Origin of the sequence: uncultured Bacillus sp. (genome assembly GCF_958411575.1) — a bacterium.
GTDB lineage: Bacteria > Bacillota > Bacilli > Bacillales > Bacillaceae > Bacillus > Bacillus spizizenii.
Window position 1 is genome coordinate 632067 of the sequence record NZ_CATYRA010000001.1, and the last position, 57671, is coordinate 689737.

At 42.0% G+C, this 57671-nt stretch carries 46 protein-coding genes (2 of these 46 cut by a window edge); 21 read left to right on the plus strand and 25 right to left on the minus strand.

Features of this window, described 5'->3' with window-relative positions:
- The 6 genes from iolF to iolA all read right to left on the minus strand — a co-directional run.
- On the minus strand, positions 1-349 hold the 5' portion of the coding sequence (gene iolF / locus Q5C82_RS03160; protein WP_003219025.1) for a myo-inositol transporter IolF. It extends 968 nt beyond the left edge of the window; the window shows 349 of its 1317 coding nt (coding positions 1-349); the start codon lies at positions 347-349; the stop codon falls past the left edge of the window.
- Between the two features lie 14 nt (positions 350-363).
- Positions 364-1257: a myo-inosose-2 dehydratase gene (gene iolE, locus Q5C82_RS03165; protein ID WP_003219027.1), complete on the minus strand. Its 894-nt coding sequence runs from the start codon at positions 1255-1257 to the stop codon at positions 364-366.
- 16 nt (positions 1258-1273) lie between these two features.
- Positions 1274-3187: a 3D-(3,5/4)-trihydroxycyclohexane-1,2-dione acylhydrolase (decyclizing) gene (gene iolD / locus Q5C82_RS03170; protein WP_003219029.1), complete on the minus strand. Its 1914-nt coding sequence runs from the start codon at positions 3185-3187 to the stop codon at positions 1274-1276.
- Between the two features lie 32 nt (positions 3188-3219).
- A complete protein-coding gene (gene iolC / locus Q5C82_RS03175; RefSeq protein ID WP_003219031.1) occupies positions 3220-4197 on the minus strand; it encodes a 5-dehydro-2-deoxygluconokinase in 978 nt (325 codons plus the stop codon).
- 23 nt (positions 4198-4220) lie between these two features.
- Positions 4221-5036 (minus strand): 5-deoxy-glucuronate isomerase, encoded by an 816-nt coding sequence (gene iolB / locus Q5C82_RS03180; RefSeq protein WP_003219034.1) that lies wholly within the window; start codon positions 5034-5036, stop codon positions 4221-4223.
- Between the two features lie 74 nt (positions 5037-5110).
- Complete coding sequence (gene iolA / locus Q5C82_RS03185) at positions 5111-6574, minus strand: methylmalonate-semialdehyde dehydrogenase (protein WP_003219036.1); 1464 nt, start codon at positions 6572-6574, stop codon at positions 5111-5113.
- 417 nt (positions 6575-6991) lie between these two features.
- On the opposite strand from iolA, the gene iolR reads away from it, so the two are divergent.
- From iolR to Q5C82_RS03210, 5 genes are all read left to right on the plus strand, one after another.
- Positions 6992-7747: a myo-inositol utilization transcriptional regulator IolR gene (gene iolR, locus Q5C82_RS03190; RefSeq protein ID WP_003219037.1), complete on the plus strand. Its 756-nt coding sequence runs from the start codon at positions 6992-6994 to the stop codon at positions 7745-7747.
- 53 nt (positions 7748-7800) lie between these two features.
- The gene (locus tag Q5C82_RS03195) at positions 7801-8733 is read left to right on the plus strand and encodes an aldo/keto reductase (protein WP_003219039.1); all 933 of its coding nucleotides are present in this window, start codon (positions 7801-7803) and stop codon (positions 8731-8733) included.
- A 329-nt stretch (positions 8734-9062) separates the two neighbouring features.
- Entirely contained in the window at positions 9063-9713 is a 651-nt protein-coding gene (locus tag Q5C82_RS03200) for a hypothetical protein (protein WP_032727266.1), read from the plus strand.
- Between the two features lie 3 nt (positions 9714-9716).
- Positions 9717-10025 (plus strand): DUF2653 family protein, encoded by a 309-nt coding sequence (locus Q5C82_RS03205; RefSeq protein WP_003219043.1) that lies wholly within the window; start codon positions 9717-9719, stop codon positions 10023-10025.
- A 205-nt stretch (positions 10026-10230) separates the two neighbouring features.
- Positions 10231-11616: a sugar porter family MFS transporter gene (locus Q5C82_RS03210; protein ID WP_003219045.1), complete on the plus strand. Its 1386-nt coding sequence runs from the start codon at positions 10231-10233 to the stop codon at positions 11614-11616.
- A gap of 39 nt (positions 11617-11655) precedes the next feature.
- Here the strand turns inward: Q5C82_RS03210 and htpG are convergent, their stop codons facing one another.
- Together htpG and Q5C82_RS03220 are read right to left on the minus strand one after the other, a co-directional pair.
- Positions 11656-13536, minus strand: a complete 1881-nt coding sequence (htpG, locus tag Q5C82_RS03215) for a molecular chaperone HtpG (protein ID WP_003219048.1) — start codon at positions 13534-13536, stop codon at positions 11656-11658.
- A gap of 194 nt (positions 13537-13730) precedes the next feature.
- Positions 13731-13967 (minus strand): hypothetical protein, encoded by a 237-nt coding sequence (locus Q5C82_RS03220; protein WP_003219051.1) that lies wholly within the window; start codon positions 13965-13967, stop codon positions 13731-13733.
- 115 nt (positions 13968-14082) lie between these two features.
- On the opposite strand from Q5C82_RS03220, the gene Q5C82_RS03225 reads away from it, so the two are divergent.
- A complete protein-coding gene (locus tag Q5C82_RS03225) occupies positions 14083-14904 on the plus strand; it encodes an SDR family oxidoreductase (protein ID WP_003219054.1) in 822 nt (273 codons plus the stop codon).
- Between the two features lie 1020 nt (positions 14905-15924).
- On the opposite strand, the gene Q5C82_RS03230 is transcribed toward Q5C82_RS03225, so the two are convergent.
- Positions 15925-17064, minus strand: coding sequence for a TetR/AcrR family transcriptional regulator (locus Q5C82_RS03230; protein WP_003219060.1), 1140 nt, complete (start codon positions 17062-17064; stop codon positions 15925-15927).
- 142 nt (positions 17065-17206) lie between these two features.
- On the opposite strand from Q5C82_RS03230, the gene Q5C82_RS03235 reads away from it, so the two are divergent.
- On the plus strand, positions 17207-18544 hold the full coding sequence (locus tag Q5C82_RS03235) for an aldehyde dehydrogenase family protein (RefSeq protein ID WP_003219062.1): 1338 nt from the start codon (positions 17207-17209) through the stop codon (positions 18542-18544).
- Positions 18545-18901: 357 nt separating this feature from the next.
- Here Q5C82_RS03235 and Q5C82_RS03240 read toward each other — a convergent pair whose 3' ends face one another.
- Entirely contained in the window at positions 18902-19327 is a 426-nt protein-coding gene (locus Q5C82_RS03240) for a DUF5391 family protein (RefSeq protein ID WP_003219064.1), read from the minus strand.
- Positions 19328-19578: 251 nt separating this feature from the next.
- Here Q5C82_RS03240 and Q5C82_RS03245 point away from each other — a divergent pair, with 251 nt between their 5' ends.
- On the plus strand, positions 19579-20034 hold the full coding sequence (locus Q5C82_RS03245; RefSeq protein WP_003219066.1) for an RDD family protein: 456 nt from the start codon (positions 19579-19581) through the stop codon (positions 20032-20034).
- A gap of 29 nt (positions 20035-20063) precedes the next feature.
- Here Q5C82_RS03245 and Q5C82_RS03250 read toward each other — a convergent pair whose 3' ends face one another.
- The 3 genes from Q5C82_RS03250 to yxaF form a co-directional block, all read right to left on the minus strand.
- Complete coding sequence (locus tag Q5C82_RS03250; RefSeq protein WP_003219068.1) at positions 20064-21272, minus strand: DUF418 domain-containing protein; 1209 nt, start codon at positions 21270-21272, stop codon at positions 20064-20066.
- 106 nt (positions 21273-21378) lie between these two features.
- A complete protein-coding gene (locus tag Q5C82_RS03255) occupies positions 21379-22392 on the minus strand; it encodes a quercetin 2,3-dioxygenase (protein WP_003219070.1) in 1014 nt (337 codons plus the stop codon).
- 91 nt (positions 22393-22483) lie between these two features.
- The gene (gene yxaF, locus Q5C82_RS03260) at positions 22484-23059 is read right to left on the minus strand and encodes a transcriptional regulator YxaF (protein ID WP_003219073.1); all 576 of its coding nucleotides are present in this window, start codon (positions 23057-23059) and stop codon (positions 22484-22486) included.
- 129 nt (positions 23060-23188) lie between these two features.
- Here yxaF and Q5C82_RS03265 point away from each other — a divergent pair, with 129 nt between their 5' ends.
- The gene (locus Q5C82_RS03265) at positions 23189-24253 is read left to right on the plus strand and encodes an SDR family oxidoreductase (protein ID WP_003219076.1); all 1065 of its coding nucleotides are present in this window, start codon (positions 23189-23191) and stop codon (positions 24251-24253) included.
- 56 nt (positions 24254-24309) lie between these two features.
- Here the strand turns inward: Q5C82_RS03265 and Q5C82_RS03270 are convergent, their stop codons facing one another.
- Complete coding sequence (locus Q5C82_RS03270; protein WP_003219079.1) at positions 24310-24741, minus strand: MarR family winged helix-turn-helix transcriptional regulator; 432 nt, start codon at positions 24739-24741, stop codon at positions 24310-24312.
- A gap of 227 nt (positions 24742-24968) precedes the next feature.
- Here Q5C82_RS03270 and Q5C82_RS03275 point away from each other — a divergent pair, with 227 nt between their 5' ends.
- The 3 genes from Q5C82_RS03275 (at position 24969) to Q5C82_RS03285 (ending at position 27813) form a co-directional block, all read left to right on the plus strand.
- Entirely contained in the window at positions 24969-25373 is a 405-nt protein-coding gene (locus Q5C82_RS03275) for a CidA/LrgA family holin-like protein (RefSeq protein WP_003219081.1), read from the plus strand.
- Entirely contained in the window at positions 25343-26035 is a 693-nt protein-coding gene (locus Q5C82_RS03280) for an LrgB family protein (protein WP_003219083.1), read from the plus strand. The genes Q5C82_RS03275 and Q5C82_RS03280 overlap by 31 nt, the downstream gene beginning before the upstream one ends.
- A gap of 200 nt (positions 26036-26235) precedes the next feature.
- Positions 26236-27813: a Na+/H+ antiporter gene (locus Q5C82_RS03285; protein WP_003219084.1), complete on the plus strand. Its 1578-nt coding sequence runs from the start codon at positions 26236-26238 to the stop codon at positions 27811-27813.
- A gap of 37 nt (positions 27814-27850) precedes the next feature.
- Here Q5C82_RS03285 and Q5C82_RS03290 read toward each other — a convergent pair whose 3' ends face one another.
- On the minus strand, positions 27851-28882 hold the full coding sequence (locus Q5C82_RS03290) for a polysaccharide pyruvyl transferase family protein (RefSeq protein ID WP_003219086.1): 1032 nt from the start codon (positions 28880-28882) through the stop codon (positions 27851-27853).
- Between the two features lie 91 nt (positions 28883-28973).
- Positions 28974-30122: a glycerate kinase gene (locus Q5C82_RS03295; protein WP_003219088.1), complete on the minus strand. Its 1149-nt coding sequence runs from the start codon at positions 30120-30122 to the stop codon at positions 28974-28976.
- Positions 30123-30317: 195 nt separating this feature from the next.
- On the opposite strand from Q5C82_RS03295, the gene gntR reads away from it, so the two are divergent.
- The 6 genes from gntR (at position 30318) to ahpF (ending at position 38014) form a co-directional block, all read left to right on the plus strand.
- Entirely contained in the window at positions 30318-31049 is a 732-nt protein-coding gene (gntR, locus tag Q5C82_RS03300) for a gluconate operon transcriptional repressor GntR (RefSeq protein ID WP_003219090.1), read from the plus strand.
- Positions 31042-32583, plus strand: a complete 1542-nt coding sequence (gntK, locus tag Q5C82_RS03305; RefSeq protein ID WP_003219092.1) for a gluconokinase — start codon at positions 31042-31044, stop codon at positions 32581-32583. The genes gntR and gntK overlap by 8 nt, the downstream gene beginning before the upstream one ends.
- Positions 32584-32611: 28 nt before the next feature.
- Entirely contained in the window at positions 32612-33958 is a 1347-nt protein-coding gene (gene gntP, locus Q5C82_RS03310) for a gluconate permease GntP (protein ID WP_003219094.1), read from the plus strand.
- Between the two features lie 23 nt (positions 33959-33981).
- Positions 33982-35388: a decarboxylating NADP(+)-dependent phosphogluconate dehydrogenase gene (gene gnd, locus Q5C82_RS03315; RefSeq protein WP_003219096.1), complete on the plus strand. Its 1407-nt coding sequence runs from the start codon at positions 33982-33984 to the stop codon at positions 35386-35388.
- A gap of 519 nt (positions 35389-35907) precedes the next feature.
- Positions 35908-36471, plus strand: coding sequence for an alkyl hydroperoxide reductase subunit C (gene ahpC, locus Q5C82_RS03320; protein ID WP_003219098.1), 564 nt, complete (start codon positions 35908-35910; stop codon positions 36469-36471).
- Positions 36472-36484: 13 nt separating this feature from the next.
- Positions 36485-38014 carry an alkyl hydroperoxide reductase subunit F gene (gene ahpF, locus Q5C82_RS03325; protein WP_003219100.1) on the plus strand — a complete coding sequence of 510 codons (1530 nt, stop codon included), beginning with the start codon at positions 36485-36487 and terminating at the stop codon, positions 38012-38014.
- Positions 38015-38125: 111 nt separating this feature from the next.
- On the opposite strand, the gene Q5C82_RS03330 is transcribed toward ahpF, so the two are convergent.
- The 3 genes from Q5C82_RS03330 to Q5C82_RS03340 all read right to left on the minus strand — a co-directional run bounded on the left by Q5C82_RS03330 (position 38126) and on the right by Q5C82_RS03340 (position 43090).
- Positions 38126-39478 carry a polysaccharide pyruvyl transferase family protein gene (locus Q5C82_RS03330; protein ID WP_003219102.1) on the minus strand — a complete coding sequence of 451 codons (1353 nt, stop codon included), beginning with the start codon at positions 39476-39478 and terminating at the stop codon, positions 38126-38128.
- 290 nt (positions 39479-39768) lie between these two features.
- Positions 39769-41208: a 6-phospho-beta-glucosidase BglA gene (gene bglA / locus Q5C82_RS03335; protein ID WP_003219104.1), complete on the minus strand. Its 1440-nt coding sequence runs from the start codon at positions 41206-41208 to the stop codon at positions 39769-39771.
- A 13-nt stretch (positions 41209-41221) separates the two neighbouring features.
- Positions 41222-43090: a beta-glucoside-specific PTS transporter subunit IIABC gene (locus Q5C82_RS03340; RefSeq protein ID WP_003219106.1), complete on the minus strand. Its 1869-nt coding sequence runs from the start codon at positions 43088-43090 to the stop codon at positions 41222-41224.
- Between the two features lie 154 nt (positions 43091-43244).
- Between Q5C82_RS03340 and Q5C82_RS03345 the strand changes: the two genes are divergently transcribed.
- The 3 genes from Q5C82_RS03345 (at position 43245) to fbp (ending at position 46343) form a co-directional block, all read left to right on the plus strand.
- Complete coding sequence (locus Q5C82_RS03345; RefSeq protein ID WP_003219108.1) at positions 43245-43955, plus strand: GntR family transcriptional regulator; 711 nt, start codon at positions 43245-43247, stop codon at positions 43953-43955.
- Positions 43956-44017: 62 nt separating this feature from the next.
- Positions 44018-44182, plus strand: a complete 165-nt coding sequence (locus Q5C82_RS03350) for a hypothetical protein (RefSeq protein WP_003219109.1) — start codon at positions 44018-44020, stop codon at positions 44180-44182.
- Between the two features lie 235 nt (positions 44183-44417).
- Positions 44418-46343 (plus strand): fructose-1,6-bisphosphatase, encoded by a 1926-nt coding sequence (gene fbp, locus Q5C82_RS03355; RefSeq protein WP_003219110.1) that lies wholly within the window; start codon positions 44418-44420, stop codon positions 46341-46343.
- 852 nt (positions 46344-47195) lie between these two features.
- Here the strand turns inward: fbp and Q5C82_RS03360 are convergent.
- The 6 genes from Q5C82_RS03360 to rlmH form a co-directional block, all read right to left on the minus strand.
- Positions 47196-48662, minus strand: coding sequence for a DNA cytosine methyltransferase (locus tag Q5C82_RS03360; protein WP_003219112.1), 1467 nt, complete (start codon positions 48660-48662; stop codon positions 47196-47198).
- A gap of 394 nt (positions 48663-49056) precedes the next feature.
- A complete protein-coding gene (locus tag Q5C82_RS03365; RefSeq protein WP_158304575.1) occupies positions 49057-49701 on the minus strand; it encodes a phospholipase D-like domain-containing protein in 645 nt (214 codons plus the stop codon).
- A gap of 23 nt (positions 49702-49724) precedes the next feature.
- Entirely contained in the window at positions 49725-51500 is a 1776-nt protein-coding gene (gene drmB, locus Q5C82_RS03370) for a DUF1998 domain-containing protein (RefSeq protein WP_003219114.1), read from the minus strand.
- Positions 51490-54831, minus strand: a complete 3342-nt coding sequence (gene drmA, locus Q5C82_RS03375) for a DISARM system helicase DrmA (protein WP_003219115.1) — start codon at positions 54829-54831, stop codon at positions 51490-51492. The genes drmB and drmA overlap by 11 nt, the downstream gene beginning before the upstream one ends.
- 15 nt (positions 54832-54846) lie before the next feature.
- Positions 54847-57186, minus strand: coding sequence for a DISARM system-associated protein DrmE (gene drmE / locus Q5C82_RS03380; protein ID WP_003219116.1), 2340 nt, complete (start codon positions 57184-57186; stop codon positions 54847-54849).
- Between the two features lie 29 nt (positions 57187-57215).
- A protein-coding gene (gene rlmH / locus Q5C82_RS03385; RefSeq protein ID WP_003219117.1) for a 23S rRNA (pseudouridine(1915)-N(3))-methyltransferase RlmH crosses the window boundary here: on the minus strand, positions 57216-57671 show its 3' portion. 24 nt of this gene lie beyond the right edge of the window; only the last 456 of its 480 coding nucleotides appear in the window; its start codon lies beyond the right edge, outside the window; its stop codon occupies positions 57216-57218.

The window sequence follows — 57671 nt, forward strand, 5'->3', positions numbered from 1 at the left end:
CCACTGATAAACCGATGATCATGTAACCGCTTAACAACATGGGGAAATTAACCCCAAACAGAACCAAGCAAATCCCTAGTGCATAAACCAGCATGCTATTGGTATAAACAGCCTTCCGCCCAACTTTATCAGCTAGATACCCGCCAAGCAGTGCGCCGACAGCGGCAGAAATTGCATTTGCACTTAGCGCGCCGAGCAGCCCGATTTGCGTATCAGAAAGCTTTAGGTAACTGACCCATAACGATAAACCAGCAGAGCCCGCCACAATTGAACCGGCATCAATGTAGTTGGCCAATGCTGCCGCGATTGTCCGTTTATTGAAGGCCGAATCTCCATTGGTATTGCCCATATATTCAGTCCCCATTAAGCCAGGTCCAACAACTGCTCATCAATATAGTTTCTCGCGATCAATGCATACTCAAGCGGGTTTGCAACATCGGGGTCCTGTTCAGCTTCAACGACAATCCATCCGGAGTAATCATGCTTCAACAGCAGCTGATATACTTCTCTAAAATCAATGCATCCATCACCGGGAACCGTGAACATGCCTTTTAAAAATGCTTGTCGAAACGATTCCCCTCCAAGCCTGCATTGTTCCATGACATTCAGGCGGGCATCTTTAAAGTGCACATGCTTAATGCGGCCGATATGCTTCTCAAGCATTCCCATGTAGTCACCGTCAGAAATATACGCATGCCCTGTATCATAGAGGAGGTGTACATGCGCGGGGTCTGTACCTTCCATCAGGCGGTCCACTTCTTCTGCTGTTTGGACGCCAGTGCCAAGATGGTGATGATACACAAGCTTCAAGCCATGCTGGTCAGCAATTGTGCCCAGATGATTCAGCCCTTCGCAAAGCCGCTCCCATTCATCATCCGTAAAGTGCGGCTTCTCTGTGAACACGTTTTTCTCCAAGCTTTGTACGCTGTAGGTTTGTTCAGAGACAACTGCGACATCCGCGTTTACTTGCTGCAAATACTCACAATGCAGGGTAAACGCCTTTGCCGCTTCACCAAGTCCGTCACGCAAAATAAAACTGCTGAACCATTTTCCCGCAATGCGTAAATTCCGAAGCTTCAGCTCTTTGTTCAGGATGGCAGGTTCGGGGAAAAAGCCCCCGACCTCCGTGCCTTGAAAACGCGCGACAACAATATCACTTAACAAATGCTGAAGTGTATTTCCCGCTCCGATTTCAGGCATGTCATCATTCCGCCATCCAATGGGAGCGATCCCCCACAGGATTTCATATTTGCCCATCTATGGTGCCTCCCCTCTAATACTGCTTCGCAGATTCCAGCATTTTCTCTTTTGCTTCGTATGCTTTCTGAACGCTTTCTTGTTCAGACACCTCTGCTACGCCGACATGCCACCAGCTGTCATAGCCGTCCGTCATTGTTTTTGGCAGAACCTTCATTTCAATTAACGTTGATACTTCCTGTTTCTTCGCATCCTCTAACGCCGCTTTTAATTCTTCTACTGTGTTTGCACGGTAGGTTTTCGCGCCGTATCCCTCAGCGACTTTCGCGTAATCGACATTTAAAATCTGGTTGTCATCTGTGCGGAACTCGCAATAGTAGCTGCCGCTGCCATGATCCATTTGCAAGTTGTTGATACATCCAAAACCAGAGTTATCAAAGAGCAGCACATTGATTTTCTTGTTGTACTGAATCGCCGTAATCAGCTCGGAGTGAAGCATCAGGAAGCTGCCGTCTCCGACAATGGAATACACTTCTCTGTCAGGATGGGCCAGTTTAAGACCCAGTGTCCCGGACACTTCATAGCCCATGCAGGAATACCCGTATTCCAGGTGATACGTATTCGGAACATTTGAATGCCACAGACGCTGCAAATCTCCTGGTAGGGAGCCTGCTGAACAGATGATCACGCTGTCTTCAGGAATCGTCTTGTTGATTGTCAGCAATGCCGTTGTTTGCGGAAGCTCAGTATTCAACGCGTCAGCGTATTCATTTAGAACCTCTTGAGAGAAATGATGTTTGATTTCCGGATCAAATGCTTCCCGTTTAAACGTCACTTTGCTGAGGCGTTCGCGTTCAGCGAGCCATTCGTCCTTCAGCTCTTTAATCGTTGAGCCAAATTCACTCTTATAGCCTTCAAGCAGGCCGTGAAGTTTGCCAAGCGTCACTTTCGCATCCGCTACCACTTGGAACGCGTCGAGCTTATACGCCTGCATTCGGCTGACATTGATGTTCAGAAACTTCGCTTTATCAAAATCAAAAGCGGTCTTAGAGGATGTCGCAAAATCCGTATATCTTGTGCCGATACCGATAATCAAATCAGCTTGGCGAGCCGCTTTATTTGCCGCAAGTGTACCTGTGATGCCCATTCCGCCGAGGTTGTTCTCAAAATCAGCTTCAACTGTCGACTTTCCTGCCTGCGTTTCAACTAACGGAATGTGATACGCTTCAGATATGGCAACCAATTCATCGCGCGCACCGGAGTATTTTGCGCCTCCGCCGACGAGGATCACAGGATTTTTGCTGGCTTTAATCAGCTCCGCCGCACCTTGAAGCTCGCGCTCGCTCGGCTGCATGCGATCAATATAGTGAACCCGTTTGACGAAGAAACTTTCATCAAAGTCGTATGCTTCTCCTTCGACATCCTGAGAAATACAAATCGTTGCCGGACCTGCTTTTGCCGGATCAGTCATGACTTCAAACGCGCGCAGCAAACTGCTCATAAGCTGCTCAGGGCGCGTAATGCGGTCCCAGTATCTCGATACAGGTTTCAATGCATCGTTTGTTGTAATCGCCGCACTGTATTCTTGCTCCATTTGCTGCAGTACAGGGTCTGGCTGTCTTGTCGCAAATGTATCTGCCGGAATCAAGAGAACCGGGATATTATTTGCCAATGCAGTGCCGGCTGCCGCCACTAAGTTGGCCGCTCCCGGTCCGACGGATGTAGAGACCGCATATATTTTTCTTCTTAGCATTTGTTTGCTGTACGCCATTGCGGCATGCGCCATTCCTTGTTCATTTTTCCCTTGATAGACTTTCAAATGGCCTGCATCCTGCTCAAGCGCCTGGCCAATCCCTAATACGTTTCCATGACCGAAAATCGTGAAAATCCCTTCAACGAAAGGCTCTTCCTTTCCATCTACATGGATGTACTGCTGGTTTAAGAATTTAATCAGCGCTTGTGCTGTTGTTAAGCGAATTTTCTTACCCACAAACGATCCCACCTTTACTCGATCTTTTTCAATTATGACTGTGCGTCAATAAGCTGTACGATTTCATCCGCAGTCGGCATCGCTTCAGACGAACTGTGCTTGCTCACCACAATGGAGGCTGACGCGCTGCCGTATTTCAATGCCGTTTCGATGTCTTTTCCGCTGACAAGGCCATAGATAAAGGCTGACGCATAGGAGTCACCGGCTCCAAAGGTTTTCAGCACTTTTGTCTTGTACGCTTGGGCGCGGAATACCTCGCCAGATTTGCTGTATGCATAAGAGCCTTCGACGCCGTGTTTGATGACAACGAGGTCGGCTGAATGGTCAAATAAATGATTGACGGATTCTTCATTGCTTCCGCCTGTGCGGTTTTCCATCACATCAAATTCATCACGTGTGCCGATGACGATATCAGACTGCTTGGCGACCAAAGAATAGTAAACGGCTGTTTCATCTGCTGACTGCCACGTGTACGGGCGGTAATCCAGTTCGAACACCACTTTGACCTGATGCTTTTTCGCGTATTGAACAGCTTTTAACACCGCTTCCCTTGATGGGCTTTTAGCAAGTGCTGTCCCGGAAACAAGCAGCATTTTCGCATTTGCGATATAGTCCTCGCTTACCTCTGAAGGCTCAAGATAAAGATCCGCCACATCATCGCGATACATTAGGATGCTGCATTCTTCAGGGCTGAGGATTTCTGTAAATGCAAGACCTGCTTTATGTCCATTTTGATCAACAATCATCTGCGTTGTATCAACGCCAGTTTTTCTCATATAGGACTCTATAAATCTTCCATGCTGGTCATCTGGGATTTTGCCGATGAAGCCCGCTTTTAAGCCAAGCTTCGCGCTGCCGATCGCGATATTCGCAGGTGAACCGCCAACATATTTTGAAAATGTCATCGTTTCTTCCATTGGGCGGTTGTATTCGACTGCGTTCAGATCAATACATGCCCGGCCGATAGCAACAATATCAAATGCCTTCTCTTCATTGAATGTATACTTCATCGTAAACAGCCACTCCTCACTTGTTAACGTTCTAAAATCCACTCATGTGCCGGGTCATTATGAAACTTCCATTTCCGCGTGGGCCCTGCCATGACATTTAAATAGTAGGATGTGTATCCGTCTGGCACGCCTACCGGGTGGTATCCAGCAGGAACAATGACAACGTTTTCATTTTCTACAGTCATTGTCTCGTCAATGGAGCGGTCATCTGTATATACACGCTGAAACACAAAGCCCTGTCCCGGGTCTAATTCATGGTAGTACGTTTCTTCTAAGAAAGATTCCTCCGGCAAGTTGTCTTGATCGTGTTTATGAGGCGGATAGCTGGACCAGTTGCCGCTGTCTGTATAGACTTCAACTACTAATAAGCTGTTAGCTGAAGGGTCTGAATCCGGAAGAATGTTGTGAACAGTACGTTTGTTTGAAAACTTCCCGCGATGCTCAATTCCGTTGTCTTCCGCTTTGATCAGCTTTGTCGGAAGCTGTTTTTCCGATGGAGAATAGCAAAGTGCCACTCTTGCGTCGCTGACCGCTGTGATCTCAAATGCACGATCATTTGAAATATAGACGCTGTCTGTCGGTTTTCGTTCGAATACGCTTTCACGCGTGCCGATATTCTCAAAAGTTAACTCGTGATCAGTCACTGTAATGTTTCCCGTGACCGCCACAATACAGATTTCTTGTTTTTTCAATTCTTCTGCATAGCTGGAACCGGAAGCGAGATCTAACACTTTAAACTCTACATAGGTGAGATCGGAGTTGGATTTTGTTACTTCGTGCACCAGTTTGACCCCATTAGATCCTTCATTCGACTGCGGCTTACGCAACAAATCACTCATAGTGAAGCCCTCCTCTTTCTATTGGTAGAATGAGTCCGAACAGCGCACATAGACGCCGTTCGGCTGTTCGTCGTTTAGTTGAAATCAGGTGCCGGATATCTTGCTGTAACCACTTTTTTACGCGTATAGAAGTCGACGCTGTCTTTTCCGTTCGCATGCAGCGTTCCGAAGAATGAAGATTTCCAGCCTGAGAATGGGAAGAACGCCATCGGAGCCGGAACACCCAAGTTGATGCCGAGCATACCCGCATCAATGTTTTCACGGAAGTAGCGGATTGCGTTCGAGTTGGATGTGAACAGGCAAGCACCATTCGCAAACTCAGACTTATTGGCTATCTCAATTGCTTCTTTCAGATTTTTTACGCGGATGACAGATAAGACCGGAGCAAAAATTTCATCTTTCCAGATCGTCATCTCTGTCGTGACATTATCAAAGATCGTCGGGCCGACAAAGTAGCCGTCGTCAGATACATTTTCACGTCCGTCACATACGAGTCTCGCGCCTTCTTCCAGCCCTTTTTCGATATAGCTGAGCGTGCGCTTCTTGTTGTCTTCGCGAATAACCGGTCCTAAGAACACGCCGTCATCAAGGCCGTTACCGATTTTAATGTCAGCCACTTTTTCCTGCAGCTTTGCCATAAACTCATCAGCGATTCCTTCTTCTACCGTTACAACCGCACAAGCCATGCAGCGTTCACCGGCAGAACCGAAGGCTGCTCCGATAATGTTTGTGATTGTGTCTTCGAGATTCGCATCATTCAGGACAATCGTATGATTTTTCGCGCCAGTCAGAGATTGAACGCGTTTTAAGTTTTCACTTCCTTTTTTGTAGACGTATTCGCCGACCGGTTTGGAGCCTACAAATGAAATTGCTTTAATTTCAGGATGCTCAAGGATGCCGTTCACAACGTCATGCGCACCGTATACGACGTTGAATACCCCTTTCGGAAGGCCCGCTTTTTCAAAAAGCTCAACCAATTTCTCTGTTAACAGCGGTGTCCGCTCAGATGGTTTTAAAATAAACGTGTTGCCGAGCGCGATTGCCATCGGGAACATCCAGCAAGGAACCATCATCGGGAAGTTGAATGGCGCGATTCCGCCGACAACTCCGATTGGATAGCGGTAGTTGGCCGCTTCAACATCTGTTGCGATGGAAGCAAGTGAGTCACCCATCATCAGGGAAGGTGCTCCAGCAGCGAATTCTACGTTTTCAATTCCGCGTCCCACTTCTCCAAGGGCTTCTTTTGTGTTTTTTCCATTTTCAATGGTAATCAGATGAGCAAGTTCTTCTCTATGCTGAGACAGCAGCTGCTGGAAGTTAAATAGGATTCTGGCACGGCGCGGAACCGCCACTTTTGACCATGTTTTAAACGCCTCAGCCGCTGTTTGCGCTGCGTAATCGATATCCTCTTTTGTTGAAATCGGCACTTGGCACAGCACTTCTTTCGTTGCCGGATTCACAACGTCTTCGTATTTATCTGTTTTGCTTTCAACCCATTCACCGTTAATGTAGTTTTTTAATTTTCTGATTTCTGTCATTCTTATTGCCTCCTTCATTAGTAAACACATACACTTGTATGGATGGTTCAGGATAAATTCATATCAATATCCACTGTTTCAGTAAGCCAAGAATTAAACGCTTTCAAAAAAACCAAAAAAATAAAAGGCGATGCAATTTTAGATACAAGCAACCATTTCATGCACAACAGGTTACTTTTTGGTCATTTCTTGGTTATATTCTAATCGCATAATACCCATAAGTCAATCATAAACACTAAATTTTTTCATTATTTTTATTATACTAATCTTTTAACTCATTAAGAGAGTAACGAGAAATCCATCGAATCTTGCAAAAGATATACACCGATGTTATCATTTTTTAAGCAACTATTGATCAACTCTTGAGTTTTATTGTATATTTATGTTACGTAAAGATTCAAGAAGGAGTTTATTTATATGAAACTGATGCGGATTCAAGAAATGGAGGAGTACATTTTATCGCATGGCACTGTTTCCTTAGATGAGCTGTGCCAGGTGTTTAATGTCTCTAAAAACACAGTCAGACGTGATATCAACAAGCTAACAGAAAAGGGTGCGATTGAAAAAGTATACGGCGGCGTAACATCTATTGAGAAGACCGCATTAGTTCCTTTTGAGAATCGCACCATTCAGCACCAAGATGAAAAAACAAAAATTGCTCACTATGCTTCCCGTTTTATTGAAGATCACGATCTGATTTTCATTGATTCAGGAACAACAACAAAGTCTATTCTCGATACGCTTGATCCGTCCAAAGATGTCACCATTTTAACCAACAGTTTAGACATTATCAATGCGGCTTCAGCTTTGAAGAATATCAACTTAATCATTATCGGAAACAACTATAAGAGAAAAACACGCTCTTTTGTCGGCATGGACGATCCGGCTATGCTCGATAAGTACAATATCAACAAAGCCTTTATGTCTGCTACCGGAACGACGCTGACACACGGATTGACCAATTCGGATCTGCTGGAGTACGAAATTAAAAAAAGGATTTCGGAAAAAGCAAAAGAAGTGTATTTATTGGCTGACCATTCTAAATTCGGAAAATCAACGCTACTGACGTATGCGCCATTTGACAGGCTGCATTGCATTGTGACATCCCAGCCATTAGATGACGAGTACACGCAGTATTGCAATGAGCACCAAATCGGTATTCATCTGGCCTAACGGTTACAATAGTGTTGAGAGTCTTTCATCCATTTTATGCTAGGAGGCAGATCATGAAAAAAGCTACGCTCGGAAAATCAGACTTGCAGGTATTCCCTATCGGATTAGGAACAAATGCTGTCGGAGGACATAACCTCTTCCCGAATCTGAATGAAGAAACCGGAAAAGAATTGGTTCGCGAGGCGATCCGTAATGGCGTGACGATGTTAGATACCGCTTACATTTATGGAATCGGCCGTTCCGAAGAATTAATTGGCGAGGTGCTGCGCGAATTCAACCGTGAAGATGTTGTCATCGCGACGAAAGCCGCGCACAGAAAACAAGGAACTGACTTTGTCTTTGATAATTCACCAGAATTCCTTAAGAAATCAGTTGATGAAAGCCTAAAACGTTTGAATACGGATTATATCGATTTGTTCTACATTCACTTCCCGGACGAACATACGCCGAAGGATGAAGCTGTCAACGCGCTGAATGAGATGAAGCAAGCCGGTAAAATCCGCTCTATCGGTGTATCAAACTTCTCTTTAGAGCAATTGAAAGAAGCAAACAGAGACGGGTTGGTAGATGTATTGCAAGGCGAATACAACCTGTTAAACCGTGAAGCGGAAAAGACATTCTTCCCGTATACGAAGGAGCATAATATTTCATTTATCCCTTACTTCCCGCTCGTATCAGGATTATTGGCAGGCAAGTATACAGAAGATACAACGTTCCCTGAAGGCGACCTGCGAAACGAACAGGAACACTTCAAGGGCGAGCGTTTCAAAGAAAATATCAGAAAGGTCAACAAGCTTGCGCCGATTGCTGAAAAGCACAACGTGGACATCCCTCATATCGTATTGGCTTGGTATTTGGCAAGACCGGAAATTGATATTTTAATTCCTGGAGCAAAACGTGCCGATCAGTTGATTGATAACATCAAAACAGCTGACGTGACGCTTTCTCAAGAGGATATTTCGTTTATTGATAAGCTGTTCTCATAAGAAGTAGAAAACAGCCTTCTCCAATGAGAAGGCTGTTTTTATTTGTGCAAAATGAATCTATCATCCTATGATTGCATGATGAGAGAGCATCATAGTAGCTTCAGTGAATAACTGATTTTGGAGCAAAAACTTACAAAAAGAGCCATAAATTCGATAAAATAAAGGTAGGTTATTTCAGAAAGAAAGTGATTGAAAAAGCAAAACAAGATATGAAACGTTAGAATCATCTAACAATAAAAGAGACTCATATGAATAAACAAATCTGAGTCAGCTACTTTTATTTGCTGCTCAGAATAACGGGCCGTTTCGGGGTCTACGGAGGAAACAGAATGAAACTTACATATGTAAAAGCTTTTGTTGCAGTAACCGTTGCTTTAGGTGTACTGCTGCCATCTACCATTTCTCATGCAAAAAGTTTTAGCGGCCGCTCATCATCTAGTTACAGCAGCCGAAGTTCAAGCTCATCATACAGCGGAAGCTATAAATCCAGCCCAAGATCAAGCTACAGTTCAGGATCAAGCTCTTCAAGCAAAAAGTCCAAGACGTCTGACGATTCATCATCATCGATTTCGCTAAAAAAGAAATCCTCGGAAAAGTCTAGCTCATCAAGCGCTAAAAAATCGTCAGGCACATTTTCCGGTGCCACCTCAAAAGTAAGCGGAAAGACATACAGCGGAAAAACGTCTAAAGCTTATGTTGGCGGACGTTATGTTTCGGTCAATCATTACTACAATGCAGGATTCTCACCGTCGGGATGGTTTGGATATTATAGCGGATTTACAACGGGCATGTTCATGATCAGCATGATGCATCCTTGGGGCTACACCTATCATCCAGTCGGGGGCCCAGGTTATGTTTCTTATGGCGCTTCGCCCATTGCCTGGATCGTTGATGTCATTGCGCTGATCATTATTTTACTTATTGTCATCGCGCTGATTCGCGCATTCAAAACACCGAAGACGTACAGAAGGAGCTTTTAGGTAATGAAATTAGTATTAAATGAGCAAGAAATTATAGACGGGATTTGTGTGTATATTTCTAATGAAGAAGAGATTTACCCTGAGGACGTTGAAGTAAAAGAGCTGTCTTACAACAAGCGGACAGGATTCTTCGCCGAAGCCAAATATGGACTGCACCACAAGCAGCTTGTGTCAGATGACATTTCAGAAGGCATTATTCAATTCTTAGAGGAATACCACAACTTCAATCCAGACGTTACAGTTGTTGAATTGCAATTTGATAAGAAAAAAGGATTCTCCGCCTTGGTGTTCGTTAACGAGGGAGAAGAATAAACGTGTCGTAATCAAAACCTTACTCCGGGTGAGTAAGGTTTTTTTGATGTTTTCTCGGGGTTATTTCATATCCCCTTTGTTTTGGCTTTCATGTTTTCTTTTTTCAAAACAAATGTTTCAAATCAGATAGGAAAAGGGTACTACTCTATTAACTTTGTTAAACATAAGAGATACTCATTGGCCTAACAACTGAGGGGGAACATTAGTGAAGACAAACACAAGGAAATATATGATCTACTTTTTCGGCGCTTTAGGGGGGCTGCTTTACGGTTATGATACGGGCGTCATCTCTGGAGCACTGCTTTTTATCAACAATGATATTCCTTTAACGACATTGACAGAAGGATTGGTTGTCAGCATGCTGCTCCTTGGCGCGATTTTCGGTTCTGCCTTAAGCGGCACATGTTCCGATCGCTGGGGCAGGAGAAAAGTTGTATTTGTCCTTTCCATCATTTTCATTGTCGGCGCGCTCGCTTGCGCGTTTTCTCAAACAGTCGGCATGCTGATTGCATCTCGGGTGATACTCGGGTTGGCCGTCGGCGGTTCAACGGCGCTTGTGCCCGTGTACCTGTCAGAAATGGCACCGACGAAAATCCGCGGGACACTCGGTACAATGAACAACTTAATGGTTGTTACCGGTATTTTATTAGCCTATATCGTAAACTATCTGTTCACGCCGTTTGAAGCGTGGCGCTGGATGGTGGGACTGGCTGCGGTGCCTGCGGTGCTTTTATTAATCGGGATCGCATTTATGCCTGAATCACCAAGATGGCTCGTGAAGCGCGGGCGTGAAGATGAAGCGAAAAACATCATGAAAATCACTCATGGCCAAGAAAATATTGAACAAGAACTTGCGGATATGAAAGAAGCGGAAGCAGGAAAAAAAGAAACTACACTCGGTTTACTAAAAGCAAAATGGATTCGTCCCATGCTTCTGATTGGCATCGGCCTTGCCGTTTTCCAGCAGGCTGTCGGCATTAACACGGTCATCTACTACGCGCCGACTATTTTTACGAAGGCAGGTCTCGGCACATCGGCATCAGTACTCGGCACAATGGGTATCGGTGTACTCAACGTAATGATGTGTATTACAGCTATGATTTTGATCGACCGCATCGGCCGCAAAAAACTACTGATTTGGGGAAGCGTCGGCATTACACTGAGCTTGGCCTCACTAGCAGCTGTGCTCCTGACACTGGGTCTCTCTACATCAACAGCATGGCTGACCGTCGTTTTTCTCGGTGTCTATATCGTATTTTACCAGGCAACATGGGGTCCGGTTGTATGGGTTCTGATGCCTGAGCTCTTCCCATCCAAAGTACGCGGAGCCGCAACAGGCTTTACTACTTTGGTATTATCAGCAACCAACCTGATCGTGTCGCTCGTCTTCCCGCTGATGCTCAGCGCCATGGGCATCGCATGGGTCTTTACAATTTTTTCAGTCATCTGCCTGCTTTCATTTTTCTTCGCCCTCTACATGGTTCCGGAAACCAAAGGGAAAAGCTTGGAGGAAATTGAAGCAAGCCTGAAAAAACGGTTTAAAAAGAAGAAAAGCAGCCAAAACCAAGTGCTGAATGAGCGTACATTATAAAAAAAAGGAATCGTCTCAAGGGACGATTCCTTTTTTCTATTACACCATAACCTTGCAAATATTGTTGGTAAATTCAACAGGGTCTTGAATTGGCAAGCCTTCGATGAGAAGCGCCTGATTGTACAGAAGATTTGTGTACAGGTTCAGCTTCTCTTTATCCTGTTCAAATGCGTCCTGCAGTGTTTGGAATACCTCATGATTCGGGTTGATTTCAAGCACTTTATCCGCCTTTACATTTTGGCTGTCCGGCATCGCGTTTAAGATTTTTTCCATCTCGATTGTCACTTCGCCGTCAGCGGCAAGGCAGACCGGATGTGATTTGAGTCGTTTTGAGATTCTGACGTTTTTCACTTTATCTGACAGAATGTTTTTCATTTCCTCAAACAGATCCTTGTACTTGCTTTCCTCTTCCTCGGACTGTTTTTGATCCTCATCCGTGTCTATGCCAAGGTCTCCGCTTGATACGGATTTAAACTCTTTTTCCTGATAAGATGCCAGCATTTTAATCGCAAATTCATCGATGTCCTCTGTAAAGTAAAGAATTTCATAGCCTTTGTCCGCTACCATTTCCGTTTGCGGCAGTTTCTCAATGCGATCGTATGAATCACCGGTTGCGTAATAAATGTATTTCTGCTCCTCAGGCATTCTGGATACGTACTCGTCCAAGCTGACCAATTTTTTCTCTTTGGAAGAGTAGAATAATAAGAGGTCCTTCAATTGATCCTTATTCGCGCCAAAATCATTGTACACGCCGAATTTCAGCTGTCTGCCGAACGACTTGTAGAACGTCTCGTATTTCTCTCGGTCTTTTTTCAGCAGGCTTTGCAGCTCGCTTTTGATTTTTTTGCTGATATTTTTCGCAATCAGCTTCAGCTGGCGGTCATGCTGGAGCATTTCTCTGGAAATGTTCAGTGACAGATCCTCAGAATCGACCATGCCCTTCACAAAGCTGAAGTGGTCCGGAAGCAGATCCGCGCATTTGTTCATGATCAGAACGCCATTAGAATACAGCTCCAAGCCTTTCTCATATTCCTTGGAATAATAGTCAAACGGCATGTTTTCAGGAATAAATAGAATCGCGTTGTAGCGAACGGCGCCATCCACACTGATATGCACGTGTGTGAGCGGTTTATCAAACCCGTAATGCTTTTCAGCATAGAACTTTTCATAGTCCTCATCTGTCAGCTCACTTTTGTTTTTTCTCCAGATCGGCACCATGCTGTTGACTGTCTGCTCTTCCTGTACCTCTTCAAATTCATTTTCGCTGCCTTCCTTCGGCTTATTAATGGTTGTATCCATTTTGATCGGGTAGCGAATGAAGTCGGAGTACTTTTTAATGATCGCTTTTAAACGATATTCCTCTAAGAACTCGTCATAGCTGTCGTCTTCAGTGTTCTCTTTGATTTTCAGGATAATGTCTGTACCGACAGAATCCTTTTCACACGGCTCAATCGTATAGCCGTCTGCACCCGCAGACTCCCATTTATACGCCTCTTCGCTGCCGAGCGCCTTACTGATGACAGTCACGACATCGGCAACCATAAACGCCGCGTAAAAACCGACACCGAATTGCCCGATGATGTCATGGCCGTCTTTCAGCTCGTTTTCCTTTTTAAACGCAAGAGAACCGCTTTTTGCAATTGTGCCGAGATGCTGCTCAAGTTCATCCTTTGTCATCCCGATCCCCGTATCAGAGATCGTTAATGTTCTAGCGCTTTTGTCAGCTGCGACCTTTATGAAGTAACTGTCTTTATCAAACGTAAGCGTATCGTCCGTCAGCGCTTTGTAATAGATCTTGTCAATCGCGTCACTCGAATTGGAGATTAACTCACGCAGGAAAATTTCTTTTTGGGTATAAATCGAGTTAATCATCATATCCAGCAAGCGTTTGGATTCTGCTTTAAACTCTTTTTTAGCCACTCTAGATCGCTCCTTTTTGATATATTGTTACGCTATGTAAACTCTTTTCAGCATCTATTTATCACATGCGGTGACAATTGTCAATTAGATTGATAGATGCATATATATGTAAATTTATCATTAATTAGGTCCACTTTCACTATTTTTTCTCAGTCATTCTCATAAAAAGAGAGGTTTCATCATCCCCTCTTTTTTTATGCATCATTCCAGCGGCCAAACTCCCGCTTCCTCCATATATGCACCGGGTAGAAAAACAACCCGAACGGGATCAGAAACAATAGATTATGCCATGAAGCATTCAGAAAGGCGCTTGCAGTCACCGGAAACGTAATCTCTTGCAATACAAAAGAGATGACAGTCAGCACAACAAACGCGGACGGAATTGTAACGAAGCAATAAAACTTGAGCTCCTTCTTATGCTGTACCTTCAAAACACTTACCTCCCAACAATTTCTAGTCCATCTTAACATATGTTGGCATTTCTTTTCTCACATGTTTATCACTGCACATAGCGGGAAGACAAATAGAAAAAGGAGGACTCGTGTCATGGGAAGACTTGAAAACAAAACCGCAGTCATCACAGGCGCCGCGACAGGCATTGGACAAGCGACGGCAGAGGTTTTTGCCAATGAAGGCGCACGTGTGATGATCGGAGACATCAATAAAGACCAAATGAAAGAAACCGTTGAAGCAATCAGAAAAAACGGAGGAGAGGCGGACGCCTTTCACCTCGATGTGTCAGATGAAAACAGTGTGAAAGCATTTGCTGATCAAATCAAGGATGCTTGCGGAACGATAGATATTCTGTTTAATAACGCCGGGGTTGATCATGAAGGCGGAAAAGTGCACGAATATCCGGTTGACCTGTTTGACCGCATTATCGCCGTCGACCTGCGCGGCACGTTCCTTTGCAGCAAATATCTGATTCCGCTCATGCTCGAAAAAGGAGGCTCCATCATCAACACCTCCTCCATGTCAGGCCGGGCCGCGGACCTCGACCGTTCCGGCTACAATGCCGCAAAAGGAGGAATCACTAATCTGACAAGAGCGATGGCGATCGACTACGCAAGAAACGGCATCCGCGTCAATTCTATTTCTCCGGGAACGATCGAAACCCCGCTGATTGACAAATTATCAGGCACCAAGGAACAGGAAATGGGCGTAAAATTCCGCGAAGCCAACAAATGGATCACGCCGCTCGGCCGCCTCGGCCAGCCGAAGGAAATGGCGACGGTAGCGCTGTTCCTCGCATCGGACGACAGCTCATACGTCACAGGAGAAGACATCACCGCAGACGGCGGCATCATGGCGTATACATGGCCTGGGAAGATGTTGATTGATGAGAAATGGAAGGAAGAAACGAAATAAACATGGTCTGCGCAATTTTTATGCGTTACTTATGAAATATGAATTAAAAATCTATCAGCTATAGATATAGCAAAATGAAAGGGAGCTCAACCTGAATCATTAGGTTAAGCTCCCTCTTTCTTTTTTTCGCTGTCTGGCAGGAATAAAACGAAAACTATATTTTACATATTGTTTATTATATCTTACAATAAATGTAGCATTAATTAGGAGTCGGTAGAATGAAATTGCTATATACCTATATCATTTTAGGAGGTTTCATTAGTATATCTCTTTCTTGTTTTTTTGAGTTGGGTATTTTTAATCTAGCTTTATATCTAATCTATTTTAACTATGCACTTTTTTTATATAAACGAGCTAAAAGCGCCAAAAGTTCAATAAATACTTAGTATATCCCTTAATAGTTTGTCAAAATATAAAACAGTATAATATCTTAAAATATATTTCAAAAATTAACCTTTATTTCGAATAATATTCCCAGATTGATTATTAGCCAAGGAGAAAGTAGTATGGATGATCAAAATGGGCAAACATTTTATATTGCAGAAAGCATAGTAGAGAAAATGAATCAACTTTACTTAGAATTGGAATGCAGGCTAATGTGTTTATTAGATGCTTAAAAAATATTTATCGCAAAATACAATAGTATTTATTCGTTCATTTTTCAGTATAATTCTAATCATATTTGACAGAAAGGCACGCAATTTATGTCGCAAAACAAACTACTATTTTTACTCTTTTTATTTTCTTCTATCATTCACTTGCTCTTCAATACGATTTTAGACCCTGCTACAAGCTGGAAATCTTGGCCGGTGAACATTGCTTTACTTCTTTTGGCCCTTCTATTTTTAAATTTCACTTTGAAAGAAACTCAAAAGACCAAGTGACACAACGACACAGAACCCGGACTGAGTATCCGGGCAAATGTATATCCGTTGGAAACGTTACCTCTCTCAGGTTTTCTTTTCAAAACTGAAGTTACTCCCCAGCCTTCCATTTCAACCGCTGGCTGGTTTCTCTCGTTTATAGCAATACAACCTTATACTTCTTCACATCCAAAAACTGCAAAAACTCCCTCGCCAGCACTTCCGGCGCATGCGTCTTCCCTTCATCCAGCCGATACAAAATCAGCCCGATAATCATCGCGGATACATAGTAGGCATAAAGCTTTTTCTCCGCATGAATCTCAGTCTGCTGATGCAGATAAAACGATTCCAGCGCTTTGAACATATCAGGTACCACATGAGGAACACCCCATTCCCGATTGAGAAAATGGACAATGGGCATGCGGTCTAAAACAGAAAGCAGACTGGCAAGCGCCTCCTCCGCTTCCTCTAAGGAAAGCTCATTCGGACTGGAGGCAATCGTCAGGTGGTCTATGATCTCCGCACATGATAGCTGAATCATGGTTTGCAGCAATTCCTCTTTACTGGCATAGTGATCATAAAAGGTTGCGCGGCGGATATTGCTTTTACGGGTAATATCCGAAATCGTAATGGCCGCGTAGTCTTGTTTCTCCGCCAATACGTCCAACAAAGCCTTCTGCAGCGCCTCTCTCGTTCGAACCACCCGCCTGTCGATTTGCTTCTCCTTCTCTCGCTCTTCTGGCACAGCTTGTCCAAACAGCCAATAAAACCTCTTTTGAGAAACAAGCTCCCAGACCTTTTGGCTGATAGCTTCCGGAGTCGCGGCCGCATCCTCATTCAGCCAATACAGGATAATCGCGTACGTGTACAAGGCCCGGTAATGTCCATAAATGTCCCGTTCAATCGGCGTCAAATTCACATGGATCGGAGCCAGCAGCACATCCTGCTGAAACACATCTTTAAAAAAACGATGAAAATGTCCTCTGTTCATCATTACATAAAAAAAGGATCGATGTTCGTGAACAAAGGACAGCGTCGGATGCACTGTTTGCCGTTTTTTGTTCAAATGGAGGGTATCTATATGACTGAAGGCGTCAAAAAGCGCTTTGCCCAGCCCTTCCTTCATGTCTTCGATCACATCCTCAAAGATTGAAAACTTATCCTCATAATAAAGATAGAGCGTCCCGCGGCTCACTTCGGCCTTCTCAGCAATTTCTTTCATAGTGATATGTTGAATATCCCTTTCTTCCAATAAGGCCAGCAGTGCCTGTTTTACTTGAGCTTCAGCATCCGGCACAAAAAACACCCCCAATCATTAGACAGATGTTCAATATATGTACGGTAACGTATAGATGGTTCACCGTTGTCTTTCTTATAGAAAAGGTACCACTTTATAATAGGTCCGAGAAAAGAAGAAAGCAAATGAGGGGGATTTTACAATGGAACAGCAAGTAAAAGACGACATTCAACGTGTCTTTCAGCTTCAGAAAAAACAGCAAAAAGCACTGCGCGCTTCAACAGCGGAACAGCGCATAGAGAAGCTTCAGCGCTTTTTAGATTCCGTCATTGCCCATGAAGAGGAAATCATTGAAGCGATTCGCAAAGACGTCCGTAAACCATATCACGAGGTCAAAAAAGCGGAAATCGAAGGAACGAAAAAAGCGATCAGAGATAATATGAACAACTTAGAACAATGGATGGCGCCTAAAGAAGTCGGTTCATCTTTAAGTCCTGATGCAAACGGAATTCTCATGTACGAGCCTAAAGGGATGACGCTCATCCTCGGTCCGTGGAACTATCCGTTTATGCTGACGATGGCGCCGCTTGCCGCTTCTCTCGCAGCCGGAAACAGCGCGATTGTGAAGCTGTCTGATTTCACGATGAACACAAGCAACATTGCCGCAAAAGTGATTCGAGACGCTTTTGACGAAAAAGAAGTCGCGATTTTTGAAGGAGAGGTTGAGGTGGCAACCGAGCTTCTAGATCAGCCGTTTGACCACATTTTCTTCACTGGAAGCACAAATGTCGGAAAAATTGTCATGACAGCAGCAGCCAAACACTTGGCATCTGTCACACTTGAGCTTGGCGGCAAGAGCCCAACGATCATTGACAGTGAATACGATCTCATGGACGCAGCGAAAAAGATCGCTGTCGGAAAATTTGTAAACGCCGGCCAAACCTGCATCGCACCTGATTATCTGTTCATTAAAAAAGACGTCCAAGACAGATTCGCGGGGATGTTACAAACAATCGTCAACGCAGGATTTATGGAGGATGATCATAATCCAGACCGCAGCAAATTTACGCAGATCGTCAATGACCGCAACTTCAACCGCGTCAAAGACCTGTTCGACGACGCTATCGAAAAAGGGGCTGAAGTCGTATTCGGAGGCGTGTTTGATGCCAGCGACCGCACGATTTCGCCAACCGTTTTGAAAAACGTTACGCCTGACATGAAAATTATGCAGGAGGAAATTTTCGCACCGATCCTGCCGATGATGAACTATGAAAACATCGACGAGGTCATTGATTACGTAAATGATCGCGATAAACCGCTTGCGCTTTATGTATTCAGCCACAACCAAGACCTGATTGACAACGTCCTTCAGCATACGACATCAGGCAACGCCGCCATCAATGATGTTGTCGTCCATTTCAGTGACGTCAACCTGCCATTCGGAGGCGTCAACACAAGCGGAATCGGCTCCTATCATGGGGTATATGGATTTAAAGAGTTTTCTCATGAGAAAGGTGTATTTATTCAAGCCGCTAAATAATCATAATGAAGAGAATCTGCACCATTTTGCAGGTTCTCTTTTTTTTACCAAACTCTTCTATTATTCTAATAATTTCATTTTGGCACAGCTTCGGCTGTTTCTTCGCTTACACACCCTCAGGGATCATGTATATCGGTTACATTATGGCCGCCTTTCCCTCTAAACTGGCATTTATATTTGCGGTACAAAGGTTGTCTATAAAATTGACCAACCAAATTAGGCTGCCGAGATCTTCTCGCCAGCCTTTTCTCACAATCGGTCATTTCCCAAAAGCCACCATTTTCCGGATAGATTCTGAATGCAATAGGCACAGCATATTCATCCATTTTATGAGCAGAAAATGATAAATCCAGGAAATTATGTAAAACTTCTTGTAACGGGTTTTTTTGATGCTGAACGAAAGGCTGCAAAAAACCAAAAGATGTTCACAGCAGCCGCAGCGAGACAAAATCCAATCACCAAAATCACTTCAGAAAGCAGATGGTCACTGAATAAACAAAACATCAAGATAAAACCGGCCGAGGACAAATGAATCAGCAGCCCAAATCCGCAAAGCACCGCCATTACATACCTCATCGCATCAACTCCAAGCATGTAAATGAGAAAAGGAATGAGATACAACACAAGGATCATCCCGATAGCTGACCACATGCCGACTGAGTTAAACTGATTGGCCGCCCCTCCCGTTTCGGCCAGCGGCGAAAGTGAAGCAGCGGCAATCATGGCACAAAAAAGGAACGCAGAAATGATTGTTACGATCGCCACGCTGTTTTTTCTAGACATCAAACCCCTCCTTCAAATAGAAATATTAACCTTTTTATTATAAATAAGCCGAACGGAAAATTCATTATCTTTTAAAAATTCCAGAACACATACGCAAACGATATGGTTCTTCCTAGTATATTTATATAGTAAAAAAAGGATAAAAGACTCATTTTTCAGGCATATCAGGATTTTATCACCATATCATATTGCACATGCTTTTTTTTCAAAGTATACTATTCCAGATTAATTCAAAGGAGAGAGAAAAATACATGGAAAAACCAGCAGGATTTTGGATTCGTTTTTTAGCTTATTTTATTGATGGCATTATTGTATCTGTTCCTAGTTATATTATTCTATTTATTATCAATACTGTTTTTGTAGCTGGATCTGTGGCAGCAGACCCTTACATGACGCAAGAGGAGTATATGGTGACATACATGACGCTTGCATTTTTGCCTACCATGCTGATCACGCTCATCATCAGTGTATTATATTACGGTCTGCTCACTGCTTCTAAAATGCAGGGCACTCTCGGCAAAAAAATTCTTGGCCTTAAAGTGGTCAATGAGCAAGGCGAACGGATCACTATCGGACAAGGAATTGGCCGTTACTTTGCATACATTTTATCTGGAATCATCTTTTATATTGGTTTTATCATGATCGCCTTTGGAGAGAAAAAAGGCCTGCATGACATCATTTGCAAAACACGTGTTGTGTATAAATAATAGAAAAAAGTCTAGACGCCAATAGGCATCTAGACTTTTGTTTTCTTTACAATAGGCTGCCACGCCAAATACGTAGCGCTCCTCCACAGCCACTCAAACGGCCCCATCCGGAATACCCGGAGCCAAAGATGGCTGAAAACCATTTGAACGGCACAAACAGCAATCGTGATAAGCACGCCGGCAGCAGGATACACTTTCCCGTACAACCCCAAGCCGTAATGATAGAAAAGCCACGTACACACGATAGACTGCATCAGATAATTGGTAAATGCCATCCGTCCAACAGCGGAGAAAGATTGCAGCACTGTTTTCACTCTTGTTTTATGATAAAGATAGACAACCGTTGTGACATAGAAAAACATGAGTAAAGGCGCGCCAATCAGCAAAAATACTTCCTTATCCGTTACACTGTACAGCACTTGGGCGCTGATGCCGATGACTAGCCCAGCCATCCACACTTTTTTTAATCCTTTGCGATGCTTTCCGGGTTCGTGCAAATATCGTGACTTCGCCGCCGCAGCTCCCAGCAAAAACATGCTGAAATAAGGAATGGATGCAAAGAAGAAGTTGAGCGGGTTATACGTAAGCATGCCATTTGAAGACATGTAAACAAGACGATCGTGGATCCGCTGTTCCGCAATGTCCTTCAAGCTGCCGCTTCCGTAAACATGGAGCGCTTGTTTTGCCTGCTGAGTTACCGCTTGTACCCATTCCTGTCCGTTTGATTGATAAAAGCTGCTCAAAATAAACGGAATGCAAAACAATAGATACAAAGAAATCGCCCATATCAGCAGGGTTTTCGGCTTTGCTTTTCGAAATAAGAGCAGGACAAAGCCGAGCAGGGCGTATTCCGTTAAAATATCCCCGTCCCAAATCAAAAAAGCATGAACCGTTCCAAACAAGAGAAGCGCCGCTAACCTTCTCGCATATAGCGGAACAAACCGTTTCCCTCTCCTTGCTGCTCTCTCCATCATGACAACCATGCCAAATCCAAATAAAAAGGAAAACAATAAAATACATTTTGTTTGGATGAAGAATTTCAGTATGGCTGCTGCTGCAAAATCTGCTTCAGACCACTTTTCTGTAAAAAAGTTCTCTTTTCCAAGCATAGACAAATACATATCCGGATAACTGAAATGTGCCAGATTGACAAATAAGATGCCGAAAATTGCCATTCCCCTTAGTACATCAAGCACGTCGATCCGCTCATTTGCCAAAGTCGGCTGTAATGAAGACATAGCCATCACGCTCCTTTTTTCTGTACCTTAAGGATATGAAAAAAAGGAGCGCAGAAACATCGATTTAGGTGTCAGGCAGGCATGAAACCTTACAATCTTGTCATCTTTATGGTTTCAACACCTTTAAATCTAATGCTTCGATATTCTGCAAAACGCGATCAAAGCGCAGAGTCTGAGGCTCACTTGGGAAGCTGTGTCCTGCATACGGCTCACCTAGCGTCCGGAAAAACGGTTCAAATAAGCCTGGAACCAATACGCCCACCATCTTTGTATAATGAGAATCCAGACGGTAGGAGTGAACGGTATGAGCAGGGACATGCAGGAAATCTCCAGGGTTCAGCTGAATTTCCTGGCCATCCGCCCACATCGTCATTTGCCCTTCAAGGCAATAAAATGTTTCTGTATGATGTTCATGGTAGTGATCAACGATTCGGTCGCCTTTAGGGCCGTCCGATACTACGACGATAAACTGGCCGTCTGTATTTTTTTGTGCAGCCACAATGCGGTGAAGCTGATCTCCCGTCAATAGGCGGTCGCCTTCTCCAGACTCAAGCACATATGGAACGGCTCGATCCGGAAGCTCTGTACGTTCCGCTAATTTTGCCGCACCGGCAGCCTTTTCTTCATCCAGAAATGTAATGTCCGCCACAGCGGCTGCTTCCGCAAATTGCTCGTTTGACACCTCTTCGCTTGCATGCGGCGGATGTTCAGCGTGATCATATGGATTCCCAATAACGGAATACATGTGTGCCACATTTCCTTTCATCGTGTAAGACACCAGTCTTGTTCTGTGGCTCTGCATCCGGTAGCTGTGCGGTGTTCCGGCTGGAATGTTCGCATAATCGCCTGATACTAATAAATAGCGTTCTCCGTCAAGCGTCAGCTCAAGCTTCCCGTCCAAAACGAGAATCCCTTCATGTGTGTCCTTGTGGACGTGAAGCGGAAAGGCATCCCCTTTTCCCCCGGAAAGCAGCACGATCTCAAACAGATCGCCGGTGCTCTTCCCATTCGCCATCACCGTAGCAACCTGTCTGCCGAACAAATAGCGCTCACCTTGTCCGCTGCGGAGCAAATATGGCATTTTTTCTTTAGGCAATGAATTTTCACATAACGTTTTCATATATCGTTCCTCCAATTTAGACCAGTCTATATAATATACTCTATCTGATTAGACCGTTCTATATAATTGTAGGAGAAAGGATAACAAAATGCTACCCTTTTTTTCTCACCAGCACTGGAATTTGTTCGGCAATGAGAAGAAGAGGCGTTTTGTCTTTATTCGTTAACGAAAGCATGATGCCTCCCTCAATCATCGCATTGATCAGCATTCCAAGCTGATTTGCTTCTTCTTCTGTAAATCCGTTTTCCATTAATTTTTTGGCAAAAACCGCTTCCCAGCTTTTAAACACCTTCATGCAAACCGTCCGCAGCGGTTCACTGATTAACGCTGTCTCACTCGCCAGCAAACCGACTGGAATACCTTTAATACTCTCTGTGTTGTCAAATTGGCTGGCTGTTTTTTTGATAAATTGCTGAATCGCTTCTATTGGATCAGAGGATTCATCCATGCTTTGCTGTATCAGATGTTCAATCAATTTTCCTGTGTATGTAACCGCTTCAATTGCTAATTCTTCTTTACCATTCGGAAAAAAGTGATAAAGCGATCCCTTCGGAGCACCACTTTCTTTCACAATCTGGTTCAAACCTGTCGCGTGATATCCTTGCAGCTGGAACAGACGTGACGCCGTGTGAAGGATTTTTTCACGTGAATCTCCTCTGCTAGTCATTAAAACATTCCCTCCTAGGTATGGTAGAGCGACTTATATAATATAAAAAAGAACCCTGTGATTGTCAAAAAGGGTAAGACCCTCCCGGATGGGGTAAATGTAGAAAAACAGCGTCTAGGAGGGATCTCAATGACAAACGATTATTCAGTCACGCATACAGAAAAGCTTGAACAACAGAACACGAAAACGAAGATCAAACTGAAAAAACTCAAGGATCAAGTGATTGTCATTACCGGCGCATCAAGCGGGATCGGGCTTGTCACTGCACGAATGGCAGCTGAAAAAGGCGCAAAGGTCGTGGCAGCAGCGCGAAATGAAGATGCGTTGAAGGAACTCGCTGATGAACTAAAGGAAAAAGGGCACGACGCCATATGGGTCAAAGCGGATGTCGGAAAAGAAGAAGACGTCAACCGCATCGCAGAAACCGCAATCAGCACATTTGGCCGCTTTGACACATGGGTCAACAATGCCGCCGTCTCGATCTTCGGACACGCTATGGACGTCACCGTCGAAGACATGAAGCGTATGTTCGACGCAAACTTCTGGGGACCTGTTTACGGAACAAGAGCGGCCGTCAAACACTACACCAGCAGAGGCGTGCCAGGCGCACTCATTAATGTAGGAAGCCTGTTCGGCGACAGAGGAACGGTCATTCAATCCACATACGCCTCAGCTAAATTTGCGCTTCACGGCTGGACGGAAAGCATCCGAATGGAGCTCGAAAAGGAACAGGCGCCCGTCTCGGTTACGCTCATTCATCCAGGCAGAATTGACACACCTTACAACGAACACGCGCGCAGCTACCTAGACAAACAGCCGGCTCATTACCGCTCCATCATCTACCCTCCGGAAGCGGTCTCCGAAGCCATCCTGTTTGCCGCCGAACACCCGAAGCGTGACATGTACATCGGCTCACAGGCAAAAGCCATCGCCATGCTGGGTGCTCTTTTCCCCCGGCTGACCGACAGACTGATGGAAAAAATCATGTACCACAGCCAGCATGCCGAAAGACCGTCCAAACCGCGGGAAGAAAGCGCGCTTTATGAAGAGGGCTATGGCATGCATAACAGGGGCACAAATAAAGGATGGAAGCGATCAAGAAGCTACTACACGAAAGCTACGAAGCGCCCGATTGTATCAGGCGCTGTTGTTGCCGGACTGGTCGCTTTGGCTGCCGTCAAACGATGCAGATAATCTCTGGCCATAAGAAAAACCCATGCTGTTCCATCGAACACATGGGTTTTTAAATGTTAATCGATAAAGGCCTTGTTCATACGCTGCAGTAGCTCGCCGAACATCTCTTTTTCCTTTGTTGACCATTCTTTAAGCATCTGTTCATACCGTTCAAGACGCTTATGCTGATCGGCTTTTAATATTTGTTTGCCGAGTTTTGTAATGGTAAACAGGCTGACTCTCCCATCGGAAGGGTCTGAGAAACGATAGATGAGTTCCTTCGCCTCTAATGCAGCTGCTTGTCTAGAAAGAGTGGAAATATCGAGCTTAAACGATTCTGCCAATTCCTTTACACGAGCAGGCCCAAACTCATCCAATTGTCTCAGCAATAAGTACGAAGATCTCTCCAAATTCCCTGTTCTTTTCTCTGATTGATCCAGATAAACAGCTCTCCTGATAAAAGTCGTCAGCTCATATTCAATTAATTCAACTGGATTTTGTTTTTGCAATCGCTCTCGCTCCCTATTCCAATCTCCGACATTGACAACATCATATATACTTGTATAATACAAATGTATATTAACTGAGTGAATACAAGTATTTATATGATTAAATCAATTATTATACTTGTATAGTACAATCATATAAACAGAAAGTAAAGCGATTCCTCAGAACCATCCTAGAAGCCAGTCACCAGAAAGGAGGAAGCTGTTCGATTTAGAGAGCAGCACTTGATGTGAAAGTCATTCGAATTATGTTGCAAGTGTTGATATTATATGTATTTTTTATGATCGGGGAAGCCATTCAGCATCTGTTTCATTTACCGGTATCAGGCAGCATAGTCGGATTGGTATTGCTGCTGATCTGTTTAGGCCTTCGTATTGTTCCCGTCTCCATTATTCAAGACGGAGCAGGTTTTTTATTGTCCTTTCTTCCTTTGTTGTTCATCCCGGCAATGACAGGAGTGATGAAATACCCGTCCCTCATTTCATTCAATGGCCTGACCCTGCTGATTACAATCGTTCTGAGCACCATCGTTACGATCATTGCGGCTGGATTCGCCAGCCAGTTATTAGAGAAAAAAGCAAAAAAACGTGAGGAGAAAGAGAAATGCAACAAGCATGCATCGCAATCATTATAATTCTTTTAACAGTTGCCGCTTACTTAGCGATGGCCAAACTCTATAAGCGATTCCCGCTTCCATTTCTTATCCCTGTTCTGACAACGACAATATTGATTGTCGCGGTTTTGATGATGTTCCATGTTTCGTATGAAGGCTATATGATCGGGGGGAAATGGATCAATTCTTTGCTTGGGCCGGCTGTTGTGGCGCTGGCCTATCCGCTTTATAAACAATGGCATATCATTGTAAAACATTGTGTTCCCATCCTAGGCGGCGTCCTGGTCGGATTATGCATGGGAATGATCAGCGGGCTGATCTTCGCAGAAGCATTCGGGATTGATCATGATCTCTTATTATCCATTCTGCCAAAGTCGATCACAACCCCTGTCGCTATTCAGATCGCCGCCGGTCTTGGCGGTGTTCCTTCCATGACAGTCGTATTTGTCATGATTGCCGGCTTCTCAGGCGTCATCCTCGGGCCGCTTGTCCTAAAATGGCTTCGCATCCGCAGCTCGCTTGGCCAAGGCATCGCATTAGGCAGCGCCTCCCATGCACTGGGCACCTCCAAAGCATTGGAATATGGAGAACTCGCCGTATCCATGAGTTCCGTCTCAATGACGCTTTGTGCGGTGCTTGGCTCATTCTTCGGCCCGCTCGTTGTCTGGCTGTTTCATATTTAACAAAGAAAGACTGCCCCGGAGGAGGGCAGTCTTTTCTTATCTATTTTACGCTGTTCTTGCCGGGCTGGTTTGAGGGATGGACGAAGAGAAGGAAATAAGCTGAAAAACAGACTGACAAAGCGCTGTCTTACATATGATATGTTTATCATTGACAAACTGAGGGTAATTCTTCGTTGCACGATTAACAAAAGGAGGTCTCAATGGAACACTTAGACTTGCACCATATCTTCGAACTAGGTTTTTTGTTGGTCATGATCGCAGCCGGGATCACCGCAATTGCCAAGAAGTGCAGGCAACCTTATCCCATCGCGCTAGTGATTGTCGGAACGATCATTGGACTTGTACATATTCCGCTCTTCGAACCCCTGAAAGATTTTATTACTGAAGGAGAAGTCTTTAACTTCGTCATCATTACGCTGTTCTTGCCGGCTTTATTAGGAGAAGCGGCGCTGAAGCTTCCTTTTTCCCACTTAAGAGAAAACAAACGGCCCGTTCTGGCACTGGCCTTCGGCGGTACGCTCATTTCGTTTTTGATCGTCGGCTTTTCTTCCATGTGGCTTATGCATTTGGCCATTCCGGCGGCGTTTGTCTTTGCCGCGCTGATGAGTGCGACAGATCCTGTCAGTGTGCTGTCCATTTTTAAAAGCGTTGGCGCACCGAAAAAGCTTTCAATCGTCGTTGAAGGGGAAAGCCTGTTCAATGACGGGCTGGCGGTTGTGCTGTTCAACATTTCCGCTTTTTACTTGATGACTTATTTGGATCTCGGCATTCAAGGCGCCGGTTTAGGCTTGTGGGAGTTTGTCAAAGTCATTTCTCTCGGACTCATCATAGGAGGCGTTCTAGGCTATGTCTTTTCCCAGCTCACCAAGTATTTTGATGATTATCCTTTAGAAATTATTTTTAGTATCATTCTGTTTTACAGTTCATTTCTTTTGGCAGAAATGGCAGGTGCCTCCGGAGTAATCGCCGTCGTTGTCGCCGCGCTTATTTTCGGCAATTATGGCGCCAAAATCGGCATGAGCCCGACGACAAAGCTGAATATCAATAACTTTTGGGATGTCGCCGCCCTGCTCGCGAACTCCCTTGTCTTTTTAATGGTTGGGCTCGAGATCACGAGAATTGACCTGACTGATAAATGGGGATTGGCCATTATGGCGATTGTGATTGTGCTCATCGCCCGAAGTGCCGCCGTCTACATCAGTTTGGCCTTTATCAAAAAATTTCCGGTTACATGGAAGCATACCATCAATTGGGGCGGGCTGAAGGGTTCTCTGTCCATTGCACTCGTGCTGAGCCTGCCTAGAGACTTCCCGGGACGTGAAGACATTCTGGTTTTCGCCTTCAGTGTCGTTTTGTTTTCCCTTGTTGTTCAGGGGCTCACCATCAAGCCGCTTCTTGAACGGTTAGGTGTGAATCAAAAAGAAGAAGGCAACCAGGAGTATGAGGAATTGCTTGCAAAAGGACATCGCTTAGAAACCGCCATCAAAGAAGTCCAGCAAGTCAAACATAATTTACTTATTCACGAAGCTGTCTCCAGCGAACTGACAGACCAGTATAAAAAAGAGGTCAGCCAGCTGCATCAACAAACAAACAAATTATTCGAAACTTACCCGGAACTCAAAAACAAACAGCAAACCATCTTGAAAAAACACTCGTTATACGCCCAATACCAAGCGATCGAGAACTTATCAAAGGAAGATATCATCTCAAATGAAGTCGCTGAGCTAGAGCAAGCGCGGATCATTGATGAAATCGTTCGTTTGCAAAACGATCATTAACACAAAAAAGCAGACTGTCATCAGTCTGCTTTTTCTTTTATGATTTGAAAAAATCAACCAGCGGCTGAAAATCCTTTGATACATCAACGTCATTCGGCTCGGCTTGAAGCAGGCGGTCAATCATGCGCTCCAGTTCCTTCATATCATTTTGATCTGTGTATTCAATGAAGTTTAAGCTTTCGAGCCAATCCCGATACGAATGTTTAGCTTTGCCGTAGCTGTTTCCAAAGACGAGGCAAGGTGTTTTGGTGATAATCGAGAAAATCATTGCGTGAAGGCGGTCGGTAATGACCAATTTACTTGAACCGATGCGGTCAAGCATCTCCATAAAATGCTTTTCACGGTCGGCGTAATCAATCGTGTCTACCGTATCCAGCACCGTATCCGTACGCTCCGTATAAGTTGTTTTTTCTGCCCATTTCCTCATCTGTGAAATAAAATCTTCGTCGGTCACTTTCTCCTTATCCGCTCTTAAAATAAAGAGAACGCCGTCCCGCTCGAGCTCTCGCGGCACAATATCCAAAGAAAGCACCATGTCCGGTGTAAAGATCACATTGGAGTTGAAGGTCTTTTTTACAACATCCAGCGTCTGTGTCTCACGCGCAGCAATCGTTAAGTTTGGATTTTGATGGTACGCATCCTGTGTTTTTTTCTTTTCTTTATTTCCGTCCTCTGTATCTTCAAAATAAACGGATTGCGGCATAGAAATCGATTTGTAGTCTTTAAACGCCGAGAAGACCTTTCTTCTGTCTTCCTCAATATCGAGATAGAGGTTTCCTAAATTCCCTCCGCCTGTAAAGCAGACAATATCGTCTTCACGGATGATCTCCTTCACCAGTTCAATGCCCTCATCCGTCGCATAATCCATAATCTCAATGTATTCATAATACGGAAAATGGTTTTTGATAAATTTCTCTTCCGCATACGCAATCGCTTGGTCACCAATGTTTGTGTAACTCGGGGAACCAAACAAAAATACTTTTCGTTTATCATTTAACAGGGCTTCTGGCTCTACATTTGGCGCAATGCCTTTTACTAGTTTTTTGCCTTTGATTTCTTGTACAGTCATGTCGTCGTCCTCCTTCTGGGATGAATGCCTCATTGTGTGGTTACCTGTCTCTACCCAAAAAGGAGGATGACTATGCATTGGCGTGTGCGCGCTATATCAGAAACATCGTTTTCGCCAGTTTGATAGACGCTGCGATGTCCCGCGCCGTTCTTTCCATATATTCCGCGGCATGTTCAAATGCGTCTTCTAGAGGCACGGCTCCGGGAACGATGCTGAAAAGCGCATCGATTCCGTGTTGATAGACGGCATTGCTGTCTCGTGATATTGATCCAGCAATGCCAATGACGGGCACATCATATGATTTAGCCGCTTTGGCCACGCCGATCGGCGTTTTTCCGTAAATCGTTTGGCTGTCAATTCGCCCCTCACCGGTAATCACAAGGTCTGCATCTTGAACTTCATTTTCAAAATCAACCGCTTCAAGGACAATATCAATGCCTCTTTTCAGATCAGCATGAAGAAAAGCCAACAGACTCCACCCGAGACCGCCCGCTGCGCCGGCGCCCTCTGTTTCTCTGCAGGCTGTTCCAAGCGCTTTTTCTGCCACATCCGCGAAATGGATCAAGTTCTGATCCAGCGCATCCACCATGTCGTCTGTCGCTCCTTTTTGCGGCCCAAAAACAGCCGAAGCTCCTCGTGGCCCTGTTAACGGATTGTCCACATCACAAGCGACCTCCAGTTTGACACTCTGCAATCTGGAATCAAGCCCGCTTACATCTATTGATGCGAGCTGAGATAACGCGCCGCCCCCGGGCCCAATCTCACGGCCCGAGCCATCAAGAAGCCTTCCGCCCAATGCTTGAATCAGCCCGGCTCCTCCGTCGTTCGTGGCGCTTCCGCCGATCCCGATGATCAAACGCTCTGCGCCCGCATCAAGAGCAGCTCCGATTAATTCTCCCGTTCCCCTTGTTGTGGTGACGAGCGGATTTCGCTTATCAACGGGCACTAGATGCAGCCCTGAGGCGGCAGCCATTTCAATCACAGCTGTTTTCCCATCTCCCATCATGCCAAAAAACGCTTTCACCGATTCCCCTAGCGGACCCGTAACAACCTGTTCTTTGATCCATCCGTTTGTGGCATCAACCAGAGACTGAACGGTGCCCTCGCCGCCGTCGGCCATCGGCAATTTTCTGTAATCAGCACCCGGAAAAACCGATTTAAAACCTCTTTCTATCGCGTCAGCGGCCTCCAGAGCTGATAAGCTTTCCTTAAAAGAATCAGGTGCAATGATGATTTTCATCCAAATCGCCTCTTTCAAAACATGATTCACTTAACCTATTTATCTACAATGTACCACACCCGAACTGGGAATACATTCCATACTTTATGGTAAAAATTTAATTAAAAATTAGAAATGAAAGTGTTTGCATAAACGAAACATTCACGTTATCATACTTGTATACAAGTATACTCCTTGTGTGAGGAAGGTGAGTGTATGATAGACTCCAAGGACCTGTTGTATCCCGCAAAGTGGCTCTCAAAAGCGTCAACCGGTGTTCGTGTCGCATACGAGCTGAGAATGCGGATCATTTCAGGCATGATTGAAAGCGGTACCATCTTATCAGAAAATACGATCGCCGCCGAGTTTTCAGTAAGCCGTTCACCGGTTCGCGAAGCGTTAAAAATACTCGCATCTGAAAAAATCATACGCTTAGAACGAATGGGAGCGGTTGTTATTGGGTTAACTGAAAAGGAAATCGCAGAAATTTATGATGTGCGGTTACTATTAGAAACATTTGTCTTTGAACGGCTTGTCAAAATCGACACTGAGCCATTAGTCAAGGATCTCAGCAAAATACTTGAAATGATGAAAGTCTCCATCAAATATGAGGACGCTGACGAATTTTCATTTCAAGATGTGCTGTTTCATGAAACGATTATCCGGGCTATCGATCATTCATACATTCACATGATCTGGAACAATCTAAAACCCGTAATGGAAAGCTTTATTCTTTTATCAATGCGGGCACGGTTAAAGGAAAAATATGAAGACTTCACAAGGATTTTAGATAACCATGAGCTTTATATACAGGCCATTAAAACAAAGGATAGGGCGCTGATGATTCAGTCCCTTCACCAAAACTTTGATGATGTGCAAGAAAAGGTAGAAGACCTGTGGCTCTCACAACAAATGCTGGCAAAAGGAGCTGAAAACAACAATGACTAGTTATATGTTAGGAATCGATATCGGCACGACGAGCACAAAAGCTGTGTTGTTCAGTGAAAATGGAGACGTAGTACAGAAAGAAAGCATCGGCTACCCGCTCTATACACCGGACATCTCAACAGCTGAACAAAACCCGGAAGAGATTTTTCAGGCAGTCATCCAAACAACAGCGAGAATTACAAAACAGCATCCTGAAAAACAGATCTCATTCATTTCGTTCAGCAGCGCCATGCACAGCGTCATCGCAATCGATGAAAAGGACCGGCCGCTGACGCCATGCATCACATGGGCCGACAACCGGAGCGAAGGCTGGGCGCATAAGATCAAAGATGAATTGAACGGGCATGAGGTGTACAAACGGACAGGAACACCGATCCATCCAATGGCACCTTTAAGCAAAATTGCCTGGATCACAAATGAACGAAAAGAAATCGCTTCCAAAGCAAAAAAATATATCGGCATCAAAGAGTACATTTTTAAACAGCTGTTCAATGAGTATGTCATCGATTACTCATTGGCATCAGCGACAGGCATGATGAACCTGAAAAACTTGGATTGGGACGAAGAGGCACTGCGTATCGCAGGCATCACACAGGATCACTTATCCAAACTCGTCCCGACAACCGAGATTTTTCAGCACTGCAGCCCGGAATTAGCGATACAGATGGGAATCGATCCGGAAACACCTTTTGTCATCGGCGCCAGCGACGGCGTACTGTCTAATCTCGGCGTCAACGCCATTAAAAAGGGGGAAATCGCTGTCACCATCGGGACAAGCGGTGCCATCCGCACGATTATTGACCAGCCGCAAACCGATGAAAAGGGACGGATTTTCTGCTACGCCTTAACGGACAAGCATTGGGTCATCGGCGGGCCGGTAAACAATGGGGGCATCGTCCTTCGCTGGATCAGAGACGAGTTTGCCTCTTCCGAAATTGAGACAGCGACACGGTTGGGCATTGACCCATATGATGTGCTGACGAAGATCGCCGAACGTGTCAGACCTGGTTCTGACGGCCTGCTGTTCCACCCGTACCTCGCCGGAGAACGCGCTCCGTTGTGGAATCCGGATGTACGCGGCTCATTTTTCGGCCTGACCATGTCGCATAAAAAAGAGCATATGATACGGGCGGCATTAGAGGGCGTCATTTACAACCTGTACACAGTGTTCCTGGCGTTAACAGAATGCATGGACGGACCGGTAACACGCATCCAGGCGACAGGGGGATTTGCAAGGTCGGAGGTTTGGCGCCAAATGATGTCAGATATCTTCGAATCAGAGGTTGTCGTTCCGGAAAGCTACGAAAGCTCATGTCTCGGCGCCTGCATTTTAGGCCTGTATGCGACAGGAAAAATTGATTCATTCGATGCCGTGTCCGACATGGTCGGCAGTATGCACAGCCATACGCCGATCGAAGACTCAGCCAAAGAATACAGAAAATTAATACCGATTTTCATTAACCTATCAAGATCATTAGAAAATCAATATACACAAATTGCAAATTATCAGAGGGACTTAATCACACACAACTAGTACATGACATGAAGGGGAGGGCATTACCATGCCGTTAATCATCGTTGCACTTGGGATCCTAGCTTTACTACTTTTGATCATGGGCTTAAAATTAAACACATTTATATCCTTACTGGTCGTATCGTTCGGCGTGGCATTGGCACTCGGGATGCCGTTCGATAAAGTTGTCAGCTCTATTGAAGAAGGAATAGGGGGAACTCTTGGCCACATCGCACTCATCTTCGGACTCGGTGCGATGCTGGGCAAGCTGATTGCCGATTCAGGAGGCGCACAGCGCATTGCCATGACACTGGTCAACAAATTTGGCGAAAAAAACATTCAATGGGCCGTTGTCATTGCCTCATTCATCATCGGTATTGCGTTATTTTTTGAAGTAGGATTGGTTCTATTAATTCCGATCGTATTTGCGATTTCAAGAGAATTGAAGATTTCTATTTTATATCTCGGGATTCCGATGGTCGCAGCGCTATCTGTCACGCACGGTTTCCTGCCGCCGCATCCGGGGCCTACAGCGATTGCCGGTGAGTACGGCGCAAACATTGGGGAAGTGCTGCTGTACGGCTTTATCGTTGCTCTACCGACAGTGCTCATCGCAGGGCCTTTGTTTACAAAGCTCGCGAAAAAAATCGTTCCTGCCTCATTTGCGAAAAACGGCAATATTGCATCACTCGGTACGCAAAAAACGTTCAAGCTTGAAGAAACACCTGGCTTTGGAGTCAGCGTCTTTACTGCAATGCTTCCAATTATCATCATGTCGGTCGCGACGATTATCGATCTGCTTCAAGAAACAATCGGATTTGCGGATAACGGAGTTTTAGCTTTTATCCGATTGATTGGAAACGCATCGACTGCTATGATTATTTCGTTATTGGTTGCAGTCTATACAATGGGCATCAAACGCAACATTCCAGTCAAAACTGTGATGGACTCTTGTTCAACAGCCATTTCACAAATCGGCATGATGCTTCTGATCATCGGAGGAGGCGGCGCCTTCAAACAAGTGCTGATCAACGGCGGTGTCGGCGATTACGTGGCAGACTTATTCAAAGGTACTGCATTATCGCCAATCGTCTTAGCATGGCTCATCGCGGCGATCCTGCGCATTTCTCTAGGATCAGCCACCGTTGCCGCGCTAAGCACAACAGGGCTCGTTATTCCGTTATTGGGACATTCTGATGTCAACCTGGCATTAGTCGTGCTAGCAACAGGCGCAGGAAGTGTCATCGCTTCACACGTCAATGATGCCGGCTTCTGGATGTTCAAGGAATACTTCGGATTAAGCATGAAAGAAACATTTGCCACATGGACGTTGCTGGAAACGATTATTTCCGTTGCTGGACTGGGATTCATATTATTGTTAAGTTTAGTTGTATGAAATTGATGAAGGAGCTGTAACACATGTTCAATACGATTGGTGTCATAGGCTTAGGCGTAATGGGAAGCAATATCGCCTTAAACATGGCAAACAAAGGTGAAAACGTCGCCGTCTATAATTACACCAGAGATCTAACGGACCAGCTTGTCCAAAAGCTGGATGGACAATCTCTCAGCCCATATTACGAGCTTGAGGATTTTGTTCAATCGTTAGAGAAACCAAGAAAAATCTTTTTGATGGTCACAGCGGGAAAACCCGTAGATTCCGTCATCCAATCATTAATGCCTTTACTTGAAGAAGGCGACGTCATCATGGACGGGGGCAACTCCCACTATGAGGACACAGAAAGAAGATATGACGAGCTGAAGGAAAAAGGCATCGGCTACCTGGGAGTCGGCATTTCCGGCGGCGAAGTCGGCGCATTAACAGGGCCTTCCATCATGCCGGGCGGGGATCGCGAAGTCTATGAGAAAGTCGCTCCTATCCTGACGAAAATCGCAGCTCAGGTCGGAGATGATCCGTGCTGTGTCTACATCGGTCCAAAAGGGGCAGGGCACTTTACAAAAATGGTACACAACGGCATTGAGTATGCCGACATGCAGCTAATTGCAGAAGCCTATACGTTTCTGAGAGAAACGCTGCGTCTGCCGCTTGATGAAATTGCATCTATTTTTGAAACATGGAATCAAGGTGAGCTGAAAAGCTATTTAATAGAGATTACAGCTGAGATTTTACGCAAAAAAGACGAAAAAACAGGACAGCCTCTGATTGATGTCATCCTTGATAAAACCGGCCAAAAAGGCACCGGAAAATGGACGAGCATGCAGGCGATTGATAATGGCATCCCGTCCACAATCATTACAGAGTCCTTGTTCGCCCGCTACTTGTCATCCTTAAAAGAAGAACGGGTGGCAGCTCAAGACATGTTAGCAGGCCCGGAAGCCGAAGAAAAACACTTTGATAAAGACACTTGGATTGAATACGTCAGACAGGCTCTTTATATGGGAAAAGTGTGCGCCTACGCACAAGGCTTTGCCCAATACAAAATGTCATCTGAGCTTTACGGATGGAACCTGCCGCTCAAAGACATCGCCTTGATTTTCCGAGGCGGCTGCATCATCCGCGCAGATTTCTTAAATGTGATCAGCGAAGCATTCAGCGAGCAGCCAAATCTGGCAAACCTGCTGATCGCACCATATTTCACAGATAAGCTCCAAGCCTATCAAACAGGCCTGCGAAAAGTCGTTTGCGAGGGCATCAGCACAGGAATCTCATTCCCATGCTTAACCACCGCGCTCTCTTATTACGACGGATACCGCACAGGACGTTCCAATTCGAACCTCTTGCAGGCGCAGCGCGATTACTTCGGCGCCCATACGTACGAACGGACAGATATGGACGGCGTTTTCCATACGAATTGGTCTGAATAACAGTCATAAAAAAACACGGTCAGTTTCAACTGAACCGTGTTTTTTTCATCTATGATTTCTTCTATCTCAAATAACAGGAGACATAAGCTATGTTTTAAATATCATAAACAGTGATACAATAATAGCTAGAAACAATCCCCAAGATCATTATGTGATAGCATGCTTGCTGTTCCGTTCTACTCTGCTTTTTGTTTATTGAGAAAAATGATTACACGATTTACCCCCTTGCTCACTGTGTCATAAAATGTTCAAATGCCTATAACAAGCCTGACATTCTGATTTATAAAAGTTCCTGAAAACCTTGTCTAATTGAGAATCAGCCCATTTTAACATTCTCATCTGCTATAAAAGAAATGCCTAAATCTTTCCTATCACACCTTACAAAAGACGAAAAAAAGTAAGTTATTAATGGGTTTTGGCTTGACAAAAAATATATATTAATTAATAATTCATATATAATTAGAATTATTATTGAAAGCACTCATGCTTTCTAATACATTTTTAGGAGGAATATACATTATGTCTTTAATCGGTAAAGAAGTACTTCCATTCGAAGCAAAAGCATTCAAAAACGGTGAATTCATCGATGTAACAAACGAAGATTTGAAAGGCCAATGGAGCGTATTCTGCTTCTACCCAGCAGATTTCTCTTTCGTATGCCCAACTGAGCTTGAAGATCTTCAAGAACAATACGCTGCACTTAAAGAATTAGGTGTTGAAGTATACTCTATCTCTACAGATACTCACTTCGTACACAAAGGCTGGCATGACAGCTCTGAAAAAATCGGCAAAATCACTTACGCAATGATCGGTGACCCATCTCAAACGATCTCTCGCAACTTCGATGTTCTTGACGAAGAATCTGGTCTTGCTGACCGCGGAACATTCATCATCGATCCAGATGGCGTCATCCAAACTGTAGAAATCAATGCAGGCGGTATCGGCCGTGACGCAAGCAACCTAATCAGCAAAGTAAAAGCAGCACAATACGTTCGTCAAAACCCAGGTGAAGTTTGCCCGGCTAAATGGGAAGAAGGCGGCGAAACTCTTACACCTAGCCTTGATCTAGTAGGTAAAATCTAAGGAGTGCATTCCATTGGTACTTGATGCAAATATCAAAGCACAATTAAATCAATACATGCAGCTAATTGAGAATGATATTGTTCTCAAAGTTAGCGCAGGCGAAGATGACACTTCTAAGGACATGCTGGCTCTCGTTGATGAGCTGGCTTCCATGTCATCTAAAATTTCAGTTGAAAAAGCTGAATTAAACAGAACGCCAAGCTTCAGTGTCAATCGTGTCGGAGAAGACACTGGCGTTACATTCGCCGGTATCCCTCTGGGCCACGAATTCACATCATTAGTCTTGGCGCTGCTCCAAGTGAGCGGCAGACCGCCTAAGGTAGACCAAAAAGTCATTGATCAGGTGAAAAAGATCAGCGGTGAATACCACTTTGAATCTTATATCAGCCTGACATGCCACAACTGTCCTGACGTTGTACAAGCTTTAAACATGATGAGCGTGCTGAACCCGAACATTACGCACACGATGATTGACGGTGCAGCATACAAATCAGAAGTTGAAAGCAAAAACATCATGGCCGTGCCGACCGTTTACCTGAATGGCGAATCCTTCGGAAGCGGCCGTATGACGCTTGAAGAAATTCTTGCGAAAATGGGCAGCGGCGCAGATGCATCTGAGTTTGCTGACAAAGAGCCGTTTGACGTTCTTGTTGTCGGAGGCGGGCCTGCTGGCGCAAGTGCAGCCATCTACACTGCGCGTAAAGGCATCCGCACTGGTGTTGTCGCTGAACGCTTCGGCGGACAGGTTCTCGACACAATGAGCATCGAAAACTTCATCAGCGTCAAAGCGACGGAAGGTCCGAAGCTTGCTGCAAGTCTTGAAGAGCATGTGAAGGAATATGATATTGACGTCATGAACCTTCAGCGTGCCAAACGCCTTGAGAAGAAAGATCTGTTCGAACTTGAACTTGAAAACGGCGCTGTCCTGAAAAGTAAAACAGTGATCCTGTCAACAGGTGCCCGCTGGCGCAATGTCAACGTACCTGGTGAACAAGAGTTCAAAAACAAAGGTGTCGCTTACTGCCCGCACTGTGATGGCCCATTGTTTGAAGGCAAAGACGTAGCGGTTATCGGCGGCGGAAACTCTGGTATCGAAGCAGCGATTGATCTTGCAGGTATTGTCAATCACGTCACTGTGCTAGAGTTCGCGCCGGAACTGAAAGCAGACGAAGTCTTGCAAAAACGTCTCTACAGCCTGCCAAACGTCACTGTACTCAAAAATGCACAAACAAAAGAAATCACAGGCGATCAGAGCGTAAACGGCATCACATACGTAGACCGCGAAACAGGCGAAGAAAAACACGTTGAACTCCAAGGTGTATTCGTCCAAATCGGTCTCGTGCCAAACACAGAATGGTTAGATGAAACGGTCGAACGTAACCGCATCGGCGAAATCGTAGTCGATAAACACGGCGCGACAAGCGTCCCAGGCTTATTCGCTGCCGGTGACTGCACAGACAGTGCGTTCAATCAAATTATTATTTCGATGGGATCAGGTGCAACGGCCGCTCTCGGCGCGTTTGATTACCTTATCCGTAACTAATATTAGAAAGCCGCAATATTGCCAGATTGGCAGCATTGCGGCTTTCTTTTTTATTCCAAAAATATTGCATGTTTTATACAATTGTAATATAGTTGTAATGTTAGTGAATGGTCACTTCACACTCAGCATATTTGCTGTTTTTAAAGCGATACGCACTGATTTCCTATTTAAAGTGCCCTGATACTTTTTGACCTTTTTTTTCAGATCTTTAATGGTTTTTTCCTTTTTGGCATTTTCTAATGCCATAAGCGCTTCCCAGCGTTTCGCTGTTTCTGTGGAACTGCAGCCGCTAACTGTAGTTACAGGCGGAAGAAGCTTCGTGTTAGATAGTTTTTCGTCAAAAGGAACGGTATCAGGAATCGCTTTCTCTTGATAAATATGATCCAATTCATTTTGATTCAGGAAGCTGATGAAATGGTCAAAGTTTTGCGCTTGCCGTTTCTCAGGCTGATGAAAATCAAGTGTTTCAATTAATTCTGACAGTTTTGTCTGATCGGTTATCTCATTTGCCATGACATGCGTCAACTGATGGTACTCAGCTAATTCTCGCATTCTTGCGTCTTTCGGAAGCAAAAGGCTCGGTGTTCCAGCAATTGTCGCTGCGATATTCCCATGCAGCCTTGCGCCAAAGCTTAAATCAGCTTGTCTCAGGAAATCCAGCCATGTCGGCACATTTAAAAAGAAACGGACTCTATCATTGTGATAAGCTGGGTCTTCCATGCTGACCGGATAATTATCAGCAGGCTTCGCTATCGCAGGCGCACCTGCATACGTCAAAATCATTTCTTTTCGCCATTGCGGGATAAAGTAATGATTCGGGAACTCTTTCATGCTTCTCGTAATGAAGTCCAGTACATGCTTAGGAGACAGCCTTGATGAGTTAACCGTCACCATTGAATCTGGTGTGATATGGGTTTCTCTTATCTTCAGTTCTCTTCCAAACGCATACATAGAAGGACAGCCAATTACCGTATGGTCAATGCCTTCACGGAATCCTAATCTAGAAAGGTATTTCGCAGTAATCTCACCGCGGACACCGATCATATTTGATCTCTCCAGCACGGCACTCACAAACGCCTTCACATCTTGATCAAAAGGAAAACCCTCATTTAATTTTGGTTCAAACGGAGCCCGCAAACCAACACCAATTACAACAACCGGAATGGTTAACTTCTTAATTAATTGGGTATATTTCCGTAAAGAAGGTACAAAATCCTCGCGGAATGCATCTGCCAGCGGAATAATATACATATCATATGTTTTATTAATTTGTTCAGCATCTTCCGGATTAATCCGATAATAATCTGGAGTAATCGTCGTTCCTTCTGTCATCAGTGTACGAAACACACTGTAGGCATATACTAAGTTTCCTACGTTGCCGCCAATGGAGTTGCGAACAATCATTTCAGCTGCATTAAATGTATCAAATGGTGATATGCCAGCCCTTATTAAAATATTTTTCAATGTGATGTTGCCCCTTCCTCGCCAAATTTTTGTCAGGAGATTTGCTTAGGGAACTCTATCATGATCTTAAAATCTTCAGCCGGACACCCGCTTTCATCCCTTTTTACTCACAAACTCTCTCCCTTTCTTCCGTTCTAATATTAAATTATACAAAAAAGCATCTTGCAGGTGAAATCATAACATAGCAATCAGTATTGGTAATCTATTCCCATCATTGGATGTCAGTTCACATCACACCAAAAAACCCAAACCAAGCACTTCAGTAAAAGCACTCGATTCGGGCCAGCAGCTTATAATTCCTCGCCGTTCGTTTGAATGACGTTTTTGTACCACTCAAATGAATCTTTCTTATATCGCTTCATGGATCCGTTTCCTTCATTATCACGATCAACATAGATCATGCCGTAGCGTTTTTTCATTTCTCCTGTTGTGAAGGAGACGATATCAATAATCCCCCACGGCGTGTAGCCGATTAAATCTACACCGTCGTAAGTAACCGCTTTTTCCAATGCTTCAATATGTGATTTCAAATATTGAATTCGTTCCGGATCATGGATCTTGCCGTCTTCCTCCAGCGTATCCACCGCACCAAAGCCGTTTTCAACGATGAATAACGGAATTTGGTACCGGTCATAAAAACGGTTTAACGTATATCTCAGCCCAGTTGGATCAATTGCCCAACCCCAGTCGCTTGATGTGATGTACGGATTTTCGACACCATTTGGCAATCCGCCGTTGACGATATCGCCCGTATTATCATTTTCCACATCGCTTTTCACAGTTGTAGACATATAATAGCTGAAGCCTAAGTAATCAACGGTTCCGTTTCTTAAAATCTCATCATCGCCGTCTTCAAATGTAATGTTATAGCCCTCTCGTTCAAATTCCTTCAACGCGTAACTTGGATAGTAACCGCGAACCTGTACATCCGGGAAGAAGTAGCGCTGTCTCATTTCTTCTTCAGCCAGCATCACATCTTCAGGATTGGAGGAGAAAGGATAAATCGGCACGTGTGACACCATGGCCCCAATTTGGAAGCCTGGATTGATGTCTTTCCCTTTTGCCACTGCTAAAGCGCTCGCCACTAATTCGTGGTGCGCCGTTTGATACATAACTTCCTTGGCGTTTTCGTTTTCGCCAACCACAACACCTGAATTCGTCCATAGGAACAGCGGATTGTTCACGTCCATTTGGTTGTTGATCTCGTTAAATGTCATCCAATACTTCACTTTATCTTTGTAACGGTTGAAGCAAGCCTCTGCAAAGTTGACGAAGAAGTCCACGACTTTCCGGTTTCTAAAGCCACCGTATTCCCTTGCCAGGTGCAGCGGCATTTCAAAATGAGACAAGGTAATCACCGGCTCGATCCCATGCTTCAGCAATTCATCAAACACATCATCATAGAACTGTAAACCCGCTTCGTTCGGTTCGGCCTCATCGCCTTTCGGAAAAATCCGGCTCCAGCCGATGGATGTCCGCAAGCATTTTAATCCCATTTCTGCAAACAAAGCGATATCTTCCTTGTATCTGTGATAGAAATCAATGGCTTCATGGTTCGGATAAAATTCGTTCTCTTCAATGGTATCCGTGATTTTTCTCGGCACACCGTGCGCACCCGCTGTCATGACATCGACCACGCTCGGCCCTTTACCGCCTTGATTCCATCCGCCTTCAAATTGGTGGGCAGCTAGAGCACCGCCCCATAAGAAATCCTTCGGCATTTTTTCCATCTTTTATTCCTCCCTAACTCACGACTGTAAATAATTTTTGGTCTAACGCACTTTCTTCAAGATCCTCGATAAGAATTTCTTGATACGCATGTGAATTCGTGATGATGACTGGGGTAATCGTTGTTAACCCTTTCTGTTCAATGAATGCTTTATCAAATTCGGCAAGCACCTCGCCTTTTTTGACTGTATCGCCTTCTTTTACCTTCAAGGCAAAAGGAGTGCCGTCTAATGTCACCGTATCCAGTCCGATGTGTACAAGCAATTCGATGCCAGACGCCGAACGAAGGCCGATCGCATGCTTTGTAGGCGCGACCATGACGACGGTCCCGTCAAACGGGGCAAACAGTTTATTATCAGATGGCTCAATCGCCAAACCTTGTCCCATTGCACCTGAACTGAATACCTCATCAGGCACCTTAGAAAGCGGGATGACCTTGCCGCTAAATGGAGCATATACTGTCTCTTCATTTGCCTGTTCCGCTTGAAGATTGTCCTTTTCCGTCTGTGCAGCAGTATCTTCACCGTAGCCAAAGATCTGTATCAGCACAACAGGCAGAATCACCGCAATCGCAGCACCGATTAAAATGCCCCAAATGGATGTCGGGAATTGTTCATTGATACCATTCACGATCGTCAGCGGACCCGGAAGTCCCGCATAGGCAAAGTAATACGGATGAAAAAAGCTTGCTACGACTGCGCCAACCGCGCCGGACATACAGCCAAAGATAAATGGCTTCTTAAATCTTAAGGTCACACCGTAGATCGCAGGCTCTGTAATGCCAAACAATCCTGTGACTCCAGCCGAAACGCTGACTTTTCTCGTTTCCTTGTTTCTCGCTTTCAGGATGACGCCAAGCACGGCCCCAACCTGCGCAACGACCGCTATTGTTTGATACGCCTGGAATGAATCCCGGCCGTATAAATCAAAGTTTGCCAATACCATCGGCGTAATGCCCCAGTGTACACCGAAGATCACGATGACCTGCCAGAATGCGCCGATGATCGCTCCAGCCAAAGCCGGCACGTTTTCTGCCAAGAAGTTGTAACCGTTTGCAATTCCGTTTGCGCCTAATGTTGTCACAGGGCCTATGAGGACAATCGTTAACGGCACCATGATGATCATACATAGAAACGGAACAAATAGCGGTCTGACCACTTCGTTCATTCTCCTATTTAAGAATCGTTCAAGATAAGACAACATCCACACTAAAAATAATGGCGGCAGCACGGAAGACGTGTATGTCGTTTGCGACAAAGCAATCCCTAAGAAAGAAATGCTCTTTCCGTCTGCGATTTGAGCTGCCATCTCCGCCCATGTCGGACTGACTAACGCGGCACAGCACGCTACAGCGATATACGTGTTGGTCTTAAAATGCTTTGATGCCGTAATCGCGATAAAAATAGGCAAAAACGTAAACGGCGCCCAAGATATGAAACTGAAAACCTGATAAACTCCTGTTTTCTCAAAACCAGCAAACAATAAGTTAATGATAATTAATGCCCCTTGCAAAATACCAGCAGCGGCCAGAATGTACACAAACGGCGCAAAAACAGCTGACATCGTCGCAATGATCCGGTTCAACATCGTTCCTTTATTCTCGCTCTGTTCGCCAGAAAGATCAATATGGACCAGCTTTGAAAACTCCTCGAAGACTTCCCCTACATGCTGTCCAATGACAACCTGGAATTGACCGCTGTTCTCTACAACCGTAATGACGCCGGGCATCGACTTCACGATATCCTTCGCTTTAGGGTTAGATCGCTTCAGCACCAACCGAAGCCTAGTAGCACAGCGAGAAGCTCCTATTACATTCTCTTCCCCGCCTACGGCCTCCAAAATGTCTTTCGCTAGTCTTGTATAATCTCTCACTTTCCCCGACATTTTAACCCACCCCTTTGTTTGGTTACGCTTTCATTATAATTGTACCGGTATAATTTATCAATACCCAAACAATATTTGTATACTGACTATGATTGTAAGCGGTTTATGCTATAATTTTGACAAGTGAAACTAAACGAATAAATGAGGAATGCGTATGTTAAAGTACCAGCAAATCGCAGCGGAAATTGAAACATATATAGAAGAACGCCAGCTCAAACAGGGAGACAAACTGCCAGTGCTCGAAACCCTCATGGCCCAGTTTGAAGTCAGCAAAAGCACAATCACAAAGTCCCTGGATCTATTAGAGCAAAAAGGCGCAATCTTTCAGCTCAGAGGGAGCGGCATCTTCGTCAGAAAACATAAACGAAAAGGCTACATCAGCCTTCTGTCCAATCAGGGATTTAAAAAAGACCTCGAAGATTTCAACGTCACCTCAAAAGTCATTGAACTGGACGTGAGAAAGCCGACACCGGAAGCGGCAGAAAACCTGAACATCGGACGTGAGGAGGACATCTACTTTGTCAAAAGGGTCCGCTACATCAACGGCCAAACTCTTTGTTACGAAGAATCCTATTACAACAAATCTATCGTGACGTATTTAAACAACGAAATCGTCTCCCACTCCATCTTCCATTACATCAGGGAAGGACTGGGATTGAAGATTGGTTTTTCTGATTTGTTTCTGCACGTGGGTCAGCTTAATGAGGAAGAAGCGGAGTATTTGGGGTTAGAGGCTGGACTGCCGAAGCTGTATATAGAGAGTATTTTTCATCTCACGAATGGGGTTCCGTTTGATTACTCGAAGATATCTTATAATTATGAGCAGTCGCAGTTCGTGGTACAGGCGAATAGTTTTTTGTTGTAAGACTTCTGCATCTTGCTTCTAATAAAGAAACAAGGGACCATTAACTATGGAAGGTGGTCGACATGTACAAAATCATCATTCCTGCAATACTAGCCATCTTCATACTTTGGATACTATTACAGATTTCACCCCTAGAGATGAGCATCGTTAAGAATCCAATGAATTACTTTATCGTATTCATTATCTTTTTCCTCTTTATAAAGATGGTAAAAGAAAAACAACAATAATTTACTTCGAACCACTGTGGGAAACCAGATTTTGAATGAAATCTGGTTTTTTTGTTTCATTTTATACACACTCATCCCGGCGCCTCTTTCCCTCGTTTTGATTGTCTCTAAAAGGTGTTATGCGTTACTATCATATAAAGGTACAATGATGAAAAATAATGTCATACTTTTAATTTCACCTTATCATGCACATGCTCATAAATAGGGGTTTATTCTAAAAAGGGGATGGACGGTTTTGGAAAGCAAGTACTTAGATTTACTCGCACAAAAATACGATTGTGAAGAAAAAGTGGTAACGGAAATCATTAATTTGAAAGCGATACTGAACCTGCCAAAAGGCACCGAGCATTTTGTCAGTGATTTGCATGGGGAGTATCAGGCATTCCAGCACGTGCTGCGTAATGGTTCGGGACGAGTAAAAGAGAAGATACGCGACATCTTCAGCGGTGTCATTTACGATAGAGAAATTGATGAATTAGCAGCACTGGTCTATTATCCGGAAGACAAACTGAAGTTAATCAAACATGACTTTGATGCGAAACCAGCATTAAACGATTGGTATAAAGAAACGATTAACCGAATGATTAAGCTCGTTTCTTATTGCTCCTCCAAGTATACCCGCTCCAAACTGCGCAAAGCACTGCCTGCCCAGTTTGCTTATATTACAGAGGAGTTGCTATACAAAACAGAACAAGCTGGCAACAAGGAGCAATATTACTCTGAAATCATTGATCAGATCATTGAACTTGGCCAAGCCGATAAGCTGATCACTGGCCTTGCTTACAGCGTTCAGCGATTGGTGGTCGACCATCTGCATGTGGTCGGCGATATTTACGACCGCGGACCGCAGCCGGATAGGATTATGGAAGAACTGATCAACTATCATTCTGTCGATATTCAGTGGGGAAATCACGATGTCCTTTGGATCGGCGCCTACTCCGGCTCCAAAGTATGCCTAGCCAATATTATCCGCATCTGTGCCCGCTATGACAATCTGGATATTATTGAAGACGTGTACGGCATCAATTTAAGACCGCTGCTGAACCTGGCCGAAAAATATTATGACGATAATCCAGCATTCCGTCCAAAAGCAGACGACAACAGGCCTGAGGATGAGATTAAGCAAATCACAAAAATCCATCAAGCGATTGCGATGATCCAATTCAAGCTTGAGAGCCCGATTATCAAGAGACGGCCGAACTTTAATATGGAGGAACGGCTGTTATTAGAGAAAATAGATTACGACAAAAACGAAATCACGCTGCACGGAAAAACATATCAGCTGGAAAACACCTGCTTTGCGACAATTAATCCGGAACAGCCAGACCAGCTATTAGAAGAAGAAGCAGAGGTCATAGACAAGCTGCTATTTTCTGTCCAGCATTCCGAAAAGCTGGGCCGCCATATGAATTTTATGATGAAAAAAGGCAGCCTTTATTTAAAATATAACGGCAACCTGCTAATTCACGGCTGTATTCCTGTCGATGAAAACGGCAATATGGAAACGATGATGATTGAAGATAAACCGTATGCGGGCCGTGAGCTGCTCGATGTATTTGAACGGTTCTTGCGAGAAGCCTTTGCCCACCCGGAAGAAACCGATGACCTAGCGACAGATATGGCTTGGTATTTATGGACAGGCGAATACTCCTCCCTCTTCGGAAAACGCGCCATGACAACATTTGAGCGCTATTTCATCAAAGAGAAGGAAACGCATAAAGAAAAGAAAAATCCGTATTATTATTTACGCGAAGACGAGGCAACCTGCCGAAACATCCTGGCAGAATTCGGCCTCAATCCAGATCATGGCCATATCATTAACGGCCATACACCCGTAAAAGAAATCGAAGGAGAAGACCCAATCAAAGCAAACGGAAAAATGATCGTCATCGACGGCGGCTTCTCCAAAGCCTACCAATCCACAACAGGCATCGCCGGCTACACGCTGCTATACAACTCCTACGGCATGCAGCTCGTCGCCCATAAACACTTCAACTCCAAGGCAGAAGTCCTAAGCACTGGAACCGACGTCTTAACGGTGAAACGATTAGTGGACAAAGAGCTTGAGCGGAAGAAAGTGAAGGAAACGAATGTGGGTGAGGAATTGTTGCAGGAAGTTGCGATTTTGGAGAGTTTGCGGGAGTATCGGTATATGAAGTGAGGGATGAAGATATGCTCATCTAAAGGTAGACAGAGATGAAATAAAAAATCTGTATGCCCTAGAGGAGTTTTTTCATGTTTGGAAAATAGTACACAAGATAAAAACTATGCATACTTTCAGGATGTGATTAGGGAAATGCTTAAGCTAATGGGGTTGCAGATAAAGTTGAAAAAGATCAATAGTAGGCGGTTCTCAGTCAGATTCGGTCCGAAGATTGATATCTTGCAATTTCAGAACTAAATCAAGAGGAAAGCTTCTCTGTCCAGATTTTATATGAAATTGACAAGTTCTCACGTCAAGGGTATTACTAATGGAAGAAGCAAATGCCTTCCGCGAGAAAAACGTAATGAACAAATTATAGCCGAGATGACATTTCCTCATGAACTTTAGTATCTGGTTTTTGTTTTTGTCTTTGCTTTTGTCACTATATAATTATCTTTGAATTAAACCGACGATTGAATCCGGAGAAAACCAAACGAGGGTGAATTTTGTCAAAATCGGCCTGCCACATTAACTGCCGAACCTGTGCTATGAAGACCCCTATTCCAACAAAGTAATCGTTACTTATTTGAACAAAGATATTGTTTCTAATCTTCCATTCATCCGGAAGTGAGATGCTAAAACGTAAGCAATAAATTGTTTATTTACGCCATGACATTGTATCAGATGTAAAATAGGAGTTACGATTAATGAGTTTTGGGGGCTTCGGCAATGAAATGGATTCTAACTAAAACGACCAAGATACTTACTCTTGGTCGTCTATTTTAATTGTAGAATAATTTAATTATGTTTCTTCTTAGATCTGTAAGTAAGTATGAATACTATAATCTATAATGGTGTTGAGGCAAAAAGTTATTTTAAGTTATTATACAACTCACCTGAATTCAATGTAACAATACTTGTAGTAATTTTACTCTTATCATATGAACAAAGTATTGATTCACCGATGACTTTTGCAAGTTTTGGTGGTACGGCGTTACCTATTTGGCGATATTGGTCATTTCTTCTCCCACAGAAAGTGTAATCTGATGGAAATGATTGCAATAATTGAGCCTCATAGGGAGTTAAAGTTCTTGGCTGCTCAGGATGAATGAATTTAAGTCCATCCTTCTCCATATGTGCCAAAATTGTATTTGATGGCTTATTCCAACTCTGCTTTACATATGTGTCTCTATGTTTACTCCGATTATAAGGATATAGAGTATCCAAAAATTCATTATAGTCTTCAGAATCTCTGTTCATAAAACGTGATGAGTTACTTCCCTGCTTAGTTCCGACGAAAATAACAATATCACGAAAATTATGTTCCCTCGATTGATGATTTGCCAAAAATTTATTGTCTCCAAAAGTGTTGATTCCGCACTCATTAACGAGATCATTATATTTTTCTAAAAAGCTTAAGAGGTTATTGAATTTGTGCGTTTTTTTATCTTTTATTAATTTGTACTCTTTATTTAATTTATGATAGAGCTTCTTTAGTCCTTGCCGACTACCAAAGTGATTATCCGTATCTGCCAATTCTTTGATATTCTTTATAAACAAACTTAAACTCTTTTTATAATTATCAGTAATAACATCGATATTCTTAAGTTTCTCTGATATCGAAATTTTAGGCAACCTGACTGGAAGATGCTGAATTTCTCCAACTGTCTTATAAGGAAACCCTTCAGGTCCATGAGTAGGCTTCAACCTAGGCGAGTCAATTCCGAGTCTATTTGCAATGATAAAAATTCTTCTTCTGTGTTGCGGAACCCCAAAATCAGCTGCATTTAATACCTGAAACCGTTCAGATAAACTATTTTCGACTTTTGTAGAATAGCCTTTTGATTCTAGCTCATCACAAATTAATTCAATTACTTGTACTTGTTTATTTTCTACACCTTCGTGATCTACTTTTTTTGATAACATTCCTTCTACATTCTCAAACACTACAAAAATAGGTTTAAGATAATTTACTATTTCAATGAAATGTTTATATAAAGTATTTCTCGGATCATTCTTTAATTTTTCTCTCATTTCTTTTGTACCGGATCTAGCAGGACCAGCAAGTGAAAACGTTTGACAAGGAGGACCACCAATCACCACATCGATGTCTCCACACGACTGAAAAATTTCTTTTTTTACATCAGAATTTGTGATGTCTCCTTGAATAACTTTTTCCGATCCCAAATGACCACGTAAAGTATCAGAGGCAGCTTGGTTTATTTCAACCGCTCTAATAATTTCAAATTTTAGATTTGGATGATTAGCCTGTAAAAAACCAGTTGAAAATCCTCCTCCTCCAGCAAATAGATCAAGCACTCTCAATGTTTTTTTCATTCTTTTCTTCCTTTTAAAAAACTAAAAATACGTCCTTAACAATGCAGTAATCTAGATTGCATTATGTGAACCAATATTTACGAACATTCTTTATGAATCAGTTTAGCACAATTGTCAACTGATCGTTAATTTTAATAAATGATGGTCATACTTATATCATAAAGTATGACCATCATAAAGATATCCGAAGCTGATTACACCTAAAACTTTTTGTTTTATAATAACATAGAACGCTCAACAGAAAACCGACCAAAATAACGACCTTAAACGTTGCTTGATTGAAGGCTAGATCTTTGTCAGTTAGTAATAGTTCAGAATCAATTTTATATTTTTATTAATAACGCAAAAGCCGTTTATTGAAATATCTAATAATCTATAACTAATGTTCCTATTATCAATTAAGTTTTTTGAAAAATTTCCTTTCTAGCATTACCTCAAATAATGTCTCTAATTCTCTAACCCCCTCACCATGCAAAATACTACCAATTTCTATATTGTTTATTATTCCATTATAAGATAAATTTGATGATGAAATTAAGGCATGTTTATTATCAAACACAGCAATTTTAGCATGCAAATTTGAATAAACTTTAGAGTTGACTAATTTGTAGATTTTAAAGTTTTTATTTATTTCAACAATAGATTTAATAAAATTTTCATCTACATGCTTATCTAAAAAAAACTTAATTATTACGCCTTCAGAAGCTTTTTTGTTCAAAAGTTGAATCAAATCTTTTACAAATTCTGAAATAGTGTACCCCGTAATTAATATAGTGTGTTTTGAAGCATGAATATACTCTCTCAATACACCTATTGTTCTTCTTGTTTTCTTGCTGTGTATTAAAGCTGGAACTGTAGCTACTAATTCAGCTGAGATTACTTCTTTCGCAAACGTTTTATTTTGCAGCTTAATTAACGCTATAATGTTGTTTAAATCGTTTATGTCTAAATTAGGAAAAGTTTTTTTTAATTCTTTAATAATAGCATCTTCCCCATAGATATCTTCATTTCGAATAAAGCTATTTAATTCCTCAGCCAACACGTATAGTCTTGTCTGCACTTTTAAATCAGCCCTTCAAAAAATGGGGTAATATTACTCTCCATTGTATTAATAAGTAGTGACCGGTCTAATAGCATATTCCCTGTTTCACAAGCAGTCTCTGGTAGCATTGTACAAGCAAAACATGAAGCTCCGTTAATATAATTACCTTGCTCTGGCTCTTGCATTGAACACTTAGGATCATTAGAACAGAATTTTGCTTCCTCTAAAGAGGTTAATAACAATTTTCTAAAATTATTTATTTCCCCCATTTCAACAAGTCCTCCTAGTGACCCTTCTTGATCTGAGCTGCCTGTATAGATAAGAATTCCTGACATTTTCTCATTATAATAAATTCGCTCTTTTAGAGCAGATGAAGAGTACCCACATTGTAAAGACATTTCTTTCATCAATAAATGAGACAGCGTATGCATTAATACAAAAATAACATCTTTCTCACTTTGGTGTTTCCAACCCTTCTCATCTAAATAGGCTTTATACATCTTTTTATAATTTTCGGAACGTGAAAAAACTTCCTTATTCGATTCAGCCCAGTTAATTAATGATACACGATTAAATTCAACAAAAATTCCTTCGCCGAAAATCTCAACTGCTGGAAGCCAATTTGTCTTTGTATCCCCTAACCAAACAATACTGCTCGGATTTTTCACATCTGGTTCTGGAACCTCATTTCTAGTAAATCCGAGTAATACCAATATTTCCTTCAACCGTTGAGCTTTTACAATCTTTTTTATATATTTTGTTAAATCTGAAGGAATACTTTCTTCTTCAGCCTTAAAATCTTTTCCTTTTTGAATAGAACCAGTGAATCCAGTCAGTGCCTCATATTCAATTTCTTTAATCTGCTCATATTTATTTATCTCTTCTGCATCTTTGGCTCTTCTTGATATCTCAATATTGAACTTATTCCAGTTCTCTAGAAAATTTTCAAAAGTATCAAATAAACTGTGAGCTTCCTCTTTCATAGAATATGCCCTTTTTAATCCTCTTTCCCCAAACAACTCTTCGGCATATTTGAAATCTTTTGATTCCCGCATAAAAAATTCATAGTATTTATTAACATTTTCTACTGAGATAGGAATGGATATTGCACTTCTTAGGACTGGGAAATAAACATTAGAAGCCCCTCGCTGTAATGGAATAATCTTGCCACAAGATTGTTTAGGTTCTTTAGAGTTCATCCTATGTGGGTGATTTCCTTCACATTGTAAATTACTAAAATATTTTTTTTGTGTGGCTAGTCGCATGTTATTACTATCTCCACAACTTAAGCATTTTACTATTAATGATGATAAACCAGAATCCTTGCCAGAGCTTGTTAATTGTAGTTCACCTCTACAACTTGTGTGTGATCTTTTATGAGCCCACCAGTGCCATGGAAAATCATCTAAATGGTTTTCATTTTCACAAGAAACAATAAATCTCGAAGGATAAGCTTTCTTATTACATCTAGGGCATATTGGACCCTTTTCAAGATAAGAATTCATATCAAATCTATCCCTTATGTCAAATAATCTCCTACACTTTAAATTTGAACATACATGGTAATTTGGAAATGGAATAGCAGGCAAATCTTTTTTTCCCTTAGTAGGTATTTTTTTGAACAAATCTTTTTTCAAAAACCCAGATAAACGATTATCATAAATTTCTTCTAAATTATCCCCCCAATAATTAATATCTAAAATTACTAATGAATCGTTGATTGAATCCATTATTGCACCAGGGCCATATGTTGTTATTAACTGACCAGGCCTTACTTCACCAACTTCATTTTTCACTTTTATACCACCCATCTTGAATATATATCTTAGAAGTTGCCTCGATTTGTCTCATTGAATCTAAAGTATCTCTTTCCTCTAATATTTTAGGCACACGATCATTAAATCTTGATAGCAATCTAACTTCACTCTTGTTAAGATTCTCTGAAGACGGGAAGAAATAATACTGTAAAGTAGATTCTCTTCGGCTTAAGTTCTGCCAATTATCTAAAAAATGGTCTAGATCATTTAATGTATCTTTTAGGTTTTTGTTATGTGAAATGGACACTCGTTGTCGAAAAATTCCTTTTAATTCTGATAAATTTATAGAACTAATATTAACAGCATCCTTGTTATTGATTAAATTACTGTTTTTTAGTCTTAACATAGCTACTAATGAAGCATGTAATGCTCTATCTCTTGCACGTGCAGCGAAGGGAGTTGCCGTTGTTCCTTCCACATGGTTATATAATCTACTATGGTATCCTTTAAAGTTTTCATAATGTGATAAATCTCGGGGACGATAAGGGTTATACACTGTAACTACAAGACCAGGTTTACTACGTCCTACACGACTCGATGCTTGAATGTACTCTGAAGTTTGTTTTGGTTGTCCGTTTACGACCATAAGACCAAGGCGATCAACATCCATTCCCACTGATATCATATTGGTTGCCAGTGCTACATCAAGTTCTTTATTCCCTGTTGATTTATCTAGTAATTCAAGAATCTGTGGAATTCTATAAGATGGAACTCGAGATGTTAATTCTTCTACGTTGTCAATGTATCTCTCTTTAGGGAACCCATAAATTGTCCTCAATCTTTGGATTCGTTTGCGTACGTCATCATCTAGTAGTCTAACAGCTCCACCTAATTCTCTTATACTATTAAAGTATCCAATTAGTGTTCGATATGGATCAATGTAATCTACATACTCTGCATATTTAGGATCTTGGATAATCGTTTCAGATACTTGTAGTAAAACTGAAAAAACGCGCAAAATTACAGTCTTCATTGATGAACCATTAACACAAACTCCCGTATATAAACGGAATGGAAAATCTTCCAAATTCCTCTCTCTACCAAAAAATGAATCCTCTATATTTAATCCTGGTGGAGGAAATTGACTCGAAGATAAGCGTCCAAAAACTTTTTTTACTTGTTCCTCCGCATTTTTTATTGTAGCTGTAGCTGCAATGTATTTCGGAGGATATATTTTTTCTTCTATTTTAGCAGTACATAAATTTTCTACAGCTGTTTCATAAAGTCCATAAATTGTTCCTAATGGTCCGGTGATTAAATGCAGTTCATCTTGAATAATTAATTCCGGTGGATAGAATTCTTTCACTTGATAAACTTTGGCCGGTGGATTGTAATGTCGAGTTTTATGATTTTCACCATTGGCAATATATCCGCATTTTTGACAATAACGGTCTACCCTTCCAAAAATATTAGCCGTTTTTTCATCCCAAGGCAATCTGGCGAATTTATCAACTGTAGATATTATTATAGATGGTGCTTTGCGATAAATTTCTTCGTCTACTAAATAAACTGGTATATGATTCTGGTGGTAATAGCATTCAGTATTTTTACAAAAAATCTTAATTCCAACTTTTTGAGTGCTAGTATCTCTATTCGGTAAGTATTTGAAATTAGGATTTTTTGATCCACAACACGGACATTCTATAACTTGTTTTTCAATTTTTTCATACTCTTTTCTAACTTGCCATTCTTTTTTATATTTTTCTTGTAAGTCCTCTAATTTATTTGCAGTAACTTGTCCACCGACCCAAAAACCTATCGAAAACTCACTATTACCGAATGATTGGCGGTCTTGAACACGTAGATATTCTGCTGCTGAAATTAATCTTGTAAGACGATCTCTTTGTTGTGTAGTTAAAAGCCTTAGTGTATAGCGTAAAATGACAGTTACTCCACCATCTTTATTGTAGGAACTTACCTCATCTCTAGTAAGACGACGGTACCCAAGCAAGAATGCAATAATTCCTAAATATGCTTCAGTCTTTCCCCCACCTGTTGGAAACCACAATAAATCTACTAACTCCCTATCTTTTGAAGATGGATCAATTATTCCTCTAATGTTTTGAAGGATAAATGCTAACTGGAAAGGTCTCCAGTTAAAATTCTCCTTTGAAAGTTCATTCTCTAACGTTGTTATCTGATTATTTTTTGAATAATTCTTCATACTTATTTGAGTATGCATAACTTCATTCATAAAAATAAAAGCTCTATAGGCTTTAGAATTATTGCGAAGTATATCAATACCCTCTCTAATACGTTTGAGGGAATCTTCACACTTATCCATAGCCATCCTCGCAGATTTTTGATCGTCTACTGAATCAAATGTTAAGTCATTAATCCAGTTGTTATATCGATCTGCTAAATTATTTAATTTATCTAGTAAAGAAAATGGATTTTGATCTATTGCCATCTTTCTAATTGAAAAATAATCGTTTGGCAGATCTCCGTATTTCGAATCATAAGGAAGTTCCGTACTCATTCCTTCAACTTCATGGGTAGGTATAAAAGATGTTTTTATAACACTGGCGTTTTTAGAGTTGAAATTAAACCATTCTGCAGCACATCCGAAACCTTTTGCAAAAATTGGTTTGTTTCTATATAAATATTCTTGAAAATCAGATTTATCTTTCCTCGCAAGGTTTTCTGGTATAAAGATAGCTGTATTCTCAACATCAGATATTTCCATACTTACTTGATAAATTGATTTTTTTTTCGTTTTATCAATGTTTTTATTCACCAAAAAAATTGATAAAAGATTATTGGTAGTGCCTTTAATACTCACTTTTTTTAACATTAACTGGATATTTTCTAACATACCCTTCTTGGGAAGATTTATTTTATAAGATTCTTCATCTAGAGGAATTATAATAGTATGATTAATTATTTTTCTAACCCATATTGAAATTTCTTTATTAGACTTTTCATCAAACCTTTTATCTTTTTTGTATTCACCCCATCGAATTATCGCTTTTAATTTTTTCAATTCTTTATCGGTATACATTTTTAAACCTAGTGAATTTTGTCTCTTCTTCGTTTTATCTTTTCCAATTTTTTCGTTTTTCGTTTCTTCTTCATCAGTTTCTGTATTCTCATTTTCAATAGTAGATCTTACTAATGGTTCTAAATAAGGCTCATCTAATTCTTCTGTTTCTTCGACTTCTGAATCCACAGGACATAACATTCCTGTTAAATAAGCTTGTGAAGGATCTTCTGTTAAAATATCTTCATCATTATATTCTGGTCCAATTAAATCTCTCTTTAATTCTTTAACGAAGATATCACGCACTTCTGAATACTTATGTCTATCCATTTCTCCACCTCATTTTTAGAAAATGCAACCTACCTCGGAAGGCTTGACTTTATAAGTTTCATCTGATATTGAAGCCATTTTTTTAATTTTAATAGCCTCTTGAATTTCTTCTAAAGACAAATTATATTTTTCAAGAAAAACACTATCGCTTGTATCAATACTTCTTTTTGATAAATAAATGATTTTATTAAGCAACCTTGCTGCGGTTCTTCTCTCAATCCTTATATGTTCCATTGACTTATAATAGTGTTCAGCATTAACAATAAAAACATTTATATCTAACGCTTTACCTAAAATCTTAATATCTTCTAAATCTCTTGGGCCGTAAGAATACCCTGATCTCCAGTTTTTTAATACATTTTTTGTAGATTTATCCCAACCCAACGCAATCATTTTCTCATAAAGTTTATTATCATCTAATTTAAGAAAAAAGAATTTATCTTCATATAAATTTCTCCATTCCCGAACATTTTTATAGTGGAGTTTTGACAAATTTTTTTCAGTTACATTATCAATAAAGATTGTATATAAATCTTCTTTAATATCATTATTAATAATTAATATTTCTTCATTACCCTTTAAATTTTTTAAATGATCCTTCCTAATATCTTTTTTACTTTTGATAAGATACCTTACTGCATTTCCAGGTCGTATAAACATTTTAGAGTCATCAGTGAAAGTTACTAATTTGGCTTTGACAGCATTTTCGAATACATATGGCTTACTTAAGCGATTGGATAAATCTAATTTAATTCTGTTGATTGAATCTAAAACATCCTCGATTTTAATATTTAACTCTTTATGTCTATCAGTATCTATACGTTTAATTTTTTTATAGAGTATTTGATATATTGTTTCATTATTTCTTTTGAAATCTGAAAGCGGGAATTCGTTATCAATGTCAGACAACATATTAAATTTAGATTTTAATTCTCTTATTTCGAGCTGATATAGTAATACAATCATTTTTTTACCAAAGGTCCTCAAAATAGGATCCAAATCACTCACTCTGATAGCTGATGTTAAGATTACAGTATCAAAATTTCCACTCTGAATATCTTTTACATCTTGATAGCTTTTTATATATACACCTTTACTTTCGAGATCAGAAATATCTACTTTTAAATTTAAAGAAATTTTCTCTTTTAATCCCAAGCTGTCAATTTTTCCTGATGATACAATTAAAATGATTTCTTTATTCTTTATTGCTTTATTTATTATCAACTCTAAAGTTTCATATTTAGGTGAAACCGTATCCAATTGATATTTATTAAAAATATCCTCTATCAATCTAATAATTCTTTCAAAGTCTAAATTCTCATATCTAAAATCACTATCTTTTAATTCTTTAATCAAATTTTTAATACTATTATATTTGGGATCAAAGGTAGCAATAAAATCATATTCTACACCTTCAATTGTCATTCTAATTGAATTATATAGTAAACTTCTTATAATCTTTAGGTCACTACTATTAAAATTATCTCTTTGTAACTTCTGTAATAGTTCGAACGCTTCCTCTAAAGCGTCTTCAAATGGGGATTCAATATACTTAAAACTAATTTCGTTTATATCAGAGCTAGGTAGTTCCATATTTTCGCCACCATCTATAAATTGTTTTAACTCGAAGTTATCGATTATATAGTTTTTATTCTCTTTTTTAAGTAAATATGGTGCTCTTATATCCAAAGGGTTATCTAAATAAATAAAGTATGGTGTATTTCTCTTTTCTAAAACATTTATATTACCTTTAATACTTTTTCCATCTACAAATATATAATCAAATTCTTGTAAGTCATTTGTTTCTAATGTCTTTATAGTATCTGAAAATGTAAATGTTGGAGGTTGAATATTATCCACTCTTCCCAATGTATTACGTTCTCCTCGGGAGATGGGTTTGAAGTTTTTTCGTCCACTCGCTACTGGCATAACATAATATAATGGTATTAATTCTGGAATTTCATTATTAAAATATCTAGATAAATAAGTCCGCCAATAAACCATTGAATAAGTTTTATCATTCATATCACAAAAAAAACCATTTGCATTTAAAACTTTGTGGTACCTATTACAATGAACAAAAACATCTGAAGTTTTTATATTTACTTCTTTAATTTTTTCTATTAGTTTACGATTTCTAGATATAATTAAAATACTCGATCTTTTGATAAGATTTTTTTTACACTCAAAATTTTTTTCTAAATTATATACACAGCTTATTATCAACTCTAAAACTATTTCATTATTAGGATATATAAAAACTGAATTCTCCTTATTGACCCACTCTTTTTCAAAAGAATGAATAATATAATTATTCAGTTCATTAACAAGTATTGTATTATTAAGTACTTTCAAGGTTTAACCTCCTTTCAAGTTATATTTTTTTATTTATGATAAGGCTCCCCACGATTAATCCGAAAAGCCCGATAAATCTGCTCGACTAGTATGAGTCGCATCAACTGATGAGGAAACGTCATCTTTGAAAACGACAGCTTGTCATCCGCTCGCTTCATCACCGTGTCACTCAATCCGAGTGATCCGCCGATGACGAAGGTGACTTTGCTTTTTCCATAAGTAGCCAGCTTATCTATTGTATCGGCTAGTTCTTCGGATGTTTTCATTTTTCCTTCGATGGCGAGGGCGATGACGTGGGCGTCGGGGCTGATTTTGGATAGGATGCGGTCGCCTTCTTTGTCTTTTATGATTTTCATGTCCTGGTCGCTTAGGTTTTCCGGCGCTTTTTCGTCCGGGAGTTCGATGATGTCGATTTTTGCGTAGGCCGAAAGTCGTTTCGTGTATTCTTCAATGCCTTGCTTGAGGTATTTTTCTTTTAGTTTTCC

Coding starts and splice junctions, on each gene's coding strand:
- iolB (WP_003219034.1), bottom strand. CDS start 5,036: ATGAGTGATTTGTTGCGTAAGCCGCAGTCGAATGAAGGATCTAATGGG.
- Q5C82_RS03225 (WP_003219054.1), top strand. CDS start 14,083: ATGGGAAGACTTGAAAACAAAACCGCAGTCATCACAGGCGCCGCGACA.
- Q5C82_RS03340 (WP_003219106.1), bottom strand. CDS start 43,090: ATGTCGGGGAAAGTGAGAGATTATACAAGACTAGCGAAAGACATTTTG.
- Q5C82_RS03285 (WP_003219084.1), top strand. CDS start 26,236: ATGGAACACTTAGACTTGCACCATATCTTCGAACTAGGTTTTTTGTTG.
- Q5C82_RS03235 (WP_003219062.1), top strand. CDS start 17,207: ATGGAACAGCAAGTAAAAGACGACATTCAACGTGTCTTTCAGCTTCAG.
- gnd (WP_003219096.1), top strand. CDS start 33,982: ATGTTCAATACGATTGGTGTCATAGGCTTAGGCGTAATGGGAAGCAAT.
- Q5C82_RS03255 (WP_003219070.1), bottom strand. CDS start 22,392: ATGAAAACGTTATGTGAAAATTCATTGCCTAAAGAAAAAATGCCATAT.
- gntK (WP_003219092.1), top strand. CDS start 31,042: ATGACTAGTTATATGTTAGGAATCGATATCGGCACGACGAGCACAAAA.
- Q5C82_RS03205 (WP_003219043.1), top strand. CDS start 9,717: ATGAAATTAGTATTAAATGAGCAAGAAATTATAGACGGGATTTGTGTG.
- drmA (WP_003219115.1), bottom strand. CDS start 54,831: ATGGATAGACATAAGTATTCAGAAGTGCGTGATATCTTCGTTAAAGAA.
- Q5C82_RS03250 (WP_003219068.1), bottom strand. CDS start 21,272: ATGTCTTCATTACAGCCGACTTTGGCAAATGAGCGGATCGACGTGCTT.
- Q5C82_RS03240 (WP_003219064.1), bottom strand. CDS start 19,327: ATGTCTAGAAAAAACAGCGTGGCGATCGTAACAATCATTTCTGCGTTC.
- Q5C82_RS03345 (WP_003219108.1), top strand. CDS start 43,245: ATGTTAAAGTACCAGCAAATCGCAGCGGAAATTGAAACATATATAGAA.
- iolC (WP_003219031.1), bottom strand. CDS start 4,197: ATGAAGTATACATTCAATGAAGAGAAGGCATTTGATATTGTTGCTATC.
- yxaF (WP_003219073.1), bottom strand. CDS start 23,059: ATGACTAGCAGAGGAGATTCACGTGAAAAAATCCTTCACACGGCGTCA.
- ahpC (WP_003219098.1), top strand. CDS start 35,908: ATGTCTTTAATCGGTAAAGAAGTACTTCCATTCGAAGCAAAAGCATTC.
- gntR (WP_003219090.1), top strand. CDS start 30,318: ATGATAGACTCCAAGGACCTGTTGTATCCCGCAAAGTGGCTCTCAAAA.
- Q5C82_RS03265 (WP_003219076.1), top strand. CDS start 23,189: ATGACAAACGATTATTCAGTCACGCATACAGAAAAGCTTGAACAACAG.
- Q5C82_RS03360 (WP_003219112.1), bottom strand. CDS start 48,662: ATGAAAAAAACATTGAGAGTGCTTGATCTATTTGCTGGAGGAGGAGGA.
- Q5C82_RS03280 (WP_003219083.1), top strand. CDS start 25,343: ATGCAACAAGCATGCATCGCAATCATTATAATTCTTTTAACAGTTGCC.
- iolE (WP_003219027.1), bottom strand. CDS start 1,257: ATGGGCAAATATGAAATCCTGTGGGGGATCGCTCCCATTGGATGGCGG.
- iolA (WP_003219036.1), bottom strand. CDS start 6,574: ATGACAGAAATCAGAAAATTAAAAAACTACATTAACGGTGAATGGGTT.
- gntP (WP_003219094.1), top strand. CDS start 32,612: ATGCCGTTAATCATCGTTGCACTTGGGATCCTAGCTTTACTACTTTTG.
- Q5C82_RS03200 (WP_032727266.1), top strand. CDS start 9,063: ATGAAACTTACATATGTAAAAGCTTTTGTTGCAGTAACCGTTGCTTTA.
- Q5C82_RS03195 (WP_003219039.1), top strand. CDS start 7,801: ATGAAAAAAGCTACGCTCGGAAAATCAGACTTGCAGGTATTCCCTATC.
- Q5C82_RS03290 (WP_003219086.1), bottom strand. CDS start 28,882: ATGACTGTACAAGAAATCAAAGGCAAAAAACTAGTAAAAGGCATTGCG.
- iolR (WP_003219037.1), top strand. CDS start 6,992: ATGAAACTGATGCGGATTCAAGAAATGGAGGAGTACATTTTATCGCAT.
- Q5C82_RS03350 (WP_003219109.1), top strand. CDS start 44,018: ATGTACAAAATCATCATTCCTGCAATACTAGCCATCTTCATACTTTGG.
- Q5C82_RS03245 (WP_003219066.1), top strand. CDS start 19,579: ATGGAAAAACCAGCAGGATTTTGGATTCGTTTTTTAGCTTATTTTATT.
- Q5C82_RS03295 (WP_003219088.1), bottom strand. CDS start 30,122: ATGAAAATCATCATTGCACCTGATTCTTTTAAGGAAAGCTTATCAGCT.
- bglA (WP_003219104.1), bottom strand. CDS start 41,208: ATGGAAAAAATGCCGAAGGATTTCTTATGGGGCGGTGCTCTAGCTGCC.